The organism is Eikenella sp. NML120348 (assembly GCF_001648435.1).
GTDB lineage: Bacteria > Pseudomonadota > Gammaproteobacteria > Burkholderiales > Neisseriaceae > Eikenella > Eikenella exigua.
Map to the genome: position 1 here is coordinate 338,495 of NZ_LXSP01000001.1, position 56,533 is coordinate 395,027.

General features: G+C 55.4%; 53 protein-coding genes, 1 tRNA gene and 4 pseudogenes (1 of these 58 only partly in view). 34 read left to right on the top strand and 24 right to left on the bottom strand.

The genetic code is table 11. From position 1 onward, the window contains the following. Window positions 1-8: 8 nt before the first annotated feature. A complete protein-coding gene (locus A7P99_RS01600; protein ID WP_067446826.1) occupies window positions 9-371 on the top strand; it encodes an Mth938-like domain-containing protein in 363 nt (120 codons plus the stop codon). A 43-nt stretch (window positions 372-414) separates the two neighbouring features. After that, the gene (locus A7P99_RS01605; protein WP_231863700.1) at window positions 415-951 is read left to right on the top strand and encodes a TonB-dependent receptor domain-containing protein; all 537 of its coding nucleotides are present in this window, start codon (window positions 415-417) and stop codon (window positions 949-951) included. Window positions 952-1,022: 71 nt separating this feature from the next. On the opposite strand, the gene A7P99_RS01610 is transcribed toward A7P99_RS01605, so the two are convergent. From A7P99_RS01610 to A7P99_RS01625, 4 genes are all read right to left on the bottom strand, one after another. Then, window positions 1,023-4,103, bottom strand: coding sequence for a DNA translocase FtsK (locus A7P99_RS01610; protein WP_082881514.1), 3,081 nt, complete (start codon window positions 4,101-4,103; stop codon window positions 1,023-1,025). A 265-nt stretch (window positions 4,104-4,368) separates the two neighbouring features. Beyond that, window positions 4,369-5,202, bottom strand: coding sequence for a pantoate--beta-alanine ligase (gene panC, locus A7P99_RS01615; protein ID WP_067527671.1), 834 nt, complete (start codon window positions 5,200-5,202; stop codon window positions 4,369-4,371). Window positions 5,203-5,482: 280 nt separating this feature from the next. Continuing rightward, on the bottom strand, window positions 5,483-5,857 hold the full coding sequence (locus A7P99_RS01620) for a YkvA family protein (RefSeq protein ID WP_064084895.1): 375 nt from the start codon (window positions 5,855-5,857) through the stop codon (window positions 5,483-5,485). Window positions 5,858-5,915: 58 nt separating this feature from the next. After that, the gene (locus A7P99_RS01625) at window positions 5,916-6,392 is read right to left on the bottom strand and encodes a histidine phosphatase family protein (protein WP_067446834.1); all 477 of its coding nucleotides are present in this window, start codon (window positions 6,390-6,392) and stop codon (window positions 5,916-5,918) included. 92 nt (window positions 6,393-6,484) lie between these two features. Between A7P99_RS01625 and A7P99_RS09525 the strand changes: the two genes are divergently transcribed. From A7P99_RS09525 to ylqF, 7 genes and pseudogenes are all read left to right on the top strand, one after another. Then, the gene (locus A7P99_RS09525; RefSeq protein WP_067527673.1) at window positions 6,485-6,757 is read left to right on the top strand and encodes a hypothetical protein; all 273 of its coding nucleotides are present in this window, start codon (window positions 6,485-6,487) and stop codon (window positions 6,755-6,757) included. Next, window positions 6,745-6,993: a hypothetical protein gene (locus A7P99_RS09530; protein ID WP_153705446.1), complete on the top strand. Its 249-nt coding sequence runs from the start codon at window positions 6,745-6,747 to the stop codon at window positions 6,991-6,993. The genes A7P99_RS09525 and A7P99_RS09530 overlap by 13 nt, the downstream gene beginning before the upstream one ends. 141 nt (window positions 6,994-7,134) lie before the next feature. Further along, a pseudogene (locus A7P99_RS01635) lies at window positions 7,135-7,395 on the top strand (UbiA family prenyltransferase); the annotation flags it as partial. A gap of 353 nt (window positions 7,396-7,748) precedes the next feature. Continuing rightward, window positions 7,749-8,195 carry a PTS IIA-like nitrogen regulatory protein PtsN gene (gene ptsN / locus A7P99_RS01640; RefSeq protein ID WP_067446838.1) on the top strand — a complete coding sequence of 149 codons (447 nt, stop codon included), beginning with the start codon at window positions 7,749-7,751 and terminating at the stop codon, window positions 8,193-8,195. A gap of 14 nt (window positions 8,196-8,209) precedes the next feature. Next, window positions 8,210-9,172 carry an HPr(Ser) kinase/phosphatase gene (hprK, locus tag A7P99_RS01645; RefSeq protein ID WP_067446840.1) on the top strand — a complete coding sequence of 321 codons (963 nt, stop codon included), beginning with the start codon at window positions 8,210-8,212 and terminating at the stop codon, window positions 9,170-9,172. Next, complete coding sequence (gene rapZ / locus A7P99_RS01650) at window positions 9,153-10,010, top strand: RNase adapter RapZ (RefSeq protein WP_067439113.1); 858 nt, start codon at window positions 9,153-9,155, stop codon at window positions 10,008-10,010. The genes hprK and rapZ overlap by 20 nt, the downstream gene beginning before the upstream one ends. 89 nt (window positions 10,011-10,099) lie before the next feature. Then, entirely contained in the window at window positions 10,100-11,029 is a 930-nt protein-coding gene (gene ylqF / locus A7P99_RS01655) for a ribosome biogenesis GTPase YlqF (protein WP_067446842.1), read from the top strand. Window positions 11,030-11,102: 73 nt separating this feature from the next. Here the strand turns inward: ylqF and A7P99_RS01660 are convergent, their stop codons facing one another. The 10 genes from A7P99_RS01660 to A7P99_RS01705 form a co-directional block, all read right to left on the bottom strand. Next, the gene (locus tag A7P99_RS01660; protein ID WP_067439107.1) at window positions 11,103-11,507 is read right to left on the bottom strand and encodes a ClpXP protease specificity-enhancing factor; all 405 of its coding nucleotides are present in this window, start codon (window positions 11,505-11,507) and stop codon (window positions 11,103-11,105) included. A 151-nt stretch (window positions 11,508-11,658) separates the two neighbouring features. After that, window positions 11,659-12,264: a glutathione S-transferase N-terminal domain-containing protein gene (locus tag A7P99_RS01665; protein WP_067439104.1), complete on the bottom strand. Its 606-nt coding sequence runs from the start codon at window positions 12,262-12,264 to the stop codon at window positions 11,659-11,661. A gap of 200 nt (window positions 12,265-12,464) precedes the next feature. After that, on the bottom strand, window positions 12,465-14,438 hold the full coding sequence (locus A7P99_RS01670; RefSeq protein ID WP_067686287.1) for a DNA topoisomerase IV subunit B: 1,974 nt from the start codon (window positions 14,436-14,438) through the stop codon (window positions 12,465-12,467). A gap of 152 nt (window positions 14,439-14,590) precedes the next feature. Then, window positions 14,591-15,562 carry a D-glycero-beta-D-manno-heptose-7-phosphate kinase gene (gene rfaE1, locus A7P99_RS01675; protein WP_067527677.1) on the bottom strand — a complete coding sequence of 324 codons (972 nt, stop codon included), beginning with the start codon at window positions 15,560-15,562 and terminating at the stop codon, window positions 14,591-14,593. A gap of 120 nt (window positions 15,563-15,682) precedes the next feature. Then, window positions 15,683-16,378 (bottom strand): aspartate/glutamate racemase family protein, encoded by a 696-nt coding sequence (locus tag A7P99_RS01680; RefSeq protein WP_067527679.1) that lies wholly within the window; start codon window positions 16,376-16,378, stop codon window positions 15,683-15,685. A gap of 138 nt (window positions 16,379-16,516) precedes the next feature. Beyond that, window positions 16,517-17,593 (bottom strand): peptide chain release factor 1, encoded by a 1,077-nt coding sequence (gene prfA, locus A7P99_RS01685; RefSeq protein ID WP_067527680.1) that lies wholly within the window; start codon window positions 17,591-17,593, stop codon window positions 16,517-16,519. Window positions 17,594-17,789: 196 nt separating this feature from the next. Then, complete coding sequence (locus A7P99_RS01690; RefSeq protein WP_067446853.1) at window positions 17,790-18,284, bottom strand: hypothetical protein; 495 nt, start codon at window positions 18,282-18,284, stop codon at window positions 17,790-17,792. A gap of 1 nt (window position 18,285) precedes the next feature. Beyond that, on the bottom strand, window positions 18,286-20,229 hold the full coding sequence (locus A7P99_RS01695) for an ATP-binding cassette domain-containing protein (protein ID WP_067686291.1): 1,944 nt from the start codon (window positions 20,227-20,229) through the stop codon (window positions 18,286-18,288). 87 nt (window positions 20,230-20,316) lie between these two features. Continuing rightward, window positions 20,317-21,777, bottom strand: a complete 1,461-nt coding sequence (locus A7P99_RS01700) for a DegQ family serine endoprotease (RefSeq protein ID WP_067686294.1) — start codon at window positions 21,775-21,777, stop codon at window positions 20,317-20,319. A 249-nt stretch (window positions 21,778-22,026) separates the two neighbouring features. Further along, window positions 22,027-22,230, bottom strand: a complete 204-nt coding sequence (locus tag A7P99_RS01705; protein WP_003822547.1) for a cold-shock protein — start codon at window positions 22,228-22,230, stop codon at window positions 22,027-22,029. Between the two features lie 448 nt (window positions 22,231-22,678). Between A7P99_RS01705 and clpS the strand changes: the two genes are divergently transcribed. The 8 genes from clpS to A7P99_RS01745 all read left to right on the top strand — a co-directional run bounded on the left by clpS (window position 22,679) and on the right by A7P99_RS01745 (window position 32,785). After that, window positions 22,679-22,984 carry an ATP-dependent Clp protease adapter ClpS gene (gene clpS, locus A7P99_RS01710; protein WP_064106112.1) on the top strand — a complete coding sequence of 102 codons (306 nt, stop codon included), beginning with the start codon at window positions 22,679-22,681 and terminating at the stop codon, window positions 22,982-22,984. Window positions 22,985-22,987: 3 nt separating this feature from the next. Further along, complete coding sequence (gene clpA, locus A7P99_RS01715) at window positions 22,988-25,285, top strand: ATP-dependent Clp protease ATP-binding subunit ClpA (protein ID WP_067686297.1); 2,298 nt, start codon at window positions 22,988-22,990, stop codon at window positions 25,283-25,285. 331 nt (window positions 25,286-25,616) lie between these two features. Next, the gene (locus tag A7P99_RS01720; protein ID WP_067686300.1) at window positions 25,617-26,390 is read left to right on the top strand and encodes an RDD family protein; all 774 of its coding nucleotides are present in this window, start codon (window positions 25,617-25,619) and stop codon (window positions 26,388-26,390) included. Continuing rightward, the gene (locus A7P99_RS01725) at window positions 26,387-27,367 is read left to right on the top strand and encodes a stage II sporulation protein M (protein ID WP_067686303.1); all 981 of its coding nucleotides are present in this window, start codon (window positions 26,387-26,389) and stop codon (window positions 27,365-27,367) included. Before A7P99_RS01720 ends, A7P99_RS01725 begins: the two co-directional genes overlap by 4 nt. After that, window positions 27,364-28,914: a DUF4129 domain-containing protein gene (locus tag A7P99_RS01730; protein WP_067686306.1), complete on the top strand. Its 1,551-nt coding sequence runs from the start codon at window positions 27,364-27,366 to the stop codon at window positions 28,912-28,914. The genes A7P99_RS01725 and A7P99_RS01730 overlap by 4 nt, the downstream gene beginning before the upstream one ends. Beyond that, window positions 28,911-30,275, top strand: coding sequence for a DUF4350 domain-containing protein (locus A7P99_RS01735; RefSeq protein WP_067446869.1), 1,365 nt, complete (start codon window positions 28,911-28,913; stop codon window positions 30,273-30,275). Before A7P99_RS01730 ends, A7P99_RS01735 begins: the two co-directional genes overlap by 4 nt. A 153-nt stretch (window positions 30,276-30,428) precedes the next feature. Next, window positions 30,429-31,433: a MoxR family ATPase gene (locus A7P99_RS01740; protein ID WP_067686309.1), complete on the top strand. Its 1,005-nt coding sequence runs from the start codon at window positions 30,429-30,431 to the stop codon at window positions 31,431-31,433. A gap of 8 nt (window positions 31,434-31,441) precedes the next feature. After that, window positions 31,442-32,785, top strand: coding sequence for a DUF58 domain-containing protein (locus tag A7P99_RS01745; RefSeq protein WP_067527687.1), 1,344 nt, complete (start codon window positions 31,442-31,444; stop codon window positions 32,783-32,785). Window positions 32,786-33,055: 270 nt separating this feature from the next. Here the strand turns inward: A7P99_RS01745 and rpsU are convergent, their stop codons facing one another. From rpsU to A7P99_RS01760, 3 genes and pseudogenes are all read right to left on the bottom strand, one after another. Continuing rightward, complete coding sequence (rpsU, locus tag A7P99_RS01750) at window positions 33,056-33,268, bottom strand: 30S ribosomal protein S21 (protein WP_023886457.1); 213 nt, start codon at window positions 33,266-33,268, stop codon at window positions 33,056-33,058. Between the two features lie 344 nt (window positions 33,269-33,612). Further along, window positions 33,613-34,392 (bottom strand): annotated as a pseudogene (gene pgeF, locus A7P99_RS01755) (peptidoglycan editing factor PgeF); the annotation flags it as partial. Next, window positions 34,389-35,534: a M14-type cytosolic carboxypeptidase gene (locus A7P99_RS01760; protein WP_067446876.1), complete on the bottom strand. Its 1,146-nt coding sequence runs from the start codon at window positions 35,532-35,534 to the stop codon at window positions 34,389-34,391. The pseudogene pgeF and the gene A7P99_RS01760, both read right to left, overlap by 4 nt. Window positions 35,535-35,750: 216 nt before the next feature. Between A7P99_RS01760 and adk the strand changes: the two genes are divergently transcribed. The 3 genes from adk (at window position 35,751) to msbA (ending at window position 38,988) form a co-directional block, all read left to right on the top strand. Continuing rightward, a complete protein-coding gene (adk, locus tag A7P99_RS01765) occupies window positions 35,751-36,398 on the top strand; it encodes an adenylate kinase (RefSeq protein WP_035580042.1) in 648 nt (215 codons plus the stop codon). Between the two features lie 82 nt (window positions 36,399-36,480). Then, window positions 36,481-36,999 carry a CNP1-like family protein gene (locus A7P99_RS01770; RefSeq protein WP_067686312.1) on the top strand — a complete coding sequence of 173 codons (519 nt, stop codon included), beginning with the start codon at window positions 36,481-36,483 and terminating at the stop codon, window positions 36,997-36,999. Window positions 37,000-37,173: 174 nt separating this feature from the next. Then, window positions 37,174-38,988: a lipid A export permease/ATP-binding protein MsbA gene (gene msbA, locus A7P99_RS01775; RefSeq protein WP_067686314.1), complete on the top strand. Its 1,815-nt coding sequence runs from the start codon at window positions 37,174-37,176 to the stop codon at window positions 38,986-38,988. 175 nt (window positions 38,989-39,163) lie between these two features. On the opposite strand, the gene A7P99_RS01780 is transcribed toward msbA, so the two are convergent. Continuing rightward, entirely contained in the window at window positions 39,164-39,670 is a 507-nt protein-coding gene (locus A7P99_RS01780; RefSeq protein ID WP_067527693.1) for a disulfide bond formation protein B, read from the bottom strand. 325 nt (window positions 39,671-39,995) lie between these two features. Here A7P99_RS01780 and A7P99_RS01785 point away from each other — a divergent pair, with 325 nt between their 5' ends. Next, window positions 39,996-42,221, top strand: coding sequence for a TonB-dependent siderophore receptor (locus A7P99_RS01785; protein WP_067527695.1), 2,226 nt, complete (start codon window positions 39,996-39,998; stop codon window positions 42,219-42,221). A 99-nt stretch (window positions 42,222-42,320) separates the two neighbouring features. Here A7P99_RS01785 and A7P99_RS01790 read toward each other — a convergent pair whose 3' ends face one another. Further along, a complete protein-coding gene (locus A7P99_RS01790) occupies window positions 42,321-42,566 on the bottom strand; it encodes a CsbD family protein (protein ID WP_049258466.1) in 246 nt (81 codons plus the stop codon). A gap of 175 nt (window positions 42,567-42,741) precedes the next feature. Here A7P99_RS01790 and A7P99_RS01795 point away from each other — a divergent pair, with 175 nt between their 5' ends. The 9 genes from A7P99_RS01795 (at window position 42,742) to A7P99_RS01830 (ending at window position 50,683) form a co-directional block, all read left to right on the top strand. Next, entirely contained in the window at window positions 42,742-44,472 is a 1,731-nt protein-coding gene (locus tag A7P99_RS01795) for an ABC transporter ATP-binding protein/permease (RefSeq protein ID WP_067686317.1), read from the top strand. Between the two features lie 476 nt (window positions 44,473-44,948). Continuing rightward, complete coding sequence (dapA, locus tag A7P99_RS01800) at window positions 44,949-45,824, top strand: 4-hydroxy-tetrahydrodipicolinate synthase (RefSeq protein ID WP_067686320.1); 876 nt, start codon at window positions 44,949-44,951, stop codon at window positions 45,822-45,824. Between the two features lie 42 nt (window positions 45,825-45,866). Then, window positions 45,867-46,994 (top strand): outer membrane protein assembly factor BamC, encoded by a 1,128-nt coding sequence (gene bamC / locus A7P99_RS01805; RefSeq protein ID WP_067527699.1) that lies wholly within the window; start codon window positions 45,867-45,869, stop codon window positions 46,992-46,994. A 255-nt stretch (window positions 46,995-47,249) separates the two neighbouring features. Further along, entirely contained in the window at window positions 47,250-47,948 is a 699-nt protein-coding gene (locus A7P99_RS01810) for a LemA family protein (protein ID WP_082880648.1), read from the top strand. 242 nt (window positions 47,949-48,190) lie between these two features. Next, window positions 48,191-48,460 (top strand): NGO_0222 family membrane protein, encoded by a 270-nt coding sequence (locus A7P99_RS01815; RefSeq protein ID WP_067446894.1) that lies wholly within the window; start codon window positions 48,191-48,193, stop codon window positions 48,458-48,460. Continuing rightward, window positions 48,457-49,050, top strand: a complete 594-nt coding sequence (rdgB, locus tag A7P99_RS01820) for an RdgB/HAM1 family non-canonical purine NTP pyrophosphatase (RefSeq protein WP_067446896.1) — start codon at window positions 48,457-48,459, stop codon at window positions 49,048-49,050. Before A7P99_RS01815 ends, rdgB begins: the two co-directional genes overlap by 4 nt. Before the next feature lie 4 nt (window positions 49,051-49,054). Next, on the top strand, window positions 49,055-49,603 hold the full coding sequence (locus tag A7P99_RS10535; protein WP_255361281.1) for a thermonuclease family protein: 549 nt from the start codon (window positions 49,055-49,057) through the stop codon (window positions 49,601-49,603). Next, on the top strand, window positions 49,518-49,703 hold the full coding sequence (locus A7P99_RS10540; protein ID WP_255361282.1) for a hypothetical protein: 186 nt from the start codon (window positions 49,518-49,520) through the stop codon (window positions 49,701-49,703). Before A7P99_RS10535 ends, A7P99_RS10540 begins: the two co-directional genes overlap by 86 nt. A gap of 203 nt (window positions 49,704-49,906) precedes the next feature. Beyond that, on the top strand, window positions 49,907-50,683 hold the full coding sequence (locus A7P99_RS01830; protein ID WP_067446898.1) for a ferredoxin--NADP reductase: 777 nt from the start codon (window positions 49,907-49,909) through the stop codon (window positions 50,681-50,683). A 129-nt stretch (window positions 50,684-50,812) separates the two neighbouring features. Here the strand turns inward: A7P99_RS01830 and A7P99_RS09925 are convergent, their stop codons facing one another. From A7P99_RS09925 to A7P99_RS01850, 5 genes are all read right to left on the bottom strand, one after another. Then, window positions 50,813-51,058, bottom strand: a complete 246-nt coding sequence (locus tag A7P99_RS09925; protein ID WP_153705443.1) for a hypothetical protein — start codon at window positions 51,056-51,058, stop codon at window positions 50,813-50,815. 434 nt (window positions 51,059-51,492) lie between these two features. Further along, window positions 51,493-51,569, bottom strand: a tRNA-Pro gene (locus tag A7P99_RS01835). A 19-nt stretch (window positions 51,570-51,588) separates the two neighbouring features. After that, window positions 51,589-51,933 (bottom strand): hypothetical protein, encoded by a 345-nt coding sequence (locus A7P99_RS01840; protein ID WP_067439022.1) that lies wholly within the window; start codon window positions 51,931-51,933, stop codon window positions 51,589-51,591. Then, window positions 51,917-52,219, bottom strand: a complete 303-nt coding sequence (locus A7P99_RS01845) for an integration host factor subunit alpha (RefSeq protein WP_067439019.1) — start codon at window positions 52,217-52,219, stop codon at window positions 51,917-51,919. The genes A7P99_RS01840 and A7P99_RS01845 overlap by 17 nt, the downstream gene beginning before the upstream one ends. 261 nt (window positions 52,220-52,480) lie before the next feature. Further along, entirely contained in the window at window positions 52,481-54,220 is a 1,740-nt protein-coding gene (locus A7P99_RS01850) for a M61 family metallopeptidase (protein ID WP_067686323.1), read from the bottom strand. 204 nt (window positions 54,221-54,424) lie between these two features. Between A7P99_RS01850 and A7P99_RS10365 the strand changes: the two are divergent. The 4 genes and pseudogenes from A7P99_RS10365 to serS form a co-directional block, all read left to right on the top strand. Then, window positions 54,425-54,728 (top strand): annotated as a pseudogene (locus tag A7P99_RS10365) (cytochrome C oxidase Cbb3); the annotation flags it as partial. Next, complete coding sequence (locus A7P99_RS10190; RefSeq protein WP_153705442.1) at window positions 54,647-54,853, top strand: hypothetical protein; 207 nt, start codon at window positions 54,647-54,649, stop codon at window positions 54,851-54,853. The pseudogene A7P99_RS10365 and the gene A7P99_RS10190, both read left to right, overlap by 82 nt. A 67-nt stretch (window positions 54,854-54,920) precedes the next feature. Beyond that, window positions 54,921-55,064 (top strand): annotated as a pseudogene (locus A7P99_RS10370) (cbb3-type cytochrome c oxidase N-terminal domain-containing protein); the annotation flags it as partial. A gap of 305 nt (window positions 55,065-55,369) precedes the next feature. After that, on the top strand, window positions 55,370-56,533 hold the 5' portion of the coding sequence (gene serS / locus A7P99_RS01855; RefSeq protein ID WP_067686326.1) for a serine--tRNA ligase. Its footprint extends 129 nt past the window's final position; 1,164 of the gene's 1,293 nt are visible here — the first part of the coding sequence; the start codon lies at window positions 55,370-55,372; its stop codon lies beyond the right edge, outside the window.

Consider the following 56,533-nt stretch of genomic DNA (forward strand, 5'->3'; position numbering starts at 1 on the left):
AACAAATTATGCTGATTCAAGAACACCAGCCCGCTTCCGCCTGCCACATCGGCCACTATCAACGCGGCCAAATCGAAATCGATGGCCACATCTACCGCCAAGCCGTATTGCTTGACGGCAGCGGCAGCGTGCAAACCGTCAACCTTCCCTCCGCAGCCGAACTGCAAGCCGCAGACCTTGCCCGCGCCGCCGCAAGCCAGCCCGAAGTGATCCTCATCGGCACCGGCGAGCGGCAACAGTTTTTACACCCACGCATTGCCGCTGCTGCAAGCGGCATCGGCGTGGAATGCATGCCCACCGCCGCCGTCGTGCGCACCTATCTTTTGCTGCAAAGCGAAGGCCGCCGAGTATGGGCATGGCTGTGGCTGTAACACAGCAAGCAAGATAGCGCAGAATTTTCAGGTAGCACTCATAGTGCACAGAAGGCTACCTGCAAACCATTTATCTACTTACACCGATGTGCAGCAATGGGGCAACCGTGGCAAGGTAGTACTCGCCGGCTTCGAAGGCAACGTAACCCCGCCGCTCAGCGCCGACAAGCTGAACTTCAGCACCAACTTTACCTATTTCCAGCGTAATGAAGAGAAGTTCTACGGTAATCCCGTATCGATCGTGCCCAAATACACCATCAACAGCGCGCTCAACTGGCAAATTACTCCCGAATGGGACTTAAACGCCACCTACACCCACTACAGTCGCCAAAAAATCGGCTCTCGGCCCACCCTATTCATCGACGTGTACTACGAAAACGGCGGCAGCAAGCTGAAGGAACACGAATTGGACAGCTACGACGTGTTCGGGCTCAACGTCGGCTACAACTGGAGAGATACTGTCAGCCTGTGTGCCGGGGTGAACAACTTGTTCAATAAAACCATCCTGCGCGCCGCCGGTACCTACAATGAACCACTTCTTCTTCAACGCCCGCTATTCGTTTTAAAGGCTGATTGTTAAGTAATCTATTCAACGCAACATGAAAAAGGCTACCTGAAACTTCAGGTAGCCTTTATTCAGCTTATTCAACCCTATGCACCGTCGTCTAAATGATCCGGCCGAGCGAGGATGGTGCGTTTACCATTTGTATCGGCAGGGGAGACGATGCCTTCGGCTTCCATTTGATCCACCAGGGTGGCGGCTTTGTTGTAGCCGATGCGCAGGTGGCGTTGGATGGAGGAAATGGTGGCTTTTTGCGTACGCAAAACGATGGCGACAGCTTCGTCAAACAGGGGGTCTTGGCCGCTGTTGCCGCTGCCGCTGTTGGCATTGCTGAACAAATCGTCGCTGCCCACGCCGGAGGTAAGGATGTCTTCCACATAATCGGGCGCACCGAAACCTTTGAGGTATTCGGTCACGCGCTGCACTTCACTGTCGGCCACGAAGGCACCGTGTACGCGCTGCGGGTAGCCGGTGCCGGGCGGTAGGAAGAGCATATCACCTTGACCGAGCAGGTTTTCTGCGCCCATTTGGTCGATGATGGTGCGGCTATCCACTTTGGAGGCTACCTGAAAAGCGATGCGTGTGGGGATGTTGGCCTTAATCAGGCCGGTAATCACGTCTACGCTGGGGCGCTGGGTGGCAAGGATGAGGTGGATGCCGGCAGCGCGGGCTTTTTGGGCGAGGCGGGCGATCAGCTCTTCGATTTTTTTGCCGGAAGTCATCATCAGGTCGGCAAATTCGTCCACGATCACGACGATGTGCGGCAGGCGGACGAGCGGCTCGGGGTTGTCGGGGGTGAGGCTGAAGGGGTTGGCCAGCCGTTCGCCGCGGACGGTGACATCTTTGATTTTCTGGTTGTAGCCGGCGAGGTTGCGCACGCCCACATGGCTCATCAGGCGGTAGCGCTTTTCCATTTCGTTCACGCACCAGGTGAGCGCGTTGGCAGCAAGTTTCATGTCGGTTACCACCGGCGCGAGCAGGTGCGGGATGCCTTCGTACACGGAGAGCTCGAGCATTTTCGGATCGATCATGATCATGCGCACTTCGTCGGGTGTGGCCTTGAACAGCAGCGATAAAATCATGGCGTTCACGCCCACGGATTTGCCCGAGCCGGTGGTGCCGGCTACCAAGAGGTGCGGGGCTTTGGCGAGGTCGGTTACCACCGGCTGGCCGGTGATGTCCTGACCCAGCGCGAGGGTGAGCTTAGATTTGCTTTTGGCAAACACCGGTGAGTTGAATACTTCGCTTAGGCGAATCATCTGCCGTTTGGGATTAGGCAGCTCTAAGCCCATACAAGTTTTGCCCGGGATGGTTTCCACTACGCGGATGGCAGCCACGCCGAGCGAGCGGGCAAGGTCTTTTTCCAGGTTAATCACCGAGTTGCCACGCACGCCTACATCGGGCTCGATTTCGTAGCGGGTAATCACCGGGCCGGCATAAGCATCCACCACGTTTACTTTCACGCGGAACTCGGCCAGTTTTTCTTCGATTTTGATGCTGTTGTCCAGCAGCTGCTCTTCGCTGAGAGTGGCTTCATTATCGTATTGCGGCGGCAGGAGCAGCTCGTTCATCGGCACATGATAGTGGCCGAAATCGGCATACGATATGGCGGAAACGGCCGAAATCGGCGTGGGCTGCGGCGGCAGGTCGGGCAGGGGAGGGATGCCGGGCGCGGCAGTGGGAGTAGGGTTTGCCCACGCGGCTTGCGCCTGAGTTTCGGCTGCACCTTGCTCCAAGACCTGCTGCCATTCGTTGCCGTTATCGAATTCGATGGCGGGTTCGGCAGCCGGTGCTTGTTCGGTGAGCGAGAGGTCGGGGCGGAAGTGATGCTGGATACCGACTTGGTCGGCGGTGTCTGAATACGTTTCAGCGGTATCGTCGCTCACAGTTTCAGTTAAGCTCCAAGGCGGGCTGTCTTCAACGGTGCTTTGCGGGAAAAAAATCGGCGGTTGTTCGGCGGGCAGCGCCGACTCCTCCTCAGCGGGCGGGGCGTCAGGGCTTTCGGGCGCAGCGCCATGATTGAAAGGGGTAAAGCGGGTGGATATTGGCAGCGGCTGAGCCTGCTGGGGCGGCATAGCCGTCGGCACTTGTGCGCCCTGGCTGTGGTTCACGCGCGCAGCGGCGGGAATCACGCTCTCGCGCACGGTTTGGCGTTTGAAGCGGCTGCGCTGGCGATTGGCCGGGGCATCGGTTTTAGCCAGATTAGCCAAGATTTCTTCTTCATTGATTACCGGCAAATCGGGCTGCTGCGGGGCAATGGCCGGTTGGGGGGCGGGCTGGGGCTGCCGGCGCGCACGCAGTCGCTGGCGCAGAAGGTTGTTGCGGATGTCGTCGGGGCTGATGGTGTGCCGCTCTTCGGCAGGTTTTTCAGGCACAGGCTCGGCCACGGGTGGCAGATGGGCTTGGATTTTTTCGCGCACATACTGCACAGCGGGATCGGCCGACGTGATTTCTTCGCGCGGCTCGGCGGTGGGGGAGGGGGCTTTAATCGGCCAGTTCAGCACCACGGGTTCCAGCGGTTTGGCTTCGGCTACTTCGTTTTTGTGCAGCATACGCGTGGCTTCGGAAAGGGAAATGATGCTCGGCTCGGGTTGGCTTTCTTCGTGTTCGATGCTTTCAGGTAGCCTGTGGCGGGTGGCTTCGGCTTCGGTAATTACCGGCAAATCGTCATCGGGAGCGGATAAATCGTGGATTTCCGGCTCGGCGGCGGTATTGGTTTCGGTTTCGGCTGTGTGGGAGCTATCAGTGTTGTCAACCTGTTCAGGAGTCGCATCAACGGCGGTTTCTGCCAGCAAGGCAGCTTCCGCGGCGGCTGTTTCTTCTTCGGTGGGACTGAAAATCGGCAGCTCTTCTTGGTTTTCGCTCACGTTGCGGCGACGCGCTTTTTTCTTTACGCCGCCGGCAAGCAACTCGATTTTGCGCTGCAATTCGTCTTGCACTTTTTGATAGTGCAGCTTCACTTGGGTTTGTGTACGCTGCGGCAGCACATTGGGGCGGGCAGGCTGCTGCTGCGGGGCGTTTTCCGCTTCGGTATCAGTGGATTGCTTGTTGTTTTGGTGCCGGTTGAGATAGGTAAACTCCAGCAGCCATTCGCGCTCTTCACGCGCACGCCACCACAAGAGCACGGCGATGCCGGCCAACAACAGAATCAGCAGAAAAACTAAAAACATAAACAGCGGCTCCCGAATTTGGCGCAAAGGTAGGTATTTTAACGTGTTTCCCGCCGAAATTAAACCTTGTGGCCTGGGTAAAAACTCGACTTTGGCGCATTTCTGCGTGATGTGCTTCCCGATGGCCTGCCTATCTGTATGATATGTTTGCGCGTTCTGTGATGCTGGCACTTTGATTGTTGCTCAAATCTAAGGCTTTACAAAGATCTCCGCCCGCATATTGCGGGCGGAGGGGGATAACCAAACGGTTTACTTCTTTGGAATATCAAAGGTGGATTTCGATATTGTCGATGAGGCGTGTGTTGCCTAAACGTGCGGCGGCCAACACCACCAGTTCGCTATCGCCAACATGGGCTACCTGAAGATTGCCTGCGTGGCGGATTTCCACATAGTCCACTTGCCAGCCGGTCTGTTTCAGGTTTGTTGCTGCCTGTTGTTCCAGCGCGGCGTAGTCGCGATTGCCGTTTTCCACCGCGCGGGCAATGGCCTGCAATTCGCGGTAGAGCTGCGGAGCCTGTTTTCGTTCGGCTTCGTTCAGGTATTGATTGCGGCTGGAGAGCGCCAGGCCGTCGGCAGCGCGGCCGATGTCCACTGGCACGATTTCCACCCGAAAATTCAAATCGGCAGCCATGCCTTGCAGGATGGCCAGCTGTTGGTAGTCTTTTTTGCCGAAGCAGGCGTAATCGGGTTCAACGATATTGAACAGCTTGGTCACCACGGTGGCTACGCCGCGGAAATGCCCCGGGCGGAATGCGCCGCACAGCTCGTTTTGCAGATGGGGCGGCTCCACGTTGTATTGCTGAGCCACGTGCGGATACAGCTCTTGTTCGCTCGGTGCGAAGAGTACGGCTACGCCTTCGCCAGTCAGTTTGGCGGCATCCTGCTCCAGCGTGCGCGGGTAGCGGTCGAAATCCTCGCCATGGCCGAATTGCAGGCGGTTGACAAAAATGCTTACCACCACCTTGTCTGCCCGTTTGGCCGCTTCGCGCACCAAGGCCAGATGCCCTTCATGCAGGTTGCCCATGGTGGGCACGAATGCCACGCTGCCGGCTTCGCGGCGCCAGTCGCGCAGTTCTTGAATGGTATGGATAATTTTCATGGCTGGTTTGCCCTATCAATAAAATGCGGCGCAGTATACTCCGCCATGCTGGGAGAGGCTACCTGAAAAACAGGTGGTGGAGTTGTAGGTAGCCTTCATTATGGGGTACAGCATAGAGCGTGGATGGCTTGTTTGTATTTATGTAATGCGGCTTATGTGCTTCAAAATTTCAGGTAGACTGAGCATGAGAGGGCTACCTGAAAAATATGCCAGATATGAAGCAGGCTACCTGAAAATCCTAAAATGGGTTTTCAGGTAGCCTTTCCGGGTATAGGCAAGCCTACTTCCGCACCAGCCGCTCCGCCGCAGCACGGGCACGGATTTTGATTTCCTCCGTTAGATAATCCTTCATCTGCGCGTATACCAGCGTGATCACGGCGATGTCGTCGCTGAAGCCCAGTGGGCCGAGCAGGTCGGGGATGCTGTCGATGGGGCTGACGAAATACACCAGCGCGCCCACGATAATCAGCTTGGCGCGTTTGGGCACGGCGGGCGATTGAAACAGGAAATACAGCGCATACAGCTGTTCCACCACCGGCCGCCCCAGCCGCAGTGCGAAACGGCGCAGCTTGCGCAAAAAGCCATCCGGCTCGAAACGGCGACGGCGGAATTCTGGCACGAAATCTTCGGGGCGGACAGGGTTGTCTTGGTTCATAGCAAACTCTTTGCGTTGGATACGGCACAAATAGGCGCAACAGCGGCAGGTTTCAAGTTTAATCTTCCGGCAATAGCAGCTGCGGGGTCATTGCGGCTTTCAGTTTGGCACAGAGCCTGCCGACTTCATCAACCTTCACACCAAACCACCAAATGCCGGATTTTTTCACCGACCAATATTGGCCGCTTAGCCAGCTGCCGTTGAGCAGATAGCCGCACAGTTGCCCCAGCCAGGGCTGGTGCCCCACCAGTATCAAATAATCAGCCCTTTTATGCGCAGCAATCAGCGCGGGCAGCTCTTCCACACGGTTAATCGGATTAAGCTCGGGTTTCACGGTATAGGGCAGGCCGAGCGCTTCAGCGGTTTGCCGGCTGCGCAGTGCCTGCGAAGCCCACACTTCTACACGGCCGTTCAGATACAGCCTCAGCCACTTGGCAGCCGCATCAGCCTGCTGCCGGCCCTTGTCGGTGAGGCCGCGTTCCAAATCAGGTACGCCATCTTCAGCTTCGGCGTGCCGCCATAAAATCAGGTTCATCTTGCCTTCCTTATTCTCTGATACAATTCGCATCTTAATGCCTGGCAGCCGAAGAGGCTACCTGAAAAACATGGTTTCAATAACACAAACAAATGACAGCCTTTCCACACACCCTGCCGCCGCTGATTTGGCAGCACGAACCTCCCGCCATTTCCGCCGCCCTTCGCCGCTTGATACAGGCACCCTCGCTCACCCTGGCCTTGCAGGCCACCGGTGCGGATTTCCGCGTTCAGGTAGCCTTTCAGGGCGAAAGGGCGCAACTGTGGCCGGGTGAAGAGGTGGCCGGTGACGTGTTTCATGTGCGCCAGGTGTGGCTGCTGCTGGATGATACGCCGGTGGTGTGGGCCGCAGCGTGTGCCCTTTAGAGGGGGCGTGGCAAAGCATCCTGGCCTGTGGCACGCAGCCTTTGGGCAAACGCCTATTTGGTGGCCGCCTGGCCACCGAACGCAGCCCGCTCGCCTTCGCCGCCGTGCCGCCCGTGCAGCAGGGACAAGCTGCTCAAGCCGTTTGCCTGCGCCGTTCGATATTCGATTTGAACAGCGAAAAGATGGTGCTGACTGAAGGGTTTGTGCCGGAATTGGTGCGCTTTTTGGCAGAGTAGGGCAGTACGTTGCAGCAGACGTTATTTCAGGTAGCCTTTTGGCTGTGGAAGAGGCTACCTGAAATAATGCTCCCAAGGACCCTTGTGCCTTTCCTTTCTTACTCTGCACCAAGCCGCCCGCTTGGCTGTTTACTTATAGTGATGCGTGCCGACAAGGCCCATTGGCACGTTGCTTTTGCCGTGGCCGCCTTGTGGGCTCTGTGGGTGGCCGCCGGTGGCTGCCTGATTTCGGCATTCCTTGTCTTCGTGCTCGGCACATTTCTGATACTCAGAGCCGGCTGTGTGATTAATGATTTTGCCGATCGTAATTTCGACGGTACGGTGGCGCGCACCAAAAACTGCCCATTTGCCACCGGCAAAGTGAGCACACGCAAAGCGCTACTCTTAGTACTGGCCTTGTGCGGTAGCTGCCCGCCTATACCTGCAGGCTATGCCACACGTTGTTTGTGCTGCTGATGCCACTACTGGCTGTGCCATTCACGCCCGCTGGCCGTATTGGTTCGCGCTTGTTTATGTGATGTGGCACCAATGCGGCCAATACCGCGCCATCCGTAGCCGCAACTGGGAAGCCTGTTTTAAAGTATCCTTAATCCAGCAACCGAATCAGCTGAGCTTTGTAGCTTGGTTTGCTGGCACATTACAGCGGCGGCTAAAAGACTGCCTGAAAACTTGGCCGCCGGGCACAAAATTGCCCTTCGGTGGCAGCACAGGTACAATTCCAACTTTGAATGTATTTTTATGCGAGAGAAGTAACCATGAGCCTAATCGGCAATATCCTGCCCGTATCGCATATTGTGCTGGATTTGGAAGTGAGCAGCAAAAAACGCCTGTTTGAAGAAGCCGGCCTGCTGCTGGAAAGCGAATCCGGCCTGAGCCGCGCCGCTGTGTTTGAATGCCTGTTTGCGCGCGAAAAGTTCGGCACCACCGCGCTGGGGCACGGCGTGGCCATCCCGCATGGCCGGCATGCCGAAGTGCAAGCGGCCACCGGCGCGTTTATCCGCTTGAAAGAAGCTGTGGATTTCGATGCGCCCGACGGCAAGCCGGTGTCGCTGGTGTTTGTGCTGCTGGTGCCGGAAAACGCTTCTGGCGAGCATTTGGAAGTGTTGTCTGCTTTAGCCATCAGGCTTTCGGATAAAGCCGTGCTCGAGCAGCTTTTGGCTGCCGAAAACGCCGAAGCCGCCCACCGCATCCTCACCGCATAACCAACAGGACACCTATGCCAAGTATCTCTGTGCGCAAGCTCTATCAAGACAACCAGGCCAAGCTGAGTTTGGCTTGGTCGGCCGGCACGGCGGGCGCAGACAACCGCATCAGCGTGGATGCCGATAAACCCGTGCTGGCGCTGGTGGGGCATTTGAATTTTATCCACCCCAATCAGGTGCAGGTGTTGGGTGTGGCCGAAGTGGCTTATTTGGATAAGATGGCCGGCGGCGAAGTGAGAGAGAGTTTGGACGAACTCTTCGATTTAAGCATCGCTCTGGTGATTGTGGCCAATGATTTGCCTGTGCCCTTCATGCTGCGCGATTATTGCCACACGCACAACGTGCCGTTGCTTACTTCTAAAACCGAAAGCCCATTTTTGATGGACGTGCTGCGGATTTACCTACAACGCGTATTGGCTACCTCTACCGTGAAGCACGGTGTGTTTCTTGATGTGTTTGAAATCGGCGTACTGCTGATGGGCGCGTCCGGCTTGGGCAAGAGTGAGCTGGCCTTGGAGCTGATTTCGCGCGGACACGGCCTGGTGGCCGACGACTCGGTGGAACTTTACCGCACCGGCCCGGAAACGCTGGAAGGCCGCTGCCCGGCCGTGTTGCGCGATTTTCTCGAAGTACGCGGCTTGGGCGTGCTCAATATCCGTACCATCTTCGGTGAACCCGCCGTGCTGCCCTCCAAACAGCTCAAACTCATCATCAATCTTACGCTGGCCGACGACAACTACATGAAAACGCTCGACCGCCTTTCCATCCAGAGCGAAACCGAAACCGTCCTCAACGTGGCCGTGCGTTCGGTTACTCTGCCAGTGGCTGTCGGTCGCAACCTCGCCGTGCTAGTGGAAGCAGCGGTGCGCAACTATATTCTGCAGGCGCGTGGCAAAGACAGTACCAAAGAATTTTTAGAACGCCATACCGCCATGCTGAGGGAAAACGAACGCATCCATGAGAATAGTGCTGATTAGCGGGCTCACCGGCTCGGGAAAAACAGTTGCCTTAAAACTGCTCAATGACATGGGCTTCACTTGCGTGGACAACATTCCGCCCTCGCTCCTGCCCCAATTGGTAGCCCAATCTGCCGCCAGCCAAATCAGTAAGCTGGCCATCAGCCTCGATATCCGCCTGCCTTATCCTCAAGACTACATCCAAAATTGCCTGCGCGCCATACGCCGCCAAGGCCATCCCCTACGCCTGTTGTTTCTCGATACCGACACCGCCACCCTCATCCGCCGGCTCGACCGTCATGGCCGCCGTCATCCCCTTGCCGCCAACACCCTCACCCTGGGCGAAAGCATAGCAGCTGAGCGGCAGATGCTCCAGCCGTGGCAGAGTTTCGCCTTTTGTATCAACAATTCCCACGACGGCATCGGTGATTTGAAATTCCGCATCCAAGAATGGCTCGCCCTCAGCCACGGTGGTTTGCAGGTGGTGATTGAATCATTCGGTTTCAAATACGGCACACCGCTGGATTTGGATTTCCTTTTCGACACCCGAGCCTTACCCAACCCGTATTACGATGAAAACCTGCGCCCGCTAACCGGCCGCGATGAAGCCGTGCGTGCCTATTTTGCTCAATTCAAAATCGTGCAGCAGATGGTGGCCGACATCAGCGGCTACCTAAACCGCTGGCTGCCAGAATACGCCCGCCAAACCTGCGTGCATATGCTTGTGGTCGGCATCGGCTGCACCGGCGGCCAGCACCGCTCTGTATTCGTGGCCGAAGCCGTGGCCGAACGCTTGCGCGACTACCCCGTGTGGGTGCGCCATCGCCAGCTTCCCGCCACCGCTGCTCACCATGTGTAAAAACAAAGGATTGGTTCTGTTAAGGTTTGAGTTTTCAGGTAGACTAAAACATCAAACAGGCTACCTGAAACCCACAGAAAGAAAACATCATGAGCATCCAATGGTTTCCCGGCCATATGTACAAAACCAAAAAAGCCCTCATTGAGCGGCTGAGAAGCACCGATATGGTCATCGAAATGCTGGATGCCCGTCTGCCTGCCTCCAGCCAAAATCCCCTGCTTGCCCAACTCTCACGCGGCAAACCTAAACTTTATCTACTAAACAAACAAGACATTGCCGACCCCGAGCTTACCCGCATATGGCTTGCTGAATTGCAAAACCGGTCCAACACCAGTGCCATTGCCCTTGATGCTTCCGAACGCCAGGCCGCCCAAAAGATCACTGCCGCCTGCCGTGCTCTCGTCCCTCACCGACAAGGAATCGATCGCCCCTTGCGTGTGCTTATCTGCGGCATTCCCAATGTGGGCAAGTCCACCCTTATCAACGGCATGATCGGTAAAAAATCTGCTAAAACCGGCAACGAACCCGGCATCACTAAAACCGAACAACGACTGCTTCTCGCCGACGACTTCTGGCTCTACGACACCCCAGGCATGCTTTGGCCGAAAATCATCGTTCCGCAAAGTGGCTACAACCTCGCCGCCAGCGGCGCCGTAGGCCGCAATGCGCTGGATGAAGAAACCGTTGCCCTCGAGCTGCTCAATTATCTGCGCCAACACTACCTGCCCCAACTGCAAGCACGTTATCAAGCCGACCCGGAAGAAAGCCAAAGCTGGCCAGACACCGACTGGCTCGAATGGATCGGCCGTCGGCGCGGCGCCCTGCTTGGTGGCGGTCGCATCAACTACCAAAAAGCCGCCGAAAACACCCTCACCGATTTTCGCGACGGCCAAATCGGCCGCATTACCCTCGAAACCCCTGAGCAATGGCAAGCCTGGCTCGCTGCCGCCCGCGAAGAAGAAGCTCACCTGCAAGCCAAACGTGCCCAGCGGCAGGCTGAACGGCGTAAAGGGAAATAGGCGATATATACTAAAGGCTACCTGAAAACCGATTTTCAGTTTTCAGGTAGCCTTTAGTTTGACCGTGATGGCGTTATTTCACCAGCTTCAGGCCTTTGTGTTTGCCGGTGGGTTTGCTGTCTTTTCTGCTGCCGCCAGCTTCGGGTTCGGGTGGAGTGCCGGGTTCGTAGGGAGTGATATCGAAATTCATGCCTTCGCCGGTTTCGCGGGCATAGAGGGTGCCGATATGGCTGACTGGAATCCAAATGTCATGCGCCACGCCGCCGAAGCGGGCGGTGAAGCTGACCCAGTCGTTATCGATGGAGAGGCCGGCACAGGCGGTGGCGCCGATATTGAGGATGATTTGGTTGTCTTTCACAAACTGCATGGGCACACGGGTGTGTTCGTTCACCCATACTTGTATGTAGGGAGTGTGTCCTTGGTCGCTGCACCATTCATGCAGGGCGCGGACAAGGTAGGGTTTAAGGGTGGGGTTCATGAGCAAGATTCCTGTGTGGCGAAGGGCTACCTGAAAAACATATAGCTAAAATACTTATTTCTTCCTACTGCGTTGGCTCGCCTTGCCATACTACCTGTACCGTCTGCGGCTTGCCGCCTTGTATGAAAAAATAATTATTTCAGCTATATGCCTAGCGGCGCATGGCTTTTTCGGCGGCAGTGAGCGCGGCGATAAAGGATTCACGCTGGAAAATGCGCTCGGCGTATTTCAGGATGGGGGCGGCAGATTTGCCCAGTTTGATGCCGTAGTGGTCGAGCCGCCACAGCAGGGGGGCGATGGCCACGTCGATCACGGAGAAGTCGTCGCCCAGTACATATTTGTTTTTAGAGAAGGCGGGAGCGAGCAGGGTAAGGCCTTGGCTGATGGCTTCGCGCGCTTTGGCCTGCTCTTTGGCTGATGTATCAGGGTTTTCGAGTTTCTGCACGTGGCTGAACAGCTCTTTTTCCATGCGGAACAAGACTAAGCGGCCACGGCCGCGCATCACGGGATCGCCAGGCATGAGCTGCGGGTGGGGAAAGCGTTCGTCGATGTATTCGTTGATGATGTTGGACTCAAACAAGATGAGGTCGCGTTCAACCAATACGGGAACTTGGTTGTAGGGGTTCATCACGGAGAGGTCTTCGGGTTTATTGAAGATATCTACGTCTTTGATTTCGAAATCCATGCCTTTTTCATATAGCACGAAGCGGCAGCGGTGGCTGAACGGGCAGGTGATGCCTGAGTATAAGACCATCATAACTGTATTCTCCCTAAATGGTTTCGCCGGCTTGGCAAGGCTGCCGGCATATGCTGGCAGCGTAATTATAGCCTGCCGGCGGTTTTATGGCTAGGAAATCTGTGTAACTTAATGATATTTATATATTTATTCAAATTGACGGCAAGAATGAAGGCTACCTGAAAAGCAAGTAATGTTTCAGGTAGCCTTTACTTATGGTTCTAAATATCCAGCTCGGCTTTGTCGCCCTCGGCTTCCATCCAGCTGCGGCGCTGGGCGGATTCGCCTTTGCCCATGAGTTTGACGAACACTTCACGGGTGGGTTCGCTGCTGTGTTCTGGGATGTGCACGCGTAGCAGGCGGCGGGTGTCGGGGTGCATGGTGGTGTCTTTGAGCTGGTCGGGGTTCATCTCGCCTAGGCCTTTGAAGCGGCTGATGGAATATTGGTTTTCGCGCAGGCCTTCTTTGCGCAGCTTCTCCAGAATGCCTTCAAGCTCGGCTTGATCTAGGGCGTAGAATTTGCGGGCGGTTTTTTTCCTGCCTTGGGCGGCGACGTCCACGCGGAACAGCGGCGGCTGGGCAACGTAGATGTGGCCGCGCCAGATGAGTTCGGGGAAGTGGCGGTAGAAAAGGGTAAGCAGCAGCACTTGGATGTGCGAGCCGTCAACGTCGGCATCGGAGAGGATGGCGATTTTGCCGTAGCGCAGGCCGGAGAGGTCGGGATTATCGCCTTCGCCATGTGGGTCTACGCCGATGGCCACGGAAATATCGTGGATTTCGGTGTTGGCGAAGAGTTGGTCGCGGTGCACTTCGAAGCTGTTGAGCACTTTGCCGCGCAGGGGCAGGATGGCTTGAGTGTTGCGGTCGCGGGCGAGTTTGGCGGAGCCGCCGGCGGAATCGCCTTCCACAAGGAAAAGCTCGTTTTCGCGGATGTCTTCGCTTTCGCAGTCGGTGAGCTTGCCGGGCAGCACGGAAATGCCACTGCCTTTGCGTTTTTCGATTTTCTTCACCGAACGCATGCGTTCTTGGGCTTGTTTGATGGCGAGCTCGGCAATTTTCTTGCCGGCTTCGAGGTTTTGGTTGAGCCACAATTCGACGGGGTCGCCGGCGAGGGCGGCCACGAGTTTGAGCGCGTCGCGGTTGGTAAGTTTGTCTTTGGTTTGGCCTTGGAATTGCGGGTCGAGCATGCGCACGGAAAGCACGAAGGCAACGCGGTTGAATACGTCGTCACTTTGGATTTTCACGCCGCGCGGCAAAAGATTGTGGTGGGTGATGAAGTTGGATACGGCGTTGAACAGGGCTTGTTTGAGCCCGGCTTCGTGGGTGCCGCCGGCGGGGGTGGGGATGAGGTTGACATAGCTTTCGGTGGTGATGCGGCCTTCTTCCAGCCAGGTGAGGGCGCAGGATACGCCTTCGCCGTCGGCAAAATCGCCGTGGTGGCTACCTGAAACATGGTTTTGCAACGTAAGCAGGGGCAGGGTGTTTTCCTGCTCGGCCAGCAGGGTTTTCAGGTAGCCTTCTAGGCCGTCGGGGTAGTGCCAGGTTTGGGTTTCGGGCAGGCCGTTGCGCCGGCGGGTGAGGGTAACGGTTACGCCGGGCAGCAGCACGGCTTTGGCGCGCAGCAGGCGTTCGATTTCGGCGATGTCGTAGTTGGGGCTTTCGAAGTATCGGGCATCGGGCCAGATGCGCAGGGTGGTGCCGCTGTCTTTGGCGGGGCATTTGCCGGTTTCAGCCAAAGGCTCAACCACGTCGCCGCCGGCAAAGGCGATGCGGTATTCGCGCCCTTCACGGCGCACGGCCACTTCGAGGCGGCGGGAGAGGGCGTTGGTTACTGATACGCCCACGCCGTGCAGGCCGCCGGAGAAGGCATAAGCGCCGTCGCCGCTGGTTTTGTTGAATTTGCCGCCGGCATGCAGGCGGGTGAACACCAGCTCGACTACAGGCACGTTTTCTTCGGGATGCAGCCCCACGGGGATGCCGCGCCCGTTGTCGGACACGGAAAGCGAGCCGTCTTCGTGGATTTCCACATCGATGCGGCTGGCGAAGCCGCCGAGGGCTTCGTCGGCAGCGTTGTCGATGGCTTCCTGGCAGATGTGGGTGGGGCTGTCGGTACGGGTGTACATGCCGGGGCGTTCTTTAACCGGCTCCAGGCCTTTGAGGACTTTGATGCTGCTTTCTGAGTATTGCTTGGTCATGGGTGTGTTCACGTTTTAAATCCAGATTATTTTAACATATCGGGATTGGCGATTTATGGCTATCAACCTGTTCCCAACCTACAAGAAACAGGCTACCTGAAAACGAGTGGAACAAAATTTCAGGTAGCCTGTGTTGGGAATTGGGCTGGGCTTTAGCTTGCCTCGACATCTTGCTGCAAAGCGGCGAGCAGTTCGGCCTGGCTGCACACAGCGGTGCCCAGTTTGGCCACCACCACGCCGGCGGCGGCATTGGCGATGTGCATGGCTTGGCGCAAATCCAGTTTGGCGGCCAGGCCGAGGCCTACGGTAGCGATTACTGTATCGCCGGCGCCGGATACGTCGAACACCTCTTGGGCGCGAGTGGGCTGATGGCTGATGTGGTCGGGCTCATACAGGCTCATGCCTTCTTCGCTGCGGGTGAGCAGAATGGCGTTTAATTGCAGGTGGCGGCGCAGGGCTTCGGCTTTTTCGGTGAGCTCAACTTCGTTGCCCCACGAGCCGACCACTTGGCGCAGTTCGTTGCGGTTGGGGGTGATGAGGTAGGCACCGGCGTATTTTTCGTAGTCGTCGCCTTTGGGATCGATCAGCACGGGTTTGTTGTGCTCTCGGGCGAAATCAATCATATCGGCTACCTGAAACAGGCAGCCTTTGCCGTAGTCGGAAAGGATAACGGCATCATAGTCTGGCAGCAGGCTGCGGAAACGATGGTTGAGCCGGTCCAGCACATCTTGGCTGGGTTTTTCTTCAAAATCAATACGTAAAAGCTGCTGATTGCGCGAGAGTACGCGCAATTTCACGGTGGTGGCGATGGTTTCATCGTGTTCTAAAAAGGTTTGTACACCGTTGCTTTGAACGATTTTTTCTAGCTCATTGGCAGCTTCGTCCTGGCCAACTACCGACAGCAGGGCTACCTGTCCGCCTAGGGCTGCGATGTTGCGCGCCACGTTGCCGGCGCCGCCGGCCCGCTGATCCATGCGCTCGATTTTGGCTACAGGCACAGGGGCTTCGGGGGAAATGCGCTCTACCTCGCCAAACCAGTAGCGGTCGAGCATGGTGTCGCCCACCACCAGCACGCGGGCGGATTGGAACTGCTGGGGGAGAGTGGTGAGAGAAGGGAGGATCATGGCTAATCTCCGATGTTGGTAAGATGGACGGGCGTTCTTATGCAAGCAATTCGCACAGTTGTTTGGCCTCGTATGAAGGATATATTTCTGTAACAGGCTACCTGAAAATCAGTATCCGCTTCAGGCTGTTTGCAAGATAAATTTGGTGGCGGACTGCACATGGATTTCGGTGGTGTCGAACAACGGCACGGCAGTGTCTTCGGGGCGCACCAGCAGGCCGATTTCAGTGCAGCCGAGGATGATGCCCTGTGCGCCTTGGGCAGCCAGCTGCCCGATAGTTTGCACATAAAAGCGGTGGCTGCCTTCAGCAAACTTGCCCACGCAGAGCTCTTCAAAAATGATGCGGTGTATTTCGGCCTGCGTGTCCTCGTCCGGTACAATGGCTTGGATGCCGCGTTCGGCCAGACCTTTGCGGTAGAATGCGTCCTGCATGGTAAAGCGTGTGCCGAGCAAGCCAACGGTGCGGATGCCTTGTGCGCGGATACGTTCGGACACGCTGTCTAAAATATGCAGGAAGGGCACGCCGATGGCGGCCTGTATTGGGGCAGCAACTTTGTGCATGGTGTTGGTGGCCAGGAGGACGGCGTCTGCGCCGGCCTGCTCCAGATTGCGGGCGGCTTGGGCGAGGATTTCGCCGGCTTTGAGCCAATCGCCGCGCTGCTGACAATCCACGATTTCTTGAAATTCCATGCTGGCGAGCAGGATGGGTGCGCTGTGGTTGCCGCCTTTTTGCCGGTTGATAAGGCGGTTGATTTGGGTGTAGTAGGTGGCGGTGCTTTCGGGCGACATGCCGCCGATGATACCGAGTGTGTTCATGTGGGCTTTCTTTTGGTGAGATTCAGGTGACCTTTGGGGCGGTATGCAGAGGCTGCTTGAAAAGCTGTATATCGGCTTTAGGTAGCCTGTTTGGTGTTTAAGGCTACCTGAAAATTTAATCTTCAGTGGAGCGGAACCCTATTCGCCCATGGCGGCCAAGAGTTCGGCCTGATGCTCAGCGATGAGGGCGTTGGTGATTTCTTCCATGTCGCCGTCCATCACGAAGTCGAGCTTGTGCAGGGTGAGGTTGATGCGGTGGTCGGTTACGCGGCCTTGCGGGTAGTTGTAGGTACGGATGCGTTCGCTGCGATCGCCGCTGCCGATGAGGGATTTGCGTTCGGCGGCTTCTTTGGCCTGGGCTTCGCGTTTTTGCTTGTCGTTCAGGCGGGCGGCGAGCACTTTCATGGCTTGGGCTTTATTGGCGTGCTGGCTGCGGCCGTCTTGGCATTCCACCACCATGCCGGTGGGCAGGTGGGTGATGCGGATGGCGGAGTCGGTTTTGTTGATGTGCTGGCCGCCGGCGCCGGATGCGCGGAAGGTATCGATGCGCAGTTCGGCGGGGTTGAGCTGGATTTCTTCGAGCTCGTCGGCTTCGGGCATCACGGCTACGGTGCAGGCGGAGGTGTGGATGCGGCCTTGGCTTTCGGTGGTGGGCACGCGTTGCACTCGGTGGCCGCCGCTCTCAAATTTGAGCCGGCCATAGGCGCCGATGCCGGCGATGCGGGCGATGACTTCTTTGTAGCCGCCCAAATCGCTTTCGTTGGCGGAAACGATTTCGACCTGCCAGCGGTTGCGCTCGGCATAGCGGGTGTACATGCGCAGCAAATCGGCGGCAAACAGGGCGGCTTCGTCGCCGCCGGTGCCGGCACGGACTTCGAGGAAGATGTTTTTGCCGTCGTCTTCGTCTTTGGGTAACAGGAGTTTTTGCAGCTCGGTATCCAGCGTTTCGATTTTGGCTTTGGCGGCCTCGATTTCTTCGGCAGCGAAGTCTTTCATTTCGGGGTCGGCAAGCATGTCTTCAGCGTCGGCAAGGTCACTTTCGGCTTGGCGGTATTGGCGGTAGGTTTCCACTACCGGGGTGAGCTCGGCGTGCTCTTGGTTGAGCTGGCGGAAGCGGTTGATGTCAGCCGTGGCCTCGGGGGTGCTGAGCAGGGCGGTTACTTCTTCGAGCCGCTCGGAGAGGGATTGAAGTTTGTCTAGAACTGATGGTTTCATGTGGGCTCTTTCAAATATAGCGAATTAAAATTAAGAATGCTACAGCGTTGGCTGGCCTTGCCGTACATGTGTACTGTCTGCGGCTCGCCACCTTGTCCCATTCTTATTTTGATCCACTATAATTTTCAGGTAGCCTCAAGCGATAGAGGCTACCTGAAAAGGATTATAGCAAATGCGGCTGGGATTGCCGCTGTGCCTACATGCGGCTGAGTTCGCGCTGCAGGGCTTGGATGTTTTGCTGGCGGTCGAGCACGTCGCTTTGCAGGCTGCTCACTCGGGCTTGGTGCGCCTGGTAGGCCGCACCGTCGCCTTTAGGCATGGTGCGGCTTTCGGTGAGGGCTCTTTGCGCGGTGGCCAGGGCACGGCGTTCGTTGGCCAGCTCTTGCTCGAGAATCATGCGCCGGCCGCTGTTGGTGCGGCTAGAAGAGGCGGCTGCGGCCACAGGCTGCGGGGCGGGAGCACGATATACAGCCGCCTGCTGGCTGCTGGCGGAGGCAGTACGCTGCGGAACGGGTGCGGGAGTGGGGCGCGGGCGGGCGGCACTATAGCGGCCGATGGTCGGTAGGTCGGCGCGGTGGCAGCCAGGGCCTGGTTTACTGCTGTAGCTGCCGTTGCCGCAGGAATAAACGGGACCGGCGGCTGCGCTGAGGCAGCTTAGGGCGAAAATGGTAAGTAGCGTAGTTTTCTGCATTTTATTTTCCCTTTTCTAACGATTGCTGGCTGGAAAATTCCTGTTCGACGGCTTGATACACGGCTTCAAGTTGCTCTTGCAGGGCGAGCCAGTCTTCTTCTATTTGTGCTAATTGTACTTTGACTTCGGCTGTTTTGGCTAAGTATTGGTGCAATTTGGCTTTATTGTGTTCCTTATATGCTTCTTCGTCGGCGAGGAAGGCTTCGCATTCGGCTTGCTCGGCGCTGAGTTTGGCCATGAGCTGTTCGGCTTTCTCGATTTTCTGCTGAATGGGTTTGCCGCGCTGGGCGCGTTGCTGGCGGATTTGGGCGGCGAGGCGTTTTTCGTCTTTGCGGTTTTGTCCGGCGGCAGAAGGAGGCGGGGCGGCTTCTGGGTTGCTTTGGGCCAGGCGCAGGCGGCGGTAGTCGTTGAAGTCGCCTTCGAAAGTTTTCAGGTAGCCTTGGTCGATGAGCAGGAAGCTGTCGGTGGTGGCTTCGAGCAGACTTCTGTCGTGGGAAACGACGATGAGCGCGCCTTGGAAGCTTTGCAGGGCCACGGTGAGTGCGTGGCGCATATCGAGGTCGAGATGGTTGGTGGGCTCGTCGAGCAGGAGCAGGTTAGGTTGCTGCCATACGATAACGGCCAGCGCGAGGCGGGCTTTTTCGCCGCCGGAAAAGCCGGTGATGGGCTGGATGGCCATATCGCCGGCGAAGTCGAAGCCGCCGAGGAAGTTGCGGATGTCTTGCTCTTTGGCTTCGGGGCTGAGACGCTGAATGTGCCAGAGTGGGCTTTGGTCTGCGCGCAGGGTGTCGAGCTGATGTTGGGCGAAGTAGCCGATTTTGAGTTTGTCGGCACGGATAATTTGGCCGCTTTGTGGCTCAAGGCTACCTGAAAGGGCTTTGATGAGGGTGGATTTGCCGCTGCCGTTGACGCCGAGCAGGCCGAGGCGGGCGCCGCTCTCGAGCGAGAGGGTGATTTGGTGCAGGATGGTGTGGCCGCTGTACCCGAGATCGACTTGTTCGAGCTTGAGCAGGGGGTTTGGCAGGTGTTCGGGCGGGGGAAAGGAGAAGCTGAAGCTGCTGTCGAGATGGGCAGGGGCGACAAGCTCGAGTTTGGCTAGGGCTTTAACGCGGCTTTGGGCTTGTTTGGCCTTGGTGGCTTTGGCTTTGAAGCGGTCGATGAAGGATTGGAGGTGTTGGATGTGTGCCTGCTGTTTAACGTAGGCAGCCTGTTGGTTGGCAAGGCGTTGGGCGCGTTGCTGCTGGTAGAAGTCGTAGTTACCGCTGTAGCTGTGCAGTTGGCGCTGAGCGAGCTCGATGGTGTGGTTGGTGGCGGCGTTGAGGAAGTCTCGGTCGTGGGAGATGATGATTTGGGTACAGGGCAGGGCCGCGAGGTGGCTTTCCAGCCACAACACGGTTTCGAGGTCGAGGTGGTTGGTGGGTTCGTCGAGCAAGAGCAGGTCGGCGCGGCACATGAGGGCTTGGGCAAGGTTGAGGCGCATGCGCCAGCCGCCGGAAAAGGCTTTAACGGGCCGGCTGTGTTCGGATTGGCTAAACCCAAGCCCGTTCAGTAGTTTGGCTGCGCGGGCGGGCGCGCTGTAGGCGTCGATTTCTTCAAGCTTGGCGTGGCATTCGGCAATGGCGTGCCCGTCGTTTTGTGCTTCGGCCTGCTTTAGGGCTACCTGAAAAGTTTGCAGTTCGGCATCGCCTTGCAACACGTAATCCAGTGCGCTGATTTCCAGAGCGGGGGTTTCTTGTGCCACGGCGGCGAGCTTCCAATGTGGGGGCAGGTGGATGTCGCCGGCGTCGGCACCGATTTCGCCTTTAATCAGGGCAAACAGGCTGGATTTGCCGCTGCCGTTTTTGCCGATAAGGCCGACCCGGCGGCCGGGGGCGATACGGGCGGAGGCTTGTTCGAGCAGGACTTTATTGCCGCGTTGCAGGGTGAGGCGGTTGATTTCTATCATATTGTTTGATATGTGGGAATCTGAATTTTTTAGATGAAGAGGCTACCTGAAAAATATTTTTCAGGTAGCCTTTGCTGTGTGGTTCGGCTAACGGTGTAATGCCAATGCCAAAAACAGTTTGCTGTTGCCGCGCTGGATGAGTAGGGCAACAGTGCGGTCGGCGTGGTTGAGGGCTTGGTTGAAGCTGTTTTCGTCGCTCACGGCTGTACGGTTTATCATCAGGATGATGTCGCCGCGCCGCAGGCCGGCCTGCTGGGCTGCACCTTCAACCTGCAACACCAATAGGCCTTGCCCTTGGCTGCGCAATTGCAGTCCGGTGAGGTCGGAGGTGAAGCCGTTGCTGTTATCGGCATTGGCACCGCCGCCGGATTGGCTGCCGGCATCGGCGCTGTTGGTGCTGCCGGATCCAAGGGTTACCTGCACGTCTTCGCGCTTGCCGTTGCGCCAGATGCCGAGGGTGAGTTGGGTACCGGGCGGCATCATGCCGACGAGCACGGGCAAGTCGCTGGAGGCTTTCACGTTTTCACCATTCACGCTTTGCACGATGTCGCCGGGTTGGATGCCGGCTTTGTCGGCGGGGCCGCTAGGGGTTACCTGAGAAATCAGCGCGCCATTGGCGGCTTCGAGGCCGAAGGATTTGGCCAGGTCATAGCTTACTTCTTGAATTACCACGCCGATGCGGCCGCGTTCAACTTTGCCGTTACGGCGCAGCTGGTCGGCCACATTCATGGCCACATCAATGGGGATGGCGAAGGAGATGCCCATAAAGCCGCCAGATTGGCTGTAGATTTGGGAATTTACGCCCACCACCTGCCCACGCAGGTTGAACAGCGGGCCGCCGGAGTTGCCGGGGTTGATGGCCACGTCGGTTTGGATGAAAGGGGTGTAGTTTTCGTTGGGCAGGCTGCGGCCTTTAGCGGAAACGATGCCGGCGGTAACGCTGTTGTCGAAGCCGAAAGGTGCGCCGATGGCAGCTACCCATTCGCCTACACGCAAGGTTTTGGGGTCGCCGATTTTGACGGTGGGCAGGCCTTGCGCGTCAATTTTCAAGAGGGCGATGTCGGTTTGGGTATCGAAGCCGACTAGGTGGGCGGTGTATTCGCGGCGGTTGTTGAGCACGACTTTGATGCTGTTCATGCCGCTGAGGACGTGGGTATTGGTGAGGATGTAGCCGTCGGAGCTAATGAGGAAGCCGGAACCGAAGTTGTATTCGTCGTCGCCGGGCTCGACTAAATCAGCTTGGTTGGGCTGCAGGCGTTTGAAAAATTCGGAGAAGGGATCGTTTTCAGGTAGCTGATCGATATTGTCTTCGCCACCGGCCTGAGTAGTGTTTTCATTGGTGCGGCTGGCTTGAATATTGACCACAGCGCCGCCCTCTTGCGCAACTAATTTGGTGAAGTCAGGCAACAGCATATCAGCACCGCCTGCGGGTGCGCTCACGGTTCGGACAAATGAGGAATCGTCAGTAGAGGCTTCTTCTTTGCCGCATCCGCCTAAGAGCATCAGGGCAAGCAGGATGGAAAAGATGGGGCGGGTGGTGTTTGGCATGGTGGCAACAATATTGTATTGGCAGGCAAGGGAAGCATTGTATAACTAAAGAATTTATTTAGCTATGCCAGGCTGGAATGCCTTGTTTTTGCGGGATGTGCTTGGAGTGTGAAGATTTAGTTGTGTGAAAACTTGCTATGCTAGACCGTAACCTTGTTGAAACCGTGTTTTCAGGTAGCATTAAGTCGGAAGGGTATGTCTGAAAGCACAAAAAGACAGGCCGTTACCTGTCTTTTTATAAGCGGCTACTTAGGCCGGCTGGATATTGGATGCTTGTTTGCCTTTCGGGCCAGTGGTTACTTCGAAAGAAACTTTCTGACCTTCTTTCAGGGTCTTGAAACCGTTCATGTTGATGGCCGAGAAGTGGGCAAACAAATCTTCGCCACCCTCATCGGGAGTGATGAAACCAAAACCTTTAGCATCGTTAAACCATTTAACAGTACCAGTTGCCATACAATACATCCTATCTAAAAAAACAAAATATCGGAAAAAGCAGGGTTGGCAAAGCAGGAAAACGACTGTGTTGGGTAAAACGGTTTGTTCAGCTGCCGAGCCGGAGCAATTTATCCAGCCTGCCGCGCTTGCGGAGATAAGTTTCGCGCAGCCGGGATTAACAGTCAAGTAATGTTTGAATAATAATGTTAAAAATCGCAAAAAAAAGACAGAAATCCGAGTTTTTACCCTTATTTTGTATTTCATCGTGTGGTTGAATATAATTTGCTGGCATTATCCTGCGGCTAGTTTGTGTAAAAAATGACAACCAACAAATCAGGGTGATTTACAATTCAAAACTGATTCAGTTAAATCTGTAGGTTTCCTAATTGTAGCAAGAGTTTATTTTGCTGCTGGCTAAGGAGAAATGCCTTTAGCCAGTGGCAATATGTTGTGAAGAATTAAAGTTATGTCTGATACCGAACAGGCGCTCCGACCAGAAGTCGTCCGGGAAAACGCGCCGCCACCCAAGAAATACGGTGTATTTTTGCTGAATGATGATTACACACCGATGGATTTTGTAGTTGGTTTACTTACTGATATTTTCAGGCTACCTGAAAACCGGGCAGAGGCGGTGATGTTGCAAGTGCATCATGAAGGTAAAGGCTTGTGCGGTATTTACCAAAAAGATATTGCTGATACCAAGCATCAGCAAGTGCAAAACCTTGCCCGGCAGGCCGGTCATCCACTGCTGAGTATGGTTGAGGAGGTGTGAGCCATGTTGTCGAAAGAGCTGGAAAGCATTTTGCAGGTGATCTATGCCGATGCGCGTATGCAGCGTTATGAATTTATCGGCATCGAACACTTATTACTCTCACTGGTGCAGGAGAGCGACGAGGTACGGGCGGTGTTAAAAAGCTGCGGTGCAAACATTCCGGTTTTGGCCGAACAGCTGGCCATCAGTATTGAAGAAAACACACCGGTGCTGCCCGAGGACTCCCCAACTGGCAGCGAAACCCAGCCCACGCTCGGCTTCCAGCGCGTGATTCAGCGTGCGATTGTGCATGTGCAGTCGGCAGGCAAACGGCAGGTGCAGCCGGTGGACGTACTGGTGGCAATTATGTCGGAAAAAAACAGCCATGCTGTGTATTTCCTGGTTTTGCAGTCGATTGGCCGTAGCGAGATTCTCAACTATATCGCGCACGGCATCGTGCCAGATCGCGTAGTGGAAACAGATAAAGGCGATGAAGTTGAGCAGGAAGGTGGCGAAGAGGGCAAACCTATCCGTCATGCCCTAGCCAAATATACCGTTAACCTTAATATTGAAGCACGCGAAGGGCGTATCGATCCGCTGGTTGGCCGCACCATGGAGTTGGAACGCCTCATGCAAACCCTGTGTCGCCGACGCAAAAACAATCCGCTTTTGGTGGGTGAGGCCGGTGTGGGCAAAACTGCGTTGGCTGAAGGCTTAGCCTACCGCTTAGAACACAGCGATGTACCTGACACACTCGCCGGCGCCACTGTGTTTGCGCTGGATATGGGCTCGCTCTTGGCCGGCACCAAATATCGCGGAGATTTTGAAGCCCGCATCAAGGCTGTACTCAAAGAGCTGGCCAAAATCGAGCATTCCATCCTGTTTATCGACGAAATCCATACCATCATCGGCGCAGGCAGCACCACCGGCAGCACCATGGATGCTTCCAATTTGCTCAAACCGGCTCTCTCTAAAGGTCATCTGCGCTGTATCGGCGCCACCACCTATGACGAATACCGCACTATTTTCGCCAAGGACCATGCCTTAAGCCGTCGTTTCCAGAAAATCGACGTAGCCGAGCCCAGTGTGGCTGAAACCGTGGAAATTCTCAAAGGACTGCAGCCCACACTCGAGGGCTTCCACCAAATCCGCTTTTCCCAGCACGCCTTGAGTGCTGCCGCCGAGCTTTCGGTACGCTACCTGAACGACCGCTTCCTGCCCGATAAGGCCATCGATTTGATTGATGAAGCTGCTGCCGCCCAGCGCATTTTGCCCGGCGATAAACGGCGCAAAGTGATTGAAGCCGCGCAGATTGAAGAAGTGGTGGCCAAAATTGCCCGCATTCCCGAGCAGACTGTTTCCAAAGATGACAAAGAAGTGTTGCGCCATTTGGAGCGCAACCTAAAAAATATGGTATTCGGTCAAGATGCTGCTATCGAAGCGTTGGCTGCCGCCATTAAGATGTCTCGCTCCGGCCTAGGGTCGGCGGAAAAACCCATCGGCAGCTTCCTGTTTTCTGGCCCCACCGGCGTGGGCAAAACTGAAGTCGCCCGCCAGCTTGCTTATATTTTGGGCGTGCCGCTGCAACGCTTCGATATGTCCGAATACATGGAACGCCATGCCGTGGCTCGCCTCATCGGTGCGCCGCCCGGTTACGTCGGCTTTGAGCAGAGCGGTCTGCTCACCGAAGCAGTAAACAAACAGCCATTCTGCGTGCTGTTGCTGGACGAAATCGAAAAAGCCCACCCTGATGTGCACAATATCCTGCTGCAAATAATGGACTACGGCACACTCACCGACAACAACGGACGCAAAACCGATTTCCGCAACACCATTGTGATCATGACCACCAATGCCGGTGCGGAAAGCCTCAGCCGCCCCGTGCTCGGCTTCACGCGCCAGCGCATGAGCGGCGATGAGGGCGATGCGCTGAAAAAAGCCTTCACCCCCGAATTCCGCAACCGCTTGGATGCCGTGATTTCCTTTGCTCCATTGGACACCGAAATAATCGCCAAGGTAACCGACAAATTCCTGCTTGCCTTGGAGCAGCAGCTTTTGGCCAAAAATGTGGAAGCCCATTTCACCACCGGCCTGCGCAGCTATCTGGCCGAGCAGGGCTTTGATCCGCAAATGGGTGCCCGCCCTATGCAGCGGCTGATTCAAGACAAAATCCGCCGCCTGCTCGCCGACGAGCTGCTTTTTGGCCGCTTAAGTAAAGGCGGCGAAGTAACCATCGGCTACGATGCCAAGGCTGATAAAGTCACCCTTGCCTTCTCTGCAACCAAAGCCAAGCGTGGTAAAGTGGCGGATGCCAACGGCTGATGCAGGGCAGATATGGTTTGCGCTGTAAGCGTGTTGTAGCTTCTTAAGAAACGCAGCTTCTTTTGAGGGCGAGGATTTGACTACATTGAAGCTGATATTTTCAGGTAGCCTGAACTGCGCTTAGGTTACCTGAAGAGTGGTGCGCAGAAATTGCGCTATTGTGTTTCAGGTAGCCTTTTCTTCTATCCTATCCCCACATACAGTCATCCCGTATAAGAATTGTCTATAAGCAGTTTTCCCAACCCTTTGGGGGCTTGCCAAACCCCCGCCTTTCGGGCAAAGTTCGTCATTTTCTTGGCCACCCTTTATCTCGTTTGGCAAACCATTCATTATGTCTGAACCCATTCTCTCGCGGCTGGATACCCTGCTCAAAGTTGAAACACCGGAAGCCATTGATATTTATCTGCGTCCGGCTTCGGTGTTTGCCCGTTCGCGCGCTTGGTTTGTTGATTTCATTCTCCGTGGCATTTGGCTGATGCTCTCCACTATGCTGTTTGCATTTATCTTCTCTGGTGCAAATGGCGGTGATGACGGCAATATCGTTAAAGGCCTGTTCTTCTTCATGCTGTTTGTTAATATTTTCTTCACGCTGTGGTTGTATTTTGTGGTGTTTGAAGTGTGCTGGAACGGGCAGACGCCGGGCAAGAAAATCTTCGGCTTGCGCGTGATCAACGACAACGGCACGCATATCTCCTGGTCGGCTTCGTTGCTGCGCAACCTGCTGCGCGTGTTTGACAGCCTGCCGTTCTTCTATGGTATTGGCATGATCTGTGGCCTGTGTAATCCCTACGGCCGCCGCTTGGGTGACATCATGGCATCCACGGTGGTGGTGTATGTGGATAAAACACGCGGGCAGGCCGAGCGTATGGATTTGGGCAATATCGAAGCGATTACCCCGCCCGTGGCGCTCACGCGTGAGGAACAGCAGGCGATTTTGAGCTTTGTCGAGCGCCGTCGCCATTTGAGCGCGGCGCGTACCGGTGAGTTGGCGCAAATGATGGTGGGGGCGATTTTTGGCCAACAGGAAGACGAACGCAGCGCTGAGCGGCTGATATTGGGTTTGGCCAAATACTACGCGGGTGAACAGCAGAAGGAGGCGGCGTGAGGCAACTGTTTTTTGAAGAACAGCATCAGGCGTTCTGGCGCACGTTTGAGCAGGATTTGCAACAGCTGGAAAAACGGCGCGGCAGTCTGAGTGCGCAGAAAACGGCTTTGTTTATGCAAGACTACCGCACAGTGTGCCATCATTTGGCGGTGGCCACCGATCGCTGCTATTCCGGCGGCCTTACCGATTATTTGCAATATCTGTGTGAACGCGCGCACCAGCTTTTGTATGTGGGGCAGCAGGTATCGCTGTGGGTGCGCTGCCGCGATTTCGTGATGCAGGGCTTCCCGCAGCTAGTGCGGCGTGAGAAAAAACTGGTATGGCTGGCGCATGCACTGTTTTACCTGCCGTTTATCGTGGCTTTCCTGCTCACGGCGTTTTATCCCGACAGCGTGGACAAAATCGAAGGCTTACAGCATGGTCCGCAATTGGCGGATAGCTATAAAGAGATGCTGGATCAGTATAGTGAGGGCACCAACCGCGAGGCGTGGCAGAACTTTGTCATGGCTGGCTATTATATTTTTAATAATATAACCATTGCGTTTCAAAGTTTTGCCAGCGGCATTCTGTTTGGTTTGGGCACGGTTTATCTCACGGTGATGAATGGTTGGGTAATCGGCGGAGCAATGGGCTATATGACCCGCGATCCGGCCGGACCGGCCTTTTTCTCGTTTGTGGGTGCACACGGCGCATTTGAGCTTACCGGTATTGTGATGGCTGCGGCAGGCGGCCTGCGGTTGGGTTTGGCGCTGCTCAAACCACAAGGTTTGTCGCGGCGTGATGCCTTGCGCATTCAGGGCAAACAGGCGGTGGGGCTGATGAATGGCGGTTTCCTGATGCTGTTTATTGCCGCATTTATTGAAGGCTTTTGGTCGCCGATTACCAGTATTCCGATGATTTTGAAATATATTGTTTCCATAGCAATGTGGCTTCTGGTGTATGCTTATCTGCTGTATGCGGGCGGGAGGGCGGCATGAATATTTGGGAAACCCGCCTGAATTTCCGCCCGCGCAGTGGCTGGGAGGCTTTGGATTTGGGTGCGCGCCTGTTTCAGGAGCGGCCGGCACTGTATATGGCGGTGTGGGCAACCCTGTCACTGCCGGTGTATGCGTTGGTGCTGGCTTTGTGCTGGCAGCAGCCTGAATGGGGCGGTTTTTTGGTGTGGTGGCTGAAGCCGTTGTTTGAAGCGCCGGTGCTGTGGCTGATGTCGCAGCAGGTATTCGAGCCGCTGCCGCCATACCGGCAATGCGTGCGCACGGCGTTTAGGCAGATGTGGCGACCGCGCTTGATTGGTGATTTAACTTGGCGGCGGTTCAGCCTGCGCCGCAGCCTGGTGCTGCCGGTTACGCTCTTGGAAGGCTTGAGCGGCAAGGCGCATCAGTGCCGCTGCAACGAATTGTCGCGCCAAAGCGGCGGTGCGGCCAGCTGGCTGGCGTTTTTCGGCATCCATCTGGAAAGCATCTTGGCTTTTGGACTACTTGCGATGCTGTTTTGGCTGTGGACGGGCGATCCGGCGCAAAACATCGTGGCCGGCCCGTTCGGTGGGGCGCGTTCCACTGATGCTTTGCAGCAGATTGAGACTTTGGTGTCTTCCGGAGAAGGGTTGATTTTCCAGCATTTGCTCAATGGCATTTATGTGCTGCTACTGTGTTTCTGGGGGCCGATTTATGTGGCCTGCGGTTTCACGCTCTATCTGAATGCCCGCACCAAGGCCGAAGGCTGGGATATCCGCCTGGCCGCCCGCAAAATCCAAGACCGCCTGTTGGGCAGTAGCAGCGCCTTATGGGCGTTGGCCTTGGCCGTGTTTATCGGCTTCGGTTTTTCAGGTAGCCTGCATGCCGAGCCGCTGCCCAGCCGGGAAAAGGTGGAGCAAATCCGTGATAACACCCTGCGCAAAGCGCCGTTTCAAAGCATTAAAACCCAAACTGAATACTGCTGGATCAAATGCGGCAAGGAAGATAACTCTCGACAGCGCGGCCTGCCGGATATGCCTGATATAAAGGCCCCTTCGCCAGTTTGGTTTAACGGCCTGATGTATGCCCTAATCGTCCTGCTGCTGGCCTTGGTGTTATGGATTTTATACCGTTGGTATCAAGCCAACGGCGGCTTCGGCTTGAGCCAGGGCGAAGAAGTGCCGGAAACCTTGTTCGGCATGAAAATTACGCCCGAAAGCCTGCCCAACGACGTGGCTTCCACCGTATTGGCCGAATACGAACGTGATCCGCGTGCCGCCATGAGCCTGCTCTACCGCGCCAGCCTCTCGCAAATCAGCCGCCGATACGGCCTGCCGCTGCGCAGCAGCGACACCGAAGGCCAAGTGCTCAAACGTGTGCGCCAGCGCCAGCCGCAGCTTTTGGACTACTGGCAGCCGCTTACCGACAACTGGGTAGAACTGGCTTATGCCCACCGTTTGCCCGAGCGCGAAGCGGTACACAGCCTGTGCCGCCAATACCGCCAAGTGTTTGCCGGCGGGGATCAGGAATTTTCAGGTAGCCTACGTGCCGCCGGGGAGGGTAGGGCATGAAAAACCGACGTTCCATCCTCATCGGCCTGATTGCCGTATTGCTTATCGGCGGCTTGATCGCCGTTGCCGGCCTGTCCAAGCAGGAAAGCAAAACCTGGCAGTCGCTCGATCCGCAGCAGGAAATGCGCGAAGGCTCGCTCTACGCCCTGAAAACCCTGCTCACTCGATATGGCGTGAAAAATATCCAGCACGAGCATAGCCTGTTTGGCTTAAACGAACTCAACTCATACGACAGCAATCGCCTGTTGATCGTGGCCGACAACCGCATGCGTGATAAGGAAGATGCCGAACGCCTGCTGGAGTGGGTAGGGCGCGGCAATCATCTAGTGATGGCGCTGCCCAGTTATGCTGATGACAACCCGTTAAAAGCAGACGGCAAGCCGGATAATAGTGAAGATAAAGACACACTAAACTTCCGCCAAACTATGCTGCGCCACCTGCAAATCGGCACCGTGGAGCTGGAAGAAACCGACAGCAAAACCCTGCCCAATCTGCCTGCCTGCGTGAAAGCCGCCGAGCAGCGCCGCGAAGCAGCCCGCCAAATTGGCGATGAAGTTGCTTTGCAGATTGATCCGCACTGCAACGCCGGCTTGAGCAGCATCCAATTGCCAGAAGGCGCCGCGATCCAAACCTTCACTGGTTCCGGATACAGCACTAATAGCGGCTGGGTAGTGCAAGATAGCAAACTGGTGTTGTTCCAAGGCAAAACTGGCTACGGCGCCGTGCAAACCATCCGCGTGCGCTATGGTGATGGCAGCGTATTGCTTACCTGGAACGAAGACTGGCTGGGCAATCCAAGCCGCCCTGATTTTAATCGCAATCACCTTGCCCTCTACGATCATCCCTATCTCGCCGTTTATCTGGCACAGGAAAAAGACAGCATCTTATTGGCCGACAAAGTTTATCCGTCTGATTACAGCAGTTCCGAGCCGATGATATGGAAAATGCTCAAAAGCCAGCCTGTGCTGCTGGCCATAGCCTTGGCCGCCGCCGCCATACTACTATGGCGTATTGTGGTGCGTGTGGGCGTGGTGCAACAATTGCCGCCTGCGCCTGAACGCTACCTGAACCAGCACCTGCTCGCACAAGGCCAGTTCCTCACCCGCCACCTGAGCCGTCGCGCCATCCTCAGCGATATGCAGCGCCGACTGCTCGAAGCCCTACAACAGCGCCACCCGGCCTGGAAGCAGATGAGCAGCCGCAAACAGCTGGAATTTTTGTGTGCCCAAACCAAACTGCCGCCCTCCGTGGTCGAGCCCTGGCTCCAGCCCCTGCCGGAACAGGTCAATTTGGTGGAGTGGCTGCAAATAATCGCCGCCCACCAGCGCATCGTGCGCAAAATAAACCGCTCGTGGTATTAGCGGGCGGCTAGAGGCTACCTGAAAATATACCCGCTAAATTTTCAGGTAGCCCGAACCAACCTATTTTTCAGGTAACCCCAGCTGAACCCCAGGCTACCTGAAACCCAAACCTCCGATTAACCAACGAAACAAACAATGCAAAAGGATGATTCGATGACGGACATCAATTTTTCCCAGCCCCACCAAGCCAGCACCAACCCCGCTATCCAGCAGGGTGTGCGCGCCATTCAAATGCTGCGCGCGCGGCTGAACGAAGTGCTCATCGGCCAACAGCATGTGGTGGACGAAGTGCTTACCGTATTCCTGGCCGGCGGCCATGTGCTGCTCGAAGGCGTGCCGGGCACCGGTAAAACCCTGCTCGTGCGCTCGCTGGCGCAAACCTTTGCCGGTGAATTCCGCCGCATCCAATTCACCCCCGATTTGATGCCCTCCGACGTTACCGGCCATTACCGCTACGATGCGCAAAACAGCCGCTTCGAGCTGCGCCAAGGCCCGGTGTTCACCCACTTGCTGCTCGCCGACGAAATCAACCGCGCCCCGGCCAAAACCCAATCCGCCCTACTCGAAGTGATGCAGGAGCGCAGCGTAACGCTCGACGGCCACACCCATCATCTGCCCAGTCCCTTCATGGTATTGGCCACACAAAACCCGATCGAGCAGGAAGGTACTTATCCGCTGCCCGAAGCCCAGCTCGACCGTTTTATGTTTAAAGTGATGATCGGCTACCCGGCTCTTGCCGACGAAGCACGCATGCTGAACGCCGTCATCAACAGCAGCAACAACGACCTGCTCAGTAGCAGCCAGCCTTCACACGTGTTCCAGCCGCAGCAAATCGAGCAGCTGAAAAAGCTGGTGGCGCAGGTGGGCGTTGATCCGCAGATTATCGACTACACCGTGCGCCTGGTGGCGGCTACCCGCGACTGGCCTGCCTTATCCGTGGGCGCAGGGCCGCGTGCCGGCATCGCCCTCATCAGCTGTGCCCGCGCTTATGCCTTGTTGGCCGGCCGCGATTTCGTTACCCCCGACGACATCAAAGCCATCTGGCTGCCCGCTATGCGCCACCGTGTGCGCCTCTCCACCCAAATGGAAATGGAAGGCATCCAAGTGGAGCAGGTGTTGAACGAACTGGCCGCCTCCGTGCCCGCCCCGCGCTTGTAAGGCCTGCCATGAGACCGTCCAGACTGCTGGTGCTGCTATTTGCCGCCATCGTTGCCGTGTGCACTGCCGGCTGGCTGGCAGGCTACCTGAACACAGATAATGGCCGCATAGTCCAATACATCGCCGGCGGCCTCGCCCTCCTGCTCGCCCTGGCTGCGCTGGTTGATGCCTTCTGGCAGCGCCGTCAGCCCGAACCGCGCTGGGAGCGCAGCCTGCCGCACCAGTTTATCCAAGGCCGACCGCACCAGGTGGAGCTCACGCTCACTCCGCCGGCCAAAGGCCGCTGGCGGCAGCCGCAAACTATCCTGGTGGCCGACCTGTTCCCGCCCGACTGGGACACCGACACCCCGCACCTGATTATCGACGCGCGGCCCGGCCGCCTTTCCACCATCCGCTACCGGCTTACCCCGCGCCGGCGCGGTCGTGCCGAATTTACTGGCATTGAATACTGGCTCGCCAGCCCGCTTGGTCTGTGGCAGCGGCGGCAGCGGCAGGAGCTGCCCGCCAAAGTGGACGTGCTGCCTGATTTCAGCCGCATCCTCGGTGCCGATTTAATCGGCTTGCAACGCTGGCTCAACCTCGTGGGCGTGAAAAAACTGCCGCGCCTAGGCCTCGGCCAGGATTTTCACCAGCTGCGCGACTACCAAGACGGCGACGACATCCGCAATATCGACTGGAAAGCCACCTCCCGCATGAGTCGTCCCATCGTGCGCACCTATCAAGACGAGCAAGACCAACAGCTCATCTTCCTGCTCGACTGCGGTCGCAATATGCGCCTGCAAATGGAAGGCAAAAGCCATTTCGACCACGCCCTGCAGGCTATGCTGCTGCTTTCCTACACTGCACTCAAGCACGGCGATGCCGCCGGCCTGCTCACCTTCGCCCATCCTGTGGCTCGCTTCGTGCCGCCACATAAGGGCATGGAGCAGCTAGGGCGCTTGGTGCAGGGCGTGTTCGATATCGAGCCCTCACAGCAGGCCGCCGATTTTGAAAGCGCCGTGAACTTATTGCTGCAAAAACAGAAACGCCGCGCCCTCGTGGTAGTGCTCTCCCACTTAAACCACGAAGACAGCCTCCACCTGCTGCAACACATCCAGCGCCTGCGCAAACACCACATGGTTTTATTCGGCGGCCTGCGCCCGCTCGCGCCCGAAGAAGTGCGCCAACAGCCCGTGCGCAACGAAGCAGACGCCCAAGCCTACCTCGGCGCCCTGCAATACGAAGGCCACGTGGCCGAAGCCATCCGCCACTTCGATGCCGCCCGCATCAACGCCATCAATGTTTTGCCCAACCAACTGAGTACCGAACTTATCAACTGCTATCTTCAGCTCAAACGCCGTCAAGCGTGGTAGAGCAGGCTACCTGAAAATTTTAGGTAGCCCTGTCTTTAGCTTCAAACGCTCAAACTTATAGCTGAAATAATCATTTTCTTACGGGAGGCTGGTCCTAGGCAGTGTGGGAGTGCTGTAAGGCGAGCCAATGCCGTATAAAGCGAAGCGTTTCAGCGATACGTTCAACCCCCCAAGCCATGCGCACATAAACTTTCAGGTAGCCTTTTCGGCTTATGCCCAAAGAAAAACACAGCCAGTTGTAATAACGGGCTGTGTTTGTTTATCAAAAGATTAGTACAGTTTCGGCGGCAGCTGTTGGCTGCGCAGGCGTTTTTGCAAACGTTTTACTGCAGCAGCTTTTTTGCGTTTGCGCTCAGTAGTCGGTTTTTCGTAGGCTTCACGGGCACGCAGCTCGGTGAGCAGGCCGGTTTTTTCGATAGAGCGCTTGAAACGGCGCATGGCTACTTCAAACGGTTCGTTTTCTTTTACGCGAATAGAAGGCATTTTGTCATCCTTAAAATATTTTATTTGTTGCCGGGCAATGGTGCCCGAGAAAATGGTTTGATTTATCACTTTTGCACTGGCTGGTGCGGGCTGGATAAGAGCCGGGGTGGAAAAATCACCTCCTAATCGGGGCGGCTACACCGGCTGTGCGGTGTGCCAAAATATTAGGCAGCAGGAAGGGCTGCATACAAAGGTGTGAATTATGGCGGCTACGACCGAATTTGTCAAGCAGGGCAAGGCGGTAGCAGCGCATGGGTGGTAATAAGTGCTTCGCTAGAAAATTCATGCTTGATTTGAACTGGAAACATGGGTTTCAGGTAGCCTTTGCCCATTTTCTCCGGGCTCAGCCACACGGCGCTGACCATGCGGCCGGTTTGGCCGTCGCGGCGGTAGGAGAAAAAGCGGTCGCGCTCGAGTACGGTGCAGTGCCGGCCGCCGTAGATTTGGCTAACGCCGGCACGGCGCAGGGTTTGGGTGGCGAGCAGATAAATGTTTGCCAGGTATTTGCCGCTGCCGATGGGCTCGAAGGCGGCTTCGGCGGTGGGGTCGGCCTGGGTGAAGGAGGCCAAAACGTCGCCGCCCACTTCAAAAGCGTCGGGGCCGATGGCAGGGCCGAGCCAGGCAAGGAGGTCGGCAGAGTCGGCCTGCATGGCGGCGATGGTGTTTTCCAGCACGCCACCGGCGAGGCCGCGCCAGCCGGCGTGGGCAGCGGCTACTGCGCTGCCAGCACGGTCGCAGAGGAGTACGGGCAGGCAGTCGGCGGTCATGACAGCGCAGGCAGCGCAGCGGCTGCGGTCGAAAGCGGCATCGGCTTCCGGCGGAGCGTCAAGGTAATCGGCAGCGGCCACTACGCGATTACCGTGCACTTGGCGCAGATAGGCCAGCGGCAGGGGAACGTGCGCCTGCACGCGGCGGCGGTTTTCAGCCACGGCGGCGGGGTCGTCACCCACGTGGTCGCCCACGTTCAGGCTGGCGAAACGGCTTTGGCTGACGCCGCCTTGGCGGGTGGTAATCAAGGTGTGGACATTGCTTGGCGCGGGCCAATCGGCGTGCAGGAGGCTACCTGAAATTTCAGGTAGCCCTAAGCTGGCGGCAAAGCTGTTGGCGGGGAATTGGCCGTTCATGCAGTTTCATCCGGGCGCAGTTGTGGGCAGACGGCGAGGATGGCGCTGAGGATGGCTTCGCCCAGGCGCAGGGAGCGTTGGCCGTTCCAGCCGAAGTCGTCGTCGGGCAGGTTGATGTTGTCTTTGAAGGGCATTTCGAGAGTGTAGGAGAGGCAGCCGAAGGTTTCGCCCACGTAGGATTTGGCAATGGCGAGGTTGGCTTGGCCGGGGGCGGTTTTGGGGTAGCCGTGTTCGTCTTGGAAGTCGGGGCTGGCCTGGCGCAGGGCGGTTTTGAAGGCGGCTTCGAGCGCAGCAAGGCGTGCATCATAAGAAGGATTGCCTTCGCAGCCAGCGGCGAATACGTAGGGCAGGGCTTCTTCGCCGTGAATGTCGAGGAATAAATCTACGCCGGTTTCGTGCATTTTTTGGCGCACGGCATACACTTCGGGGCTGCGCTCGGGGCTGGGGTTTTGCCATTCGCGGTTGAGGTCGGCGCCGGCGGCGTTGGTGCGCTGGTTGCCCAGGGCGGCGCCATCGGGGTTCATATTGGGCACGATATAGAAGGTGGCGCAGTCGAGCAGGGCGCGGGCGGTGGGGTCTTGGTGGTCGAGCAGGCGGGAGAGCAGGCCTTCGGCAAACCATTCGGCCATGCTTTCGCCGGGGTGCTGGCGGGCGATAATCCAGATTTTGAGGTCGCTGGCGGCTTGGTGGCCGATGGTGAGCAGGTTGATGTCGCGGCCTTGCGCGGTGCTGCCGAGGTCGTCGATTTGGCACAGGCCGCTGCCTTGGGCGTCGCCGAGGAGGTTGAGGTGCTGCTCGTGGGAATAGGGCTCGAAATAGGCGTAATACACGCTGCCGGCCAGCGGGGTGTGTTCGATGGTGAGCACGCCGTCTTCATAACGGGTGGGCACGCGGAACCAGTTGCTGCGGTCGTAGGAGGCGGTGGCCTGATAATCTTCCCAGCCTTCGGGGTAGCTGGATTGGCCGGCGTTTTCGATGCGGATACGGCAAGGTTGGTAGGCCGCTCCCTGCAGGCGGAAATAAAACCACTGGCTGAAGGAGGCGGCATTGTCGCCGCGCAGGGCGAGGCGAATGTTTTGGCTGTCGGCGCTGTTGATTACGCTGATGGCGCCGGCATCGAAGTTGCTGCTGATTTTAGGCATAGCAGGTCTCGTTGCTTGAGGAGGGGAAGCGGGGATTGTAATGCTTTTCAGGTAGCCTTTCTAGGGACAGCGGGGAGAGGAAAGGGCGGCGGAAACTGGATTTTTTACGGCAGGGGCTCTAAACTGTGCAGCGGATTGGGTGGCGGCATTGCTTCGGGCAGCCTGTTTGCATTGTGCCGCTGCCGTGCTTTTATATTGATTTTAAAGGAAGAGACAATGAAGATTTTGTTATTGGGCGCACCCGGCGCGGGCAAAGGCACGCAGGCGCAGTTCATCACCGCCGCTTTCGGTATTCCGCAGATTTCTACCGGCGATATGCTGCGCGCTGCCATTAAAGCCGGCACACCGCTGGGTTTGGAAGCCAAAAAGATTATGGATGCAGGCGGCCTGGTGCGCGACGATATCATTATCGGTATGGTAAAAGAGCGCATTGCGCAGGATGACTGCAAAAACGGCTTCCTGTTTGACGGCTTCCCGCGCACGCTGGCGCAGGCTGAAGCCATGCAGGAGGCAGGCGTGATTTTGGATGCGGTGGTGGAAATCGATGTGCCCGATGCGGTGATTCTCGAGCGCATGGCCGGCCGTCGTGTGCACCTGCCTTCCGGCCGCACTTACCACATCCGCTACAACCCGCCCAAAGTGGAAGGCAAAGACGACGTTACCGGCGAAGACCTGATCCAGCGCGACGACGACCGGGAGGAAACCGTGAAAAACCGCCTGGATGTGTACCATAAGCAAACCGCCGTGCTCATCGGCTTCTATAGCCAGCTCACTGGCGACAATGCGCCCCGTTACATCAAAATCGACGGTACACAGCCGGTGGAAGCCGTGAAAGCTGCTGTATTGTCTGCTTTAGGCAAATAAGCCGGCGCAGAAGTTTTCAGGTAGCCTCCAGCCAAGTAGCAGGCTACCTGAAACCAAAAGGCTACCTGAAAAAGGAAAAGCAATGAAAAAACTATGGTTTGCAGCCTGTGTGTTGGCGCTTTCCGCCACCGCTTCGGCCGAATTGCGCGAAAACTGCTTTTACATGCCGGAAGAGGAAAAGCCGTGGGAAGAGGCTGCCGTGATGCTGCCCGATTATCCCGATCTGCAGCGCGGCGAGTGGTTTGAGCTGTATATCAACCCCACCTACCGCAATAAAGTTTGGCTACAACTGCCCGTGCAACAAGCTGCCGACCGCAGCATGCGCTATGTGCTGGCAGTACAGCCGCAGGGCGGGCAGCCGAATATGAGTTATGAGGGCATGCGCTGCGGCGACCGCCACCTCAGATCCTTCGCCTTTGGCGATAACACCAACCGGCGCTGGATTGCTCCGCGCAATAATGTATGGCGCAAGTTCGACAGCTATGTGAACGCCAACGACCCGGTGCGTAGCCGCCTGATGGCGATTTTCTGCAACGACGGCCGCGCGCTCACTGCGCAAGAGCTCGATCAGCGCATCCGCAGCATGGGTGGGCTACACTAGCGCTGTGCACGCTTAAATAAAGATAAAGGCTACCTGAAAACCGGTTTGGGTTTCAGGTAGCCTTTTCCCCAGCCAGCCACAAATTTAGGTTAAACCCTGCTAAAGCGGCCTTTCCGCATTGTTGCCCACCCCCGATTTGCCTTACAATCGCCGTTTTCAACGGCAGAGGCCACCATGTCTTCGTCTTCTACCCCGCACACTACAGCCAGCAGCCTGGCCTTATTCCGCCGTCTGTTTGGCTACCTGAAAAACTACCTGCGCATTTTCGCCCTGGCCGTGCTCGGTATGGTGGTGGTGGCCGCTACCGGGCCGATTTTTGCTTGGTTGCTCAAACCGCTGATTAACGAAGGCTTTGTGGAGAAAAACCTTTCCGCCATGCGTTGGGTGCCGTTGGCGATTATCGGCCTGTTTATCTTGCGCGGTATTTTCAACTTCATCAACGAATACAGCACCAGCTACCTCTCCGGCCACCTGGTGCAGCAAATTCGCCGCGAAATGTTTGCCAAAATGCTCAAGCTACCGGCCGGCTATTTCAGCCAACACGGCAGCGGGCGGATTATGTCGCGTATCATGAACGATGCCAGCCAGATTACCGAGGCCGGTTTCAATGTGGTAACTGTAACCGCCAAAGACGGCATCACCGTGGTGGGGTTATTGGGCTTCCTGCTGTATCTGGATTGGCAGCTCACGATTATTACGCTGATTTTAATTCCCGTGTTGGCCTGGTGCGTGCGCCAGGTAAGCAAACGCTTGCGCCAACTTTCGCGCGAAAGCCAGCAATATACCGGGCAGATGACGCAGGTGCTGGGCGAGAGCATCACCGGTGAGCGCGTGATTAAAGTGTATGGCGGGCAGGAGCATGAGAAAAACCGCTTCGATGAAACCGCCATCAACGTGCGTCGCAACGGCGTGAAGCAAACTGCCGCCAACTCCTTCAGCACGGCGGTAACCCAGCTGATGATTGCCACCGCGCTGGCCACTATCCTTTATTTGGCTGCCGCCCGCGCCGCTTCCGATTCGTTTAGCGCCGGCGATTTCATGTCCTTCCTTTCCGCCATGCTGATGATGTTCGACCCCATCAAGCGCATGACCGGCATTTCTTCCTCGCTGCAACGCGGCCTGGCCGCCGCCGAGAGCGTGTTCCAGTTTTTAGACGAACCGGTTGAATCCGATAATGGCACAGAAACCCTCAGCGAGCACACCGGCGATATCGAGTTGGTGAACGTGAGCCACCATTATGAAGGCGCCGCCCGCAACAGCCTCGACAACATCAATCTGCACATCCCCAACGGCAGCATGGTGGCCTTGGTGGGCGCGTCCGGCTGCGGCAAAACCACGTTGGCCAACTTATTGCCGCGCTTCTTCGATCCCACCGCGGGCGAAGTGCGTATCGACGGGTGCGACATCCGCGAATACAGCATGGCCTCCCTGCGCAAACAAATGGCGCTGGTGAGCCAAGACGTGGTGTTGTTTAACGGCACGGTGGCTGAAAACATCGCCTACGGCCGTTTCGATGCCGACCCTGCCGATATTGAAGCAGCAGCTAAAGCCGCCAACGCTTGGGAATTCATCTCTGCCATGCCGCAGGGTTTGCAAACCGAAATCGGCCAAAACGGACTCAAACTCTCCGGCGGCCAGCGCCAGCGTATCGCCATCGCCCGCGCTCTGTTGAAAAACGTGCCCATCCTGATTTTGGACGAAGCCACTAGCGCGCTCGACACCAAATCCGAACGCCTGGTGCAATCCGCGCTCGACAAACTCATGCAGCAGCGCACCACCTTGGTGGTGGCGCACCGCCTCTCTACCATCGAGCAGGCCGATAACATTGTGGTGATGCACGAAGGCCGGATTGTCGAGCAGGGCAAACATGCCGAGCTGCTTGCCAAAGGCGGCCGCTACGCCGACCTCTACCGTATGCAGTTCCACGAACAGCAAGAACAGCAGGCGCAACAGGCAGAAGCCGTCGAAAGCCTGTCGGGCGTGCTTTAATGCTGTTGCATAGGAGTAAAAGTAAAGGCTACCTGAAATCTTTCAGGTAGCCTTTTTAGTATGTTTGTAGGCGAGTGTTTCATAGATTGAATTGCTAACCAGCCTTACATTCAATCGAGCCCAAAAATTTCAGATAGCACATAACACGTTGCAACAGGCTACCTGAAAATATCTACTACTCCGCTATTTCATGATGACGCATCACCCACCAGCCGCCCCACAGGCCGACCAGGATAAACGTACAAGCCAGCAGCGACCACCAAGCAAACGGCACACTCAAGAAATATTCCACCGTGCCGCATTGGCCGTAGCCGCGGATAATCGGCTCATACCAATCAAACAGCGGCGCGCCCTGTAAGCGGAAAGTCCACGGCGCCCCGCAGGAAGGCTGCTGATCTATGGGCAGGCTTTGCAGATGCAGCTGACTGATGGCCGTCCAGCCGCCCCATAGCGCCGGAATACTCACCAGCATCGCCGCCACCGTTTGCGCCCAACGGCGCTTCAGCGGCAGCAGCATGGCGAGCAGCGAAAGCAACCCCACGAAAATAATCGACACCCGCTGGATAATGCACATCACGCACGGGTCCATGCCTCGCCCATACTGCATATACAACGACATCGCCGTGCACACCGCCGCCACGGCAAAGATGCCCAACAGGATTTTTCGATAAGAACCAATCATGATCCGCTTTCATCCGGCTTGTAAAATTAGAGAGTAATATTATAAACCCGTCGCCGGGGAACGCCAAACGGCAAAGGCTACCTGAAAAATAAGCTTATCCGATACGCTGCTTTGAAGTACACATTTTCAGGAGACTGCATCATTGTTATTCGGCAACAGCGAAGAAGGGAGTATCCGGCCAACAACCAAACTCTTTGCGTTGCGTATGGTATTTGCACTCTATTTGTTGTTAAAAATTATCAAATTCATTTGTATTAGGTTGTAAAAGACTATAATCGCGCCTTGAAAATTTATCTATGTTTACTTTTTTTATCAAAGGAAAATCATGCAACACCTGTTCAAACCCACCTTTATCGCCGCCCTGCTGGCCGCTACCGCGCCCGCATGGGCCGATAATGCTGCCGAAAATGAAGGCGGCAGCGCCGAATTGGAAAGCATCCAAATCACCGCCCGCAACCGCAGCACCCGCACCGAAAACCGAAACAGCTACACCACTTCTGCCATGCGCACCACCACGGGGCTTTCGCTGTCGCCCAAGGAAACGCCGCAGTCAGTGAGCGTGATTACCAAACGGCAGATGAGTGACCAAGGCATCACCAGCATGGAAGATGCGCTGAAAACCACTACGGGCGTCAACGTTATCCGCGATACCGGTACGGCGCGCTTCCAATCGCGCGGTTTCTATATCGACCAGATTGAGGAAGACGGCATCAGCAGCGTGGTACCCGGCGCAGTAGCTAACCCCATGTACGATGCACAATCTGCTACTGATTTGGCAGTGTACGATCATATCGAAGTGGTACGCGGTGCCACGGGGCTTACCCAAGCCAACGGCGAGCCGGGCGGCACGGTCAATGCCGTGCGTAAACGCCCGACCTCTTTGCGCCAAATACAAGGCGATGTTTTGTTTAACCGCTTCGGCACCGCCCGTACCACGATTGATGTTTCCGGATCGCTGAACAAAGCGCAAACCCTGCGCGGGCGCGTGGTAGGCGTGGCAAGTAGAGACGGCAGTTTCAAAGACAGTGCGGCAGGGAACACATTCACCTTATACGGCGTGATGGATGCACAGTTAGGTGAGAATACCAAGCTCACTTGGGGCGGGCTGTATCAGCGCAAAATATCCACGCCCGATGACTGGGGTATTCCGATGGGCGTGAACGGCAGCGATTCCGGTCTGCCGCGCGACACTTTCCTCAGCTATGATTGGAGCCGCAACAGAGCCCGTAAAATCAATCTGTTTGCTGAATTGGAGCACTATTTTCCCAATGATTGGAAACTGACCGGCACGCTCAATTACAACAACAACCATTCTTTGAAACGTAACGGCGGCATTTACAGCGGCAGTACTTCCTATGCGGGCTGGACAACCGGCGGCGTTCTGCCTTCCGGCTGGCTTGGCCGATATGACCGCAACGAAAAGCAGTTCACCATCAAAACCAATCTGAATGGCAAATATCGCCTGTTGGAGCAGGAACACGATGTGTTCTTCGGCTATACCTATAACCACAAAAGCGGTGGTGGCGAACGCCGCCAGTTCCGCCATCTTCAGTCTTACGACCCGTCTTCTTTCCGGGGTAACGAAGTGGCCGAGCCGGATTGGTATGCTGGCACTCCGTGGATGTTGTGGGACTACGACAACACCGAGCGCAGTTATTCCTTAATGGCCGGTACGCGCTTCAACCCCACCGAAAAGCTGCACATTTTAGCCGGCACGCGCTACACCAATATGACCACCAAATCTGTGGTGGACTATCACTACACCGGCGGCGCGGTTGATAATGACCCGGATAGTGTTACCGAGCGCAACCACCATCGTTTTATCCCGTATTTCGGCATCACTTACGACATCACGCCGCATCACAGCATATACGCCAGCTACACCAGCATCTTCAAGCCCAACGGCAGCAAAGACCGTTATGATCGTTATCTGCCGCCGGTATTGGGCAGTAACTACGAAATCGGCTGGAAGGGCGAATGGTATGAAGGCAAGCTGAATGCTTCCGTCGCCTTGTTCGACATCGAGCAGAAAAACCGCAGCGTGCAGGTATACGACAATATCATGTCACGCTGGTATAACGAGCCGGTAGGCCGTGTGCGCAGCCGCGGCGTGGATATGGAAATTTCCGGCAAGCTGACGGACGATTGGCAGCTGTTTGCAGGCTACACGCTTAACAACAGCAAATATTTGGATGCCGAGAACCGCGGTGCGATTCCTGCGGGTACCAATTTCAGCAAGCACACGCCGCGCCATATGTTCCGCCTCTACACCAGCTACCGCCTGCCCGGTGCGGCAAACAAATGGACGATTGGCGGCGGCGTAACGGCACAAAGCGAAACCTCCAGCCTGGCCAATGTGAAGCAGGGCGGTTATGCGCTGTTTAACGCCAATGTGCAATACAGCTTCAACGACAACATGAAGCTCAGCCTGATTGGCAGCAACCTGACCGACCGGCGCGTGTATGAAAACCAGAAAACCCGGCAGAACGGCATCAACAACTATCTGATCGAACCGCGCAACATCATGCTGAAATTCGATTGGAAGCTGTAATCCCGCCGTGCGGGCAAAGAGAAAAGGCTACCTGAAAATTTTCAGGTAGCCTCTATTCGGCGGCGTGGGGCAGGGCGGTTTGCCGTGCCGTTTGCTCAGTTAGAACTTGCTTTTGATGTCGTTGATCAGGCCTTCGGCTTTGCCTTTGGCTTCGCTCATCAGCTCTTCAGCGGATTTTTTGCCTTTTTCCAGCACATCGGCCGCTTGTTTTTCCACATCGGCAATGGCTTCTTTAGCTTTGCCCACGCCTTCTTGAATCAGGCCTTCGGCTTGCAGTTTGCTGCTGCCGATGGCATCGCCCACTTCTTTTTTCACTTTGCCTACGATATCGTCGAAATTGCTCATAAAAATACTCCTTGGTTGCGTGCTATAAGAGTTGAGACTATAAACCTTTTCCGCTTCGCAAGTAAAACCGATTAACCTTGCTTTACCGTTTCAGGCCGCCTTTCCTGCCGCCTGAAAATATGCAGGCGGCTTTTTCATTACCCAATATTATCCATATCCCATTTTCAGATAGCCCGTGAAAACCCTCCGTCGTTTCCTCCGTCTTGCCGCCCCGTTTTGGTTTGCCAAAAGCCAATGGCGCGAATGGCTGCTTTTGGCCGCCGTGGTCGGCTGTTCGCTCGCCATTGTGCGCGTAAGCGTGCTGATTACTGATTGGAACAAAACATTTTACGATGCGCTCGCCGCCTTCGACAGCGCCGCCATGCCAGCGTTGGCTGGCGAATATCTGCTGTATATTACCTTGGTTACCGCCTTGGTCGCCTTCGGCAACTGGTTGCGCAAAATCCTGCTGTTCCGCTGGCGCAGCCACCTTACACAGCAGTTCCAACAGCAATGGCTCGGCCGCAGCCGCCACTACCGCCTGCAACTGCAACACGGCGGCGGGCCGGACAACCCCGACCAGCGCATTGCCGAAGACATCTTCTTGCTCTCGGAAAAAAGCATCGATTTGTTCAAATATTTCATCATGAACGCCGCCAAATTCGGCGCATTCGTGGTGATTTTGTGGCAGCTATCCAGTGTGCAAACCTTCAAAATCTTCGGGCAAAACATCACGGTGTACGGCTATCTGGTGTGGGTGGCGCTGGCCTATTCGGCAGCCTGCACTCTGCTCACTCATCTGATCGGCTGCAAGCTCCAGCCGCTCAACGTGGAACGCCAGCACCGCGAAGCCGACTACCGCGCCACCCTCTTGCGCGTGCGCGACCATGCCGAGCAAATTGCCCTGTATCGCGGCGAAGCTGCCGAACAACGCCGCCTGAACCGCCGCTTTGAAGCCGTCCGCCGCAACTGGCGCAAGCTTATCGACCGCGAACTGCACCTGGAAACCTTTTCCGCCGCCTATCTGCGCCTATCCATGTTTATTCCCATCATCGCCACCCTGCCCATGTATCTGGCACATACCCTCACTTTCGGCGACATGATGAAGGCACGCAGCGCGTTTTCCAACGTGCAGGACGGCTTCGGCTGGTTTATGGATTACTACAAACGCATCATCGAATGGGCATCCGTGGTGGAACGTCTGGACGGTTTTCAGGTAGCCCTGAACACGCTGGACGACATACCGCAAAAGCAGCCCGCACATGATAGCGACGGCAAATCCGGCCAAACCGCCGCACTCAAAGCGGACAAGCTCACCCTCCACACCGCAGACGGCCGCACCCTGCTGCACGGCCTCTCGCTCGCCGCCCGCGCCGCCGAATGGCTACTGCTTGAAGGCCGCAGCGGCATTGGCAAATCCACTCTGCTGCGCACGCTGGCCGGGCTGTGGCCATATTATCAAGGCCGTTTCGCCATCCAAGGCCGCAGCCTGTTCCTGCCGCAACGCCCCTACCTGCCGCACGACAGCCTGCGTAACGTGCTTGCCTATCCGTATGCTACTGCACCTGATAACGCCGCCATCGCCCAAGTATTAAGGCAAACCGGCCTGCCGCGCCTGACCGCGCTCGATCCCGATGTCGAACACGAGTGGCACAACATCCTCTCCGGCGGCGAACAGCAGCGCCTCAGCCTTGCCCGAGCCTTGCTGCATCACCCCGACGTATTGTTTCTGGACGAAGCCACCAACCAGCTGGACGATACTTCCGCCGCCGAATTGATGCGAATATTGCGGCAAGCCCTGCCGGATGCCTTGTGCATCGGTATCAGCCATCAGGCACGGATTCAGGAGTTATTTGATCGGAGGGTAGATTTGGCAGGATTTATGACAGGGGAAATGGCGGTTTGCGAGACAGAGGACACAGCTTGAAACAAAAGCTACCTGAAATTCCAGGTAGCCTTTCTATTGCTGTGGTTCGGCATTGTTGTAACGATATTTGGTTTTGCCGATTTCTTTTTTAAAGTCCGGAGAACTCTACTATTACGCCTGTTGTAACCGAGTTGAAATCTTGCTTCTGGCTAGCTTTCCAGCGAATGGTTGCTGGTTTACTAAGAGCAAGAATATAGTTGGTTGCCCGAATTTTCTCTGTGATGACTGCCTAGCGGAGGCTACCTGAAAATTATTCGGCTATATTTTCAGGTAGCCTTATTGTATGCCGCAAAGGCTACCTGAAAGCAGTTAATGTCTTCGTTTATCATACTCAATTTGTTTGCAAAATTCATATTGCTGGCACTTGGGAGATAATTCCGGCAAGCAAGTTTTAATCTATGCAATATTTCGCACAAGCCGGCAAAATAGGCTACAATCGCCCCGTTTTCGACCACCCCTCAAATAAAGGTTGAGCCATGCTAACCGGTAGTCTTGTCGCCATCATCACTCCGATGCGTGAAGATGGCAGTGTCCACTACGAACAATTCCAACGTCTGATTGATTGGCATGTTGCCAACGGCACTGATGCCATTGTCGCCGTTGGTACCACCGGCGAGAGCACCACGCTCAGCGTGCCGGAAAAGATTGAAGTGATCGAGGCAGCCATCCGCTTTGCCGACGGCCGCATTCCGGTGATTGCCGGTACCGGTGTGAACAGCACCAGTGAAGCCATCGAGCTGTCTCGTGCGGCAGTTGGCTCCGGCGCGTATGCTACGCTGTCTGTGGTGCCGTACTACAACAAACCACCGCAGGAAGGCATCTACCGCCACTTCGCTGCTATTGCCGAAGCGGCGGATATCCCGATGATTGTGTATAACGTGCCCGGCCGCACTGTGGTCAACATGAACAACGACACCGTGCTACGCTTGGCCGAAATCCCCAATATCATCGGCATCAAGGAAGCCAGTGGCGACATTGGCCGCATGGTGGATCTGATTAACCGCGTGCCCGAAGATTTTGCCATCTATTCTGGCGATGACCCCACCAGTATGGCCGCCATGCTGTGTGGTGCACACGGTGTGATTACCGTGGCCGGCAACGTGGCGCCCAAGTTGTTTTCCGATATGTGCCGTGCCTCGCTAGCTGGCAATCTGGCCGAAGCCCGTGCGCTGAACGCCAAACTGGTGCCGCTGTATCAAGAAATGTTTTGCGAGCCCAGTCCTGCTGCGCCGAAATGGGCGCTGGAAAAACTGGGCTTGTGCGGCCGTGCCGTGCGCTTGCCGATGGTAAGCCTGAGCGAAACCGGCCAGGCGCGCGTGAGCGCCGCACTGCAAAAACTGCAACTGATTTAATTGGATTTAATTACAAGTTTCAACCCTGAAGGACATAGCTGCATGAACGTATTCAAACTGCCCGCCGCCTTGTTGATGGCCAGCCTGGTGGCCGGTTGCGCTACTAAAACCGAAACGCCAAAGCTAGACTACCAAACTGAAAACCGCAAAGTGGTGAGCTTGGAAGTGCCGCCCGATTTAGACAACCCTTCGCAAGGCAATATATACAACCTGCCCGCTGGCGGCTCAGTGCGGGCCAGCGATGTTGCCCGTAGCCAGCAGGCTGCTGCCAACAAAGCGGGTTCGCCGGTGTTGGCTGAGGTGAAAAACATCACCATGCAGCGAGAAGGTGGTGAGCGTTGGCTGAACATTGCCAACAAAAACCCAGCCGAAGTGTGGCCACTCTTGCACGCTTTCTGGCAAGAGCAGGGCTTCGTGATTGCCCGTGAAGAGCCGGGTATCGGCCTGATGGAAACCGATTGGGCAGAAAATCGCGCCAAACTGCCGCAAGACGGCCTGCGCCGCCTGTTTGAACGCGTCGGCTTGGGCGGTGTATATTCCACCGGCGAGCGCGACAAATTCACCATCCGCCTCGAGCGCAACAGCAAAGGCGGTACCGATGTATTCTTCACCCACCGCGGTATGAAGGAAACCTACGCCGACCACAACAAAGACACCACCATGTGGCAGCCTTCACAGCGCGATACCGCTTTAGAAGCTACGCTGCTCGGCCGCTTCATGCAGTATTTAGGTGCCGACGAACAACAAATTGAGCAAGCGCTGAAACAGCGGCAGGCTGCCGCCCCGCGCAACGGCGATTTGGCCAGCCTGGAAAAAGGCCGCCTGATTTTGCGCGGTAATCAAGCCCGCAATTGGCGTCGTGTCGGCCTTGCGCTCGACCGCATCGGCCTGAGCGTTACTGCCCAAAACACCCAACGCCAAGCCTATTTGGTTCAGGTGGCTCCTGCCGAAGGGAAAGCCGTGCGCACCGAGAAACCCGGCTTCTTCAGCCGCCTATTCGGCCGCAGCAGCAAACCTGCCGAACCGCAGGCACAGCCTGAATTTGTGGTGGCTGTGCAGCCGCAAGGCAATAACAGCAGCCAATTGGTGTTATCCAACAAAGACGGCAGCCCCTACCAAGGCGCGGATGCACAAACTTGGCTGGGCCGCCTGTATAACGAACTGCGCTGATGGCACAATGAGAAAGTAGCCTTTAATGCAGATTAAAGGCTACTTCTGTATTGTCTGTATTCAAGGCTACCTGAAAGTTTGTTGTATCCAAGAGGCTGTTTTTCCTTAATCCAACTATGCCGATAGTTTTCAGGTAGCCTTATCCCGCTCGCCAGGCAGCTTGGAAAGCCTTTATGGCAAACAAAAACAAATAGAGAACTGTTACAATACGCCGCATTTGTTTCCTTATTTTCGACCATCATTCAGGAGTTGCACATGCTTTTGTTCTTGCTAATTATTGTTGCCGTTGCCATCAGTTGGCTGGTTAAGGTTTACAACACCTTGCAAAGCAGTATGCAGAGCATTCGCGAAGGGTTTTCCAATTTGCAGGCTGGTTTGAAAAAACGCCAGCAGCTCAGTGGGCAGATTATCGAAATTGCATCCGGCTATTTGGAACACGAGCAAATCACGCAACTTAAAGTAGCTCAGGCTAACAATACCCAACATATGATGGCTATGGCGCAATCGTTTCCGCAACTGAAAGCTAATGCCACCTATCAAAAGCTGATGGGGCAGCTGGAGCGCTTGGAAAATGAAATTCTCGAGCGTCGTGAAAGCTACAACAACCGCGTGCGCCGTTTCAACAGCTACCGCAACTCCTTCCCCGCCGTGTTGGTGGCGCAGAAGCTGTCGTTTGGCACGGTGGAATATTTCAACAGCGATGATGAAAAATTTGATGCACAGGCACAGAGTTTTGCCCGCGACGATACCGAATGCTTGCAAAAAATTATTGGCAGCAGCGCACAGGCGGTTAAATCGGCATCCGAACACGCAACACGGGCAGCCAAAGAAGGTGTATCGCAGCTAAAACAGCAATATGGCGACAAACCTAATGTAGTAGATACCACGCAGGATGTAATAGCACAAAATGAGGAATCGCAGGATACCGGGCAGCCAAACGGTTCGCCACAATAAAAGATTGGCCGTTTATGTTTTCAGGTAGCCTTCCCGGCTACCCGAAAACATAGGCTGTTACAAAGCCGGAACAGGGTAAGGAGTATCCGGCTAATTTTTATTTGCCGAAAGGTTGCCTGAAAGCGCATCCTTTAACGGAAGTGAATTCAGAATTCGCCATTTCCGTCTCATTCGGATTCAAATGATCTATTGAAATCAAATTAATCCTAAATTTAACCTTTCTTGCTCTAACGCATATTGCCATGAATAAAACCAGACGCTACCTGAAACTTACCGCGCTGTTCACGATACTATTTATCCTGTTGCTGCTCGCGGGCAATGTGTTATTTATTTTGAAATACACCGCCGCAGCTGTAGCCTGTTTCCTGGCCGCCTTCCTGTGCATGGCCGGGCAGATGGCTTCGTTGGCCAAGTTTTTACGCGAAAAACAGCTGGTCGCCCAACAGATGCAGCAGGCTGTTTCACAGCAGGTAGAAAATGAAGCTCAACCGACAGGTAAGGAGGTAACGTGAAAAAATTAGTATTAGCCAGTACCAACGCCGGAAAATTGCGTGAATTCAACACTCTGTTTGTCAAACTCGGCTGGCAGGTATGTCCCCAGTCGGATTTTGCCGTGCCCGAATGCCCGGAACCGCATGTTAGTTTTGTGGAAAACGCGCTGGTAAAGGCACGGCATGCCAGCCGACATAGCGATTTGCCCGCACTGGCTGACGACAGCGGTATTTGCGCGCCTGCCCTAAACGGCGCACCGGGCGTGCTCTCCGCACGCTATGCCGGAGAGGAGCTGCGTTCTGATGCTGCTAACAACGCCAAACTGAGTGCTGACTTGGCTGCGCAGGCCAACCGCGCCGTGTATTACGTTTGCGTGCTGGTTTTAGTGCGCCACGCCGATGACCCGCAGCCGCTGATTGCAGAAGGTGTGTGGCACGGGCAATGGCAGGAACAGGCCGCCGGGAGCAACGGCTTTGGCTACGATCCACATTTCTACCTACCCGATTTGCAGCAAACTGCCGCCCAGCTTGCACCAGACACCAAAAACCAACTTAGCCACCGTGCTCAAGCTTTGCGGCAACTGGCAGAAAAAATCCGTGCCGGATTTTAACAGCATGAAACACCCGTTACCCATTCTTCAGGTCAAAGGCTACCTGAAAATAAACATAGTAAATTTTGCCAAAACAAACGCAGTGAGTTTTTGCGGAGCTAAAACTAATGCAGCAGGTTTCGTCAAAATCGGCATGGCCGGCTACGCTATGCTGCTGGCCGCCTGTTCTACCTTGCCCGCCAGTGCCGAACCTGCTAGGAACAACATCATTAGCGGCGAAGTGGTTCGTGCGTGGGACGGTGATACGCTACATCTGCAAGACCACCGCTCCGGTCAACGGCATAAACTCCGCCTTGCCGGCATCGATGCGCCGGAATTGGAGCAAGCCCAGGGCAAAGCCTGCCGCGACCGTTTGGCCGAACAAGTGCTGCATCGACAAGTACAGGCCGAAATCGTGGATACCGACCGCTACGGCCGCAAAGTGCGCACAAATCCGCCTAAATGGCCAGGATATCAACCGACAGCAGGTGGCCGACGGCTGCGCCTGGCACTATCGCCGCTACGCCCGCGAATGGCAGAGCGAGGCCGAATATGCCGCTTATGCGGAAGCTGAGGTGCAAGCCAAAAACCAGCGGTTCGGTCTGTGGCGGCAAGCTTCTCCACAGGCACCGTGGCAGTTTCGTCATCGGCAGCCACAACAGTATTGGCATTGAAAAGGCCACCTGAAAATGTGAGCCTCAACGAAGCTAAAACGAGGTTGCAACAAAGTAAAAACGGATGGAATAAGCTTTGCCGAAACCAGGCATCTGCTTAATCAAAATCGTTCGCAATAAAACCGCCTATCCCTGCCAACACAATGCTATAATTTACAAATTTTTCCGCCGCCGTGCGGGTTAACTTTATTCAGAAAGACAATATGGCAGCCTTCAACACACAAAAAGTCCTGTCCGTACACCACTGGACTGACGCCTATTTCACCTTCACCTGCACCCGCGACGACAGCCTGCGCTTTGAAAACGGCCAATTCGTCATGGTCGGCCTGCTGGTGGACGGCAAACCTCTGATGCGTGCCTACAGCGTGGCTTCCGCCAACTGGGAAGAGCATCTCGAATTTTTCAGCATTAAAGTGCCAGATGGCCCGCTCACCAGCCGCCTGCAGCACCTCAAAGTTGGCGACGAAGTGCTCATCAGCAAAAAGCCCACCGGCACCCTGATTTGTGGTGATTTAAATCCCGGTAAACATCTCTATTTGCTCTCAACCGGCACTGGTATTGCCCCGTTTTTAAGCATCACCAAAGATCTGGAAGTGTATGAGCAGTTTGAAAAAGTGATTCTCGTGCACGGTGTGCGCTATAAAAAAGACCTCGCCTACTACGATCGCTTCACCCAAGAGCTGCCTAATCACGAATACCTGGGTGAAATGATTCGTGAGAAACTGATTTACTACCCAATTGTTTCTCGTGAGGAATTTCAACATCAAGGTCGTCTCACCGATTTGATGCGGAGCGGCAAACTGTTCGAAGATATCGGCCTGCCACCGATTAACCCACAAGACGACCGTGCTATGCTGTGTGGCAGCCCGGCCATGCTCAAAGACACCAGTGATGTGCTCAACAGCTTTGGCTTAACTGTGTCGCCCAAAATGGGGCAGCGCGGCGATTATCTGATTGAGCGCGCGTTTGTAGACCAATAAAGTTTGAGTATTTTAGTGAAGAAAAGGCTACCTGAAAACGCAGCGAGGCGAAGTTTCTGCGAAGCTAAAATTTCCGGTAGCCTTTGAGGACGGATGGATTGCTGCCTTGTGTGAGAAATGGGCTCTCTATCAGCTGCTGTCTGCTTTTGGCAAATACAGAATCAGTGCTGTTTTCCAGTGTATCAGCAATATGGTTATCGATTCATCCCGTACCAGTAAAGGCAGCACGATGGATTCACCGCATGTAATCAGGTTGGCGGTGATGTCGTAGTAGAACAGGTTGCTTGTCGGTACGCTGTCGAGCAAGTGCAGTAAAGTAGAGCAAATAGCAGAATTGGTGTAGGGTGGGATATATTGCTTGAATGAAAACTGCACTCAAGATGCAGTTTCATGATCAGGGTTGTCCAGCTAGTGAACAAGAAAGTTTTCGATTAAATGACAGGTAGCTCGCGGATAGGTAGAAATTGTAGACACCTACAGCATAACGTAATTCTTCGTTATTACTGTCTAGCCAAGAGGGCAGTCTGGTGTGGGAATCGGTGTGGCAGTGTTAGTAGACGTCGACTGGAGTCTTCATGTTTTATCAGACATAGAAGGGGAGAACTTGAGAAATTTAGCGGGACTTGTTTTACTTGTTTTTATTTTGTTTAAGCTTTGCTTTCAGGCGGCCTTCGTAGCGGATTCACATACTTTGTGATGTGAGTTGGCGAGTATAAGCTTAAGCTGCTCAGGCATATGGGAAGATGCAACGTTGTATGATAAATATATAAGAAAAGGCTTAACTATTTTTAGTTAAGCCTTTGGCTTTTTGGTCGGAGTGAAAGGATTCGAACCTTCGACCCCTTGCACCCCATGCAAGTGCGCTACCAGACTGCGCCACACTCCGACTTCCGAAAAAAACGATTCTAAGCTGTTTTTTGCGGCTTGGCAAGGACTGCTTCGATTTTTTCTAAAATTACCTGCAAATCCTGCCAAACTTCTTCAGCAGTGGCAGCGGGGCGATTTAGGCTGTCGTGGCCGTTTAGATTGAAACGGTCGATGTAGGTGGGGAAACTGCCGCTTAATTTACGGATCTTCACCACATCTTGCCGGGTGTATTGGTTGCCGCCATGGCCGATCACTACGCCGTTATCTTGCTGCCATTGGAAGAATTGTTCGGGCTGGATATCGGCTAGATAGCACAATTCTTCCAGGCTGAAGTAGCGTTTAACTGGAATGGGCGGTAAGGCGCGTTCAGTTTTGTTTACCATAGTGGTGTTCCACCATGCCTTTGAGTTTTTGGCTGGCGTGGAAGGTTACCACTCGGCGAGCGGTAATCGGAACTTCTTTGCCGGTTTTGGGATTGCGGCCAGGGCGTTGCGGTTTGTCACGCAGTTGGAAGTTGCCGAAGCCGGAAATTTTGATTTCCTCACCGCGTTCTAAAGTGGCGCGGATCTCTTCGAAGAAGAGTTCAACGATTTCTTTTGCATCGCTCTTGCTAATATTGCTGACTTTTTCTACCAGAATATTGGCCAATTCTGCTTTAGTGAGTGTCATTGAGTTTACCTCTAAAGTTACTAAGTTGAGAATTATCGCTAATTACTTTTTAGAAATCAAGTGAATGCTGCTACATGCGGAAAAATCTGTGAAATGAGACGACAGATTATGTGGCAATTTGTTCATTATGCCTATAAACAGTGGATTTCACTGGCAGCTGTTCCAAAAAGGCTACCTGAAAAATGGCTGTGCTTTGATATGGCCAAAGCTCATTTTTCTACAATGCGAGCTAACGCAGTAGGAAGAAAACCAGTGCTTTGGCTATATTTGCAGCCAGGTTTGTAGTGCGACTGGATTTTCGATAGTAAGCCAGGCGGTGTTGGCGGCGGCAAGCCGTACAGTGGCAGAGGTGTGATACAACACGCCGTATCGGAAGTAGTGCAATTTGGCTTGGCTGCTGGCTTTCTGCTGCTGCCATTGAACGGCGAAGTCATTGGTAGCATAGCCGTTGATGGCAATGATGCGGTCGCCTGCAGCAAGGCCTGCTTGTTCGGCACTGCCGCCGTTGAGTACGTGGCTTAGGGTGATGTCGCTGCTGTTTTGCTGGAAGCGGGCACCGAAGTCGTTGGCTGGCAGAGTAGGGGGTAACAGCCCGCAGCCGCCGTTGTGCGAGGGTGGCAAGGGCAACCAATGCAGGCGCAAGCCAGCGTGGGCGAGGGCGGTTTCGAAAGGCAGGGCTTGGGTGCTGCGGATGAGTTGGTTAAACAGGCTACGTAAGTCGAGGCCAGTGATGGTTTGGGCAAGCTCTTCCCATTCGGTTTCGTGCAGGGGTTGTTTTCTGGTTAGCCAGTCCTGATAGAGGGCTTGCATGATGCTGTCGAGACTATGCCAGCTTTGCTTGCGTATGTACAGGTCGAGGCAAAGGGCGGCGAGGGTGCCTTGCTGGTAGTAGCTGGTAATGACATTGGGACTGTTCTCGTTTTGCTTATAGTATTTGTCCCAGGCGTGGAAGCTGGATTGGGCTAGGGTTTGCAGGCGGTGTCCGGGATTGCGGTGCACACGGGTGATGGTTTTAGCTAAGAGTTCGAGATAGGCGGTGGGGCTGATACAACCGCTACGCACGAGGAATAGGTTGTCGTAATAGGAGGTGATGCCTTCGAATGCCCATAAAAGCTCGGTGTAGGCTTCTTGGTTGAGATCGGATTGGGCAAGGGCGGCGGGTTTGATGGATTTGACGTTCCAGGCGTGGAAGTATTCGTGGGAAATCAGGCCGAGCAGCTGGGTGTAGTTGGCAGAGGCTTCGGCAAGGTTATTTTCAGGTAGCCAGCTGCGATCGGCGAGCAGGGCAGTGGATGATGTGTGCTCGAGGCCGCCGTAGACGTGATCGCCCAGGTGCAGCAAGAAGGTGTAGTGCGTAAATGGGGCGGGGCTGGGGAAGAATTGGAGTTGGGCGGTGCAGATGGCTTGGGTGTCGGCCAGCAGGCGTTGACGGTCGAAGTCGGGGTAGTGGCCGCTGAGGACGATGCGATGTGGAATGCCGGCAGCGGTGAATTCGAGAATTTCGAGGGTGCCGGATTCAAGCGGGCAATCGATAAGATGACGGTAGTTGTTTGCTTGGTAGAGATGGTTATCCAGCCTGGGCAGGGCGGTGGCAGTTTGCCATTGGCTGGGGAAACAGAGTTCGACTTGGTGTGGCTCTTCGGTGTGTGAGGCTACCTGAAAAAACAGGGCGGCGCCGTCGAAGAAGGCGCGTTCGCTATCTAAATAGCAGCCGCGTACGGAGAGATCGAAGGCATAAACGTCGTATTCAATGAGCCAGTCGCCGGGTGTGTTTTCTTCGGCCTGCCAGATATTTTTGCTGACGGCTTGTAAGTTGGCAGTTTGGCCGTTACAGCTGGCTTCAATACGGACGATGTGCCGGGCAAACTCGCGAATCATATAGCTACCGGGCACCCAGTTGGGCAGGGTGAGGCGGACGGCTTGGCTGCCGCAGTGGCTGAAACGCAGGCAGACGCGGAAGAGATGCTGTTCAGGCAAGGGAGTAATGGTGTAGTGGAGCATTTGCTTGTTTCGCTAGAACTGAATGGGATACAGCTTTTTCAGGAAACCTGTTTTGTTAAAAATGAAAATTTGCTTTATATACTGTTTAAGTTACATGCAATACCAGTATTAAAGGAGAGTACAGCTATCTTTCAATATAGAGAATAGAGATTTTTCATGAGAACATAAACCTATAACTACAAAGTAGTGCGGCAGTTTGCCGTGATGACGGTGGTTGGGGTGTGGTTGGAATATTGGTTAGAGTAACTGTGACTGCACAGCTCTATTTTCCGCAGCTGAATCTATCTGAGTTGGGGCCGTGGTTCCCTTCTGGCCGTTTACGTCCACCGCATACCAATGCCATTATTTTTGTATTCGGTAGCTGTGGCTTAATTGCCACATCTTAATTATGGTGCAGCACGCTTGTAACGCTCGTCTATATGGCGGTTGACTACCAGCCTTTACATTCTGGAGCTGGCAGCTGGTGATTCTGCTGGCGGCGGTTGCCCTGCCAATGAACTATACCAAGGAAATTGGAGTATACCGATCAATATTGCCTACTACTACGACAAATTCAAAACGCACTACGATGAAGAGGAGCGGCACATCATCGATGATAATGATTCGATCAATAACAACAACCAGACTCCCTAAAGCCGTGAATACGGAGCACAACAATGAATACATCCCTCTTTAAACTGGCAATTTCCGGAACTACTACATTACTGGCATCGTCGCAATCAGCTTTATCAGGCTGATATGGCTAATTTTGTCGCAAAGTAAAGTTAAGATACCGGCCAAAGGCGAAGATGTAAAAACCACCGGCCACAATTGGAACGGCATCGAGGAATACAACGATCCGCTGTCACACTCTAGTGTTTTACCTCATATTATTCTGATTTGACTGTTTTCCATCGGCTATCCTAACCACCTATGTGTGGGGTAAAGCTAATCCGAGTAGTGCCACCAAGCCCGCAGCAACAACAGCGTCCGCTCTTGCATCTGCCGGCGCTTCGTCAGCTAGTGCTGCTTCCTCTGCATCGCAGCCTGCAGCCAAGTAAGAAAGCATCCATTTGAAGGCTACCTGAAAAATGCCTTAGCTTTTTCAGGTAGCCTTTCCTATACGCCGCGTTTACAATATAGCCAAATCTTCTTTACAGGACGCAAATCATGCTAGATATCCAACTTTTCCGCACCGATGCGGCCGCCGTTGCTACCAAACTGGCGCAGCGCGGTTTTGTTTTCAACCCTACTGTCTTCGACGCGCTGGAAGCGCATCGTAAGGCCCTGCAGATGCGTACCGAAGAGCTGCAATCACGGCGCAACAGCGTGTCCAAACAAATCGGCGCGCTCAAAGGGCAGGGTAAGCACGCCGAAGTCGAAGCAGCCATGTCCGAAGTGGCGAAAATCAAAACTGATTTAGAACGGGCTGATACCGATTACCAAACCGTACAGGCACAAATCGACACTCTGTTGCTCAGTATTCCAAATCTGCCACATGAGAGCGTGCCGGCCGGCAAAGATGAAACCGAAAATGTAGAAGTGCGTCGCGTGGGCAGCCCGCGCCAATTTGATTTCGAAATCAAAGACCATGTGGACTTAGGCGAAAAGCTCGGTCTCGACTTTGAAACTGCTGCTGCGCTTTCCGGCGCCCGCTTCAGCCTGATGAAAGGCCAAGTTGCCCGCCTGCACCGTGCCTTGGCGCAATTTATGCTCGACACCCACACCCAACAGCACGGCTACACAGAGTGCTATACACCTTATATCGTCAGCGACAGCACCCTCATCGGCACAGGCCAGCTGCCCAAATTCGGTGAAGATCTGTTCCACGTTACCCGTGGTGGCAACGAGAGCAAAACCATGCAATACCTTATTCCCACTGCCGAAGTAACTCTGACCAACACCGTGCGCGAGCGCATCCTGTCCGCCAATGCACTACCTATCAAGCTTACCGCCCATTCACCCTGTTTCCGCAGCGAAGCCGGTTCACACGGCAAAGACACACGCGGCCTTATCCGCCAGCACCAGTTCGACAAAGTGGAAATGGTGCAAATCGTCCACCCAGAACACTCCTATGCCGCACTAGAAGAAATGGTCGGCCACGCCGAGCGCATCCTACAATTGCTCGAACTGCCTTACCGCGTTATTACCCTGTGTACCGGCGACATGGGCTTCGGTGCCGCCAAAACCTACGATTTGGAAGTGTGGGTGCCCGCGCAAAACACCTACCGCGAAATCTCCAGCTGCTCCAACTGCGAAGATTTCCAAGCCCGCCGCATGAAAGCCCGCTTCAAAGATGAAGATGGTAAAAATCGCTTAGTGCACACCCTGAAC

What these genes read in the sequence shown, in the direction of transcription:
- A7P99_RS01600 (WP_067446826.1), top strand. Translation starts at nt 9, where the DNA reads ATGCTGATTCAAGAACACCAGCCCGCTTCCGCCTGCCACATCGGCCAC.
- A7P99_RS01610 (WP_082881514.1), bottom strand. Translation starts at nt 4,103, where the DNA reads ATGTTTTTAGTTTTTCTGCTGATTCTGTTGTTGGCCGGCATCGCCGTG.
- panC (WP_067527671.1), bottom strand. Translation starts at nt 5,202, where the DNA reads ATGAAAATTATCCATACCATTCAAGAACTGCGCGACTGGCGCCGCGAA.
- A7P99_RS01620 (WP_064084895.1), bottom strand. Translation starts at nt 5,857, where the DNA reads ATGAACCAAGACAACCCTGTCCGCCCCGAAGATTTCGTGCCAGAATTC.
- A7P99_RS01625 (WP_067446834.1), bottom strand. Translation starts at nt 6,392, where the DNA reads ATGAACCTGATTTTATGGCGGCACGCCGAAGCTGAAGATGGCGTACCT.
- A7P99_RS09525 (WP_067527673.1), top strand. Translation starts at nt 6,485, where the DNA reads ATGACAGCCTTTCCACACACCCTGCCGCCGCTGATTTGGCAGCACGAA.
- ptsN (WP_067446838.1), top strand. Translation starts at nt 7,749, where the DNA reads ATGAGCCTAATCGGCAATATCCTGCCCGTATCGCATATTGTGCTGGAT.
- hprK (WP_067446840.1), top strand. Translation starts at nt 8,210, where the DNA reads ATGCCAAGTATCTCTGTGCGCAAGCTCTATCAAGACAACCAGGCCAAG.
- rapZ (WP_067439113.1), top strand. Translation starts at nt 9,153, where the DNA reads ATGAGAATAGTGCTGATTAGCGGGCTCACCGGCTCGGGAAAAACAGTT.
- ylqF (WP_067446842.1), top strand. Translation starts at nt 10,100, where the DNA reads ATGAGCATCCAATGGTTTCCCGGCCATATGTACAAAACCAAAAAAGCC.
- A7P99_RS01660 (WP_067439107.1), bottom strand. Translation starts at nt 11,507, where the DNA reads ATGAACCCCACCCTTAAACCCTACCTTGTCCGCGCCCTGCATGAATGG.
- A7P99_RS01665 (WP_067439104.1), bottom strand. Translation starts at nt 12,264, where the DNA reads ATGATGGTCTTATACTCAGGCATCACCTGCCCGTTCAGCCACCGCTGC.
- A7P99_RS01670 (WP_067686287.1), bottom strand. Translation starts at nt 14,438, where the DNA reads ATGACCAAGCAATACTCAGAAAGCAGCATCAAAGTCCTCAAAGGCCTG.
- rfaE1 (WP_067527677.1), bottom strand. Translation starts at nt 15,562, where the DNA reads ATGATCCTCCCTTCTCTCACCACTCTCCCCCAGCAGTTCCAATCCGCC.
- A7P99_RS01680 (WP_067527679.1), bottom strand. Translation starts at nt 16,378, where the DNA reads ATGAACACACTCGGTATCATCGGCGGCATGTCGCCCGAAAGCACCGCC.
- prfA (WP_067527680.1), bottom strand. Translation starts at nt 17,593, where the DNA reads ATGAAACCATCAGTTCTAGACAAACTTCAATCCCTCTCCGAGCGGCTC.
- A7P99_RS01690 (WP_067446853.1), bottom strand. Translation starts at nt 18,284, where the DNA reads ATGCAGAAAACTACGCTACTTACCATTTTCGCCCTAAGCTGCCTCAGC.
- A7P99_RS01695 (WP_067686291.1), bottom strand. Translation starts at nt 20,229, where the DNA reads ATGATAGAAATCAACCGCCTCACCCTGCAACGCGGCAATAAAGTCCTG.
- A7P99_RS01700 (WP_067686294.1), bottom strand. Translation starts at nt 21,777, where the DNA reads ATGCCAAACACCACCCGCCCCATCTTTTCCATCCTGCTTGCCCTGATG.
- A7P99_RS01705 (WP_003822547.1), bottom strand. Translation starts at nt 22,230, where the DNA reads ATGGCAACTGGTACTGTTAAATGGTTTAACGATGCTAAAGGTTTTGGT.
- clpS (WP_064106112.1), top strand. Translation starts at nt 22,679, where the DNA reads ATGTCTGATACCGAACAGGCGCTCCGACCAGAAGTCGTCCGGGAAAAC.
- clpA (WP_067686297.1), top strand. Translation starts at nt 22,988, where the DNA reads ATGTTGTCGAAAGAGCTGGAAAGCATTTTGCAGGTGATCTATGCCGAT.
- A7P99_RS01720 (WP_067686300.1), top strand. Translation starts at nt 25,617, where the DNA reads ATGTCTGAACCCATTCTCTCGCGGCTGGATACCCTGCTCAAAGTTGAA.
- A7P99_RS01730 (WP_067686306.1), top strand. Translation starts at nt 27,364, where the DNA reads ATGAATATTTGGGAAACCCGCCTGAATTTCCGCCCGCGCAGTGGCTGG.
- A7P99_RS01735 (WP_067446869.1), top strand. Translation starts at nt 28,911, where the DNA reads ATGAAAAACCGACGTTCCATCCTCATCGGCCTGATTGCCGTATTGCTT.
- A7P99_RS01740 (WP_067686309.1), top strand. Translation starts at nt 30,429, where the DNA reads ATGACGGACATCAATTTTTCCCAGCCCCACCAAGCCAGCACCAACCCC.
- A7P99_RS01745 (WP_067527687.1), top strand. Translation starts at nt 31,442, where the DNA reads ATGAGACCGTCCAGACTGCTGGTGCTGCTATTTGCCGCCATCGTTGCC.
- rpsU (WP_023886457.1), bottom strand. Translation starts at nt 33,268, where the DNA reads ATGCCTTCTATTCGCGTAAAAGAAAACGAACCGTTTGAAGTAGCCATG.
- A7P99_RS01760 (WP_067446876.1), bottom strand. Translation starts at nt 35,534, where the DNA reads ATGCCTAAAATCAGCAGCAACTTCGATGCCGGCGCCATCAGCGTAATC.
- adk (WP_035580042.1), top strand. Translation starts at nt 35,751, where the DNA reads ATGAAGATTTTGTTATTGGGCGCACCCGGCGCGGGCAAAGGCACGCAG.
- A7P99_RS01770 (WP_067686312.1), top strand. Translation starts at nt 36,481, where the DNA reads ATGAAAAAACTATGGTTTGCAGCCTGTGTGTTGGCGCTTTCCGCCACC.
- msbA (WP_067686314.1), top strand. Translation starts at nt 37,174, where the DNA reads ATGTCTTCGTCTTCTACCCCGCACACTACAGCCAGCAGCCTGGCCTTA.
- A7P99_RS01780 (WP_067527693.1), bottom strand. Translation starts at nt 39,670, where the DNA reads ATGATTGGTTCTTATCGAAAAATCCTGTTGGGCATCTTTGCCGTGGCG.
- A7P99_RS01785 (WP_067527695.1), top strand. Translation starts at nt 39,996, where the DNA reads ATGCAACACCTGTTCAAACCCACCTTTATCGCCGCCCTGCTGGCCGCT.
- A7P99_RS01790 (WP_049258466.1), bottom strand. Translation starts at nt 42,566, where the DNA reads ATGAGCAATTTCGACGATATCGTAGGCAAAGTGAAAAAAGAAGTGGGC.
- dapA (WP_067686320.1), top strand. Translation starts at nt 44,949, where the DNA reads ATGCTAACCGGTAGTCTTGTCGCCATCATCACTCCGATGCGTGAAGAT.
- bamC (WP_067527699.1), top strand. Translation starts at nt 45,867, where the DNA reads ATGAACGTATTCAAACTGCCCGCCGCCTTGTTGATGGCCAGCCTGGTG.
- A7P99_RS01810 (WP_082880648.1), top strand. Translation starts at nt 47,250, where the DNA reads ATGCTTTTGTTCTTGCTAATTATTGTTGCCGTTGCCATCAGTTGGCTG.
- A7P99_RS01815 (WP_067446894.1), top strand. Translation starts at nt 48,191, where the DNA reads ATGAATAAAACCAGACGCTACCTGAAACTTACCGCGCTGTTCACGATA.
- A7P99_RS10535 (WP_255361281.1), top strand. Translation starts at nt 49,055, where the DNA reads ATGAAACACCCGTTACCCATTCTTCAGGTCAAAGGCTACCTGAAAATA.
- A7P99_RS01830 (WP_067446898.1), top strand. Translation starts at nt 49,907, where the DNA reads ATGGCAGCCTTCAACACACAAAAAGTCCTGTCCGTACACCACTGGACT.
- A7P99_RS01840 (WP_067439022.1), bottom strand. Translation starts at nt 51,933, where the DNA reads ATGGTAAACAAAACTGAACGCGCCTTACCGCCCATTCCAGTTAAACGC.
- A7P99_RS01845 (WP_067439019.1), bottom strand. Translation starts at nt 52,219, where the DNA reads ATGACACTCACTAAAGCAGAATTGGCCAATATTCTGGTAGAAAAAGTC.
- A7P99_RS01850 (WP_067686323.1), bottom strand. Translation starts at nt 54,220, where the DNA reads ATGCTCCACTACACCATTACTCCCTTGCCTGAACAGCATCTCTTCCGC.